The sequence below is a fragment of the Faecalimonas sp. genome (genome assembly GCA_029264305.1).
Classification (GTDB): Bacteria; Bacillota; Clostridia; order Lachnospirales; family Lachnospiraceae; genus Faecalimonas.
In genome coordinates this window covers 173,014-230,684 of record JARICA010000008.1, presented here as the reverse complement: position 1 = coordinate 230,684, position 57,671 = coordinate 173,014, and the positions used below count along the sequence as shown (strand labels likewise).

Here is a 57,671-nt window from a genome sequence, read left to right as displayed (position 1 = left end):
TTCCTTTTCCCAAAAGATAAAATGGCATTTCCATTTCATTGCATAAACAAATAATCTTTTGCACTTCCTCTATAGTATTTGGGCAAACAAAATAATCTGCAGGTCCACCAATGCGAAATGTAGTATGTTTGCTCATTGGTTCATTTATGAAAACTCTTTCTTTATCTATAATTTCTCTTACTTTATCTAAAAATTTCACTTCCATAGTTGTCTCCTATATTTATATACACTCTAATATTAAAACATTTTTTTTCATGATACACTAATCCAACTCCAAATTCAATAAACTCTTGCAAATTCATAAAAAATACGATATATTAAAAATGTTAATTATTTTTAGTATTTAATATAAAAGGAGTGAAAACAATTGGACTCGAGTGTAGTCACCCAAAGTATCGTTTTAATTATTTTACTTGTACTTTCTGCATTTTTTTCGTCAGCAGAAACATCGCTTACTACCGTTAACCGAATACGAATGCGTTCATTGGCAGAAGAAGGAAATAAACGTGCCAAAATGGTTATCAAAATTACCGAAGATTCCGGGAAGATGTTAAGTGCAATTCTAATTGGTAATAACCTTGTAAACCTTTCCGCTTCTTCCATCACAACCAGTATTGCGTATGTTTTTGGTGGTTCAGCAGTTGCAATTGCTACAGGTATTATTACATTGTTAATTCTTTTATTCGGAGAAATTTCTCCAAAAACGGTGGCGACAATTCATTCAGAAAAACTTTCATTAGCTTATGCTTACCCAATTAGTTTTCTTATGAAGATTTCTACACCATTTATTTTCATCGTAAATAATTTATCAAGAGTAATCTTATTTATTCTCAGAGTAGATCCCAATACAAAAAATAGTTCTATGACTGAGAGCGAACTGCGAACAATCGTTGATGTTAGTCATGAAGATGGCGTTATTGAATCTGAAGAAAAGGAAATGATCTACAATGTGTTTGATATGGGAGACGCAAAAGCTAAAGATGTCATGGTACCACGAGTACATGTTACATTTGCTGATGTAGAAAGTAGTTATGAAGAATTAATTAGAATTTTTCGCGAAGATAAATTTACTCGATTACCTGTTTATGAAAATACAACAGACAATGTTATCGGAACAATTAACATGAAAGATTTGCTTCTTTATGATAATAAAAAAGAATTTCATGTCCGTGATATTCTCCGAGAAGCCTATTTTACTTATGAATACAAAAGTATTTCCGAATTACTTGTAGAAATGCGAGAAGCTTCTCTCAATATCGTTATTGTTTTAGATGAATACGGCGAAACAGCAGGTCTAATTACTCTAGAAGATTTGCTTGAAGAAATTGTTGGAGAAATCCATGATGAGTACGATGAAAATGAAGAAGAATTTTTTAAAGAAATTAATGAACACGAATTTATTGTAGAAGGTTCTATGAACTTAGATGATTTAAATGACCGTTTAGATTTAGGATTAATTTCTGAAGATTATGATTCTCTTGGCGGATTTATCATCGAACAATTAGATCGTCTACCTGAACTTCACGATGAAGTTATTACAGATTCAGGTATTCGACTTGTTGTAGAAACATTAGACAAGAACCGAGTGGAAGATGTACATATTTATCTCCCAGAAAGTTATCATAAAGAGAATACTTCTGATGAGAACTAAACTTATATATCTCTTTTTGTTTGAAATTTAAATGAATAAAAATGGAAGAAGATCCAAAATCTTCTTCCATTTTTTTATTATTTTATCGAACCTTTTGTCATTCCCGACACAAGAAATTTTCTAAAAATCAATGCTGCTATTGCTGGTGGTATTACTGCTAAAAGTCCTGCTGCTGCTGTTATTCCGTACTGTACCATATCCTTTGACATAAATTCCGACGTCACAATAGAAACTGGTTTCGTTTCTACAGATGAAGCTAAAATAAGTGGAATTTGAAACTGACTCCAACCACTTAAAAACATTATTAAAATAGATGAAAAAATAACAGGGTAGGATATTGGAAGAATAATTTTCAAGAAAGTATACACCCTTCCACAACCATCCACTCTTGCTGCTTCCTCCAATTCTTTTGGAATTGTATCAAAATAATTAGATATTAACCACACATTCATTGGTAAAAATGAACTCACATAAATCACACTTAACCAAAAAATATTATTTAACAATCCTCTATCTACAAAAATTCTGAACAACGGAATAATCGTTGCAAAAACAGGAATAACCATTGTAATAAGTAATATATTACGAATCATCTTTTTCCCCGGAAATTCCATTCTAGCCAAAACATATCCACTCACAAGAGCAATTGGTACACCTAATAAAATAGTACACCCAACTGCTTTCATAGAATTAAGTAAACCAGTAAATAATCGAATATGTTGTGGACTATTTACTTGAAATAATATTTCATAATTCTTCCATGTTAATTCTGTTGGAAATAAATTTACTGTATTCTTAAACATCTCATACTCTGGAGTTACTGACACAATAAACGCCCAAATAAATGGACCTATTGTAAAAATAAGAAAAATAGTCACCGCAACAATATATAAAACCGATACCTTTTTACGTTTTTTCATTAATACTCTACCTCCCTATTTAAACTTCTTAAATAGAAAAATCCAAGAATTGCTGACAACAACATAATGATATAGGTCAACGCACTACCTTTCCCAAAATCCAAAAATGAAAAAGTTGTAAGATAATTTTCTATCAATAAATTTTTCCCTAAATCTTTGTAACCGGATATAGCCACAATCTCGTCAAAAATATTAATGGCAGTAATGGATGCAGAGGTAAGGCCAATCAGTAAAAATGGTTTTACTAAAGGTAATGTAATATAGAAAAAACTCGATTTTCTATCTGCCCCGTCTATTTTAGCCGCTTCATATAATTCTTCCGGTATTGCTCGTAATCCTGATACTGTAACGATTGCACAAAATGGAGCACTTCTCCATGCAACTACAAGAGCAACCACGAGAAGTAACAACCATCTATTTGTCAACCATTCTATCGGCTTATCAATAATATTCAAATAAATAAGAAGCTTATTCATAAAACCATAGCCAGAATAAAATACAAACTTCCAAATAATTCCATTTACAATCGGTGGCATTGCCCAAGGTAAAATAGCAATCGCAGTTAAAATACCCGAAATTTTTGTGTCTTTATTTAAAATCATCGCAACGACAAATCCACATATAGTCGTTACTACCACTACAACCACAAGCAAAAACAATGTGTTTTGTAAACTATACCAAAATACATCTGATTTCAGTATAGATATATAATTGTCTAGTCCAATTAATTTAATATCATTTGGTGCTGTCAATTTCATTTTATGAATACTGTAAGAAAATGTCAGACCAATTGGATATAATACCCATGTACATATAATAAGAATTACTGGCATAAGAGCAAGGTATGCCAGTAATTTTTCTTTTTTCCTTTTTATCATATTATTTTACCAATTCTTTTATCTTCTTGTCCATTGCATCAAATGCTTTTTCAGGAGAAAGTTTTCCAAGAACCATCTTATTTATATTATTATAAATTGTATTTGACATCTCTGAATAATAAGCTGGCACCCCTTTTGGAAATGGTGTTTTAATTAATTTTGCCTGTTCAAGCATCGCTCCTGCATTTTTAATTGTTCCATCATCAATTAGTTCTTTGATAACTGCATTTCTTGTTGGAATCGAACTGTTTTGTACATATAATTTTTTCTGTACTTCTGAAGAAGAATACCATTTGATAAATTCTTTTGCTTCTTCTTTATGCTTCGAAAACGCTGTGATTCCAACGGCTTCTGGAAGTGGCATTGTAACTTGAGAAGTACTTTCTTTTCCTGGTAATAAAATCGGTTTAATTTGTCCAACAACACTACTTTCTTCAGGATTATTGCTAATTCCTACAAACTTTGTTGGTCCAACCATAAAACTTGCTTCGCCAGAAGTAAGTTTTCGATAACAGTCCATTCCCGAAAAAGTTTTTGCTGCTGGATCAATCAATTCTTCCTCTACTAACTTTTGTTCAAATTTCAATGCATCTAGTACTGTATCCTTATTTAATGTTCCTGATTCATTAAATACTTTACCATTTCTTGCAAATGCAAGCCAAATCATAGAAGTTGTCGCTGATTCATCTGCATTTACAGGTAGCGTAAATGGATACTTTGTTACTCCTGATTCTTTTAATTTTTTTAATGCTGCATAAACCTCTTCCCAAGTTTCTGGTGCTTTCTCAATTCCAGCTTTTTTGAAATGGTCTATATTATAATATGCAATTCGATAATCATTGGCATATGGAACTGCCAATACCTTATTATCTATGGTGAATGTTTCTAACGTAGGCATATCTTCTTTGTCAGCTTCACTCATCTCAATAGGTTCTAGCCAACCAGCACTATTCATTTCACCTACCCAAGACCAGTCTACTTCAACTACATCAGCTGCTGCTTCTCCTCCTGCTGCAGCAATAGAAACTTTATCTCTAATATCATCCCAACTTACTTCTTGTACATTCACCTTAATTCCCGATTCTTTTTCAAAGTCTGCTAAAAGTTCTTCTCCTGGATTTCCCCAATCTGGAATCATAAATGTAATTTCTTTTTTATTATCTTTATTTTTTTTCGATGTTTCTTGTTTACCGCAACCTATTGCCATAGTCCCGATAATTGCCACACATAAAAGAATGCTTATCGTTTTTTTTATCATTTGTTTTCTCATCTAATTCCTCCTTTTGTGATCTTTTTCTACATTATTATAACCTAATATGCTTTTCTATAAAACTATTTTATAAAATTACTCTTCTTCCTCGTCATCATCTTCTCCTGTCAATCGCAAAATATCATTGACATCCTCTTCCGTCATTTCCATATAATCTGCTAGTTCCTCTAATGTTGGTTTTCTCTCTAAATCTTCTGTAAGATTTTTTAAACTTTCATCTAAAAAAACTACTTTTTCTACCATTTTACTATCCTGATGTCTCATTTCTTCCTGTTCTTCCACAAACAATTGTATCATTTGGCGAATTCCTTCAATTATTTCTTTTTCTGCTGTTTCTTCCTTTTCTAACGCTAGCACCAAACCAACATTTCCTTCTTGAATTAAATCTCCAATAAAAAATGCTGGTGTATACATTTCTTTTGCAATTTCGACAACTGTTTGATAGTATTCTTTTAATTTTTCTTCTCTTACATTCATTGGTATCAAAGAAGACATCTCTTCCATATATGTTTCTAAGTATCGCTTGTCCTCTTCTGAAAAGACGCACTCTTCTTTTTCTACAATATTTCCTCCTTTTTTCGCATAACCAGTTACGGCTATCTTTTGCGATAAAAGATAGTCGCATACTAGTTCCATTTGTTCTTCTGAAAGAACATCCTCTTCAAAATATTTTTCTACATCTTCCATTGCCAATACATGATGTTTTTCTTTCCCTAGTGTTAAAATTCCATTTAACTTTTCACGAAACTGTAATTTACCACTCATTTTATTTCTCCTATTCTCCTAACTTACAATAATTGTTGGATATCCTGCTTGTTTTAAACGTCTTTCCATACGAACTGCGTCTTCCAGTGTGGAATATTCCCCTACCCTTACTCTAAAAAATCCATTCCCTTGTTCAATATATGCTGGATATTCTTGCATTTGCAATTCTTTTAGCAATTCTTCAGCATATCTTCTCTGACGATATGCGCCTACTTGCACTTTATATTGCATTTCTTTATTCATGTCAGATGGCATAAGCGTATCCTTAATGCCCTCAGCAATTGCATTTGCTATATCATCAAAAGACTGATCAAACAACTGATTATCTTTATCAGAATTAATAAATCCCGCCTCCACTAATACTGCTGGCATTTTGGTTCTTTTCAGAACAATCAAATTCGGTCTGGCATGAACACCCAAATTTACAAATCCTATTTTTTCTAATTGTGCATTGATATTCTTCGCCATCTCGTATTTAACTCCAGATAAATTGTATATAAGGCTTTCTACTCCTAAAACTTGATTATCCATTGGATATGAATTTCGATGAATAGATACAAAATAATCTACTCCCGCCTCATTTGCTTCCATCGCCTTTTGGTATGGGGATTCATATATATCCGTTGTTCTTGTATATTCTACATCAAAACCTTGATTTTGTAAAACCTCACCCACAGCTAATGTTAGTTGTAATGTATCATCCGCTTCTCTTCTTCCTTTATATATTGCACCTGGGTCTTTTCCACCATGTGCTGCATATTATTTGTGCAATATAGAAAAATCGACAGAACTTTCGTCCTGTCGATTTTTACTCTTGATCAATTAATGTCTTTTTCTTAATCCCAATAATGCAAGCAATGCTGCTCCTAAACTTCCGAATAATATTGTAACTGGAGCTGCGTCTGACGTCTTTGGTGCATTATTTTTTGAATCTGATTTGTTATCATTTACTTTATCTTGTTTTTTCAATACAAGTTTTTTCTTATATTCTTGAATTACCTTCACTGCATTATTTACTTCTTCCTGTGTTGACACAGCATTTTTATAAACTTCTTCTCCTAGTCGAACCTGTTTTTCAAAAGCCATATAACTATCTTCTGTATATAGCGCTTTATCCACAGTTTTAGCATCATTCAAAACTTTTTTCAATTCTGATTTATCCACTTTGATTTCCTGCTTATTATTAGGTATATCAAATGCAACTTGAGAAGTCGTATGGGTTCCGGCTAATGTATTCCGATATAACGAATAATATGCTGAGGCAGACCAACTAAAATTCTTTGTATGAAGTCCTTCTCCTGTTAACGGATTGTAATTTTCTCGAATCGGTCCATCACCAAGAAGTCCTTCTGCATTTTCAAATAACTTATATGTCATTGCTTTTGCTTCTTTTACATATCCATAGTTCTGTAAAGCTTCAACACCATACATAGCCTGATCAAGCCATACAGGTCCTCTCCAATATTTGTCCGCAGCAAATTTCGGATTATCTTTTGACGCTGTAGGAAATGGCACTTTCAAATTAAATTTATTTCCATCAACTATATTATCTTTTACCTGTGCGGCCATTTCCTTTGTTGCCATCTTTGCCCATAAAGGAATCCAACCTTCTGTTCCTTTTCCACGATTTACTAGCAATTTTTTCTCACTACCATCTGCATTTATCTGAAGATCATAATAGAATCCCGTCTCTTTATCAAACATTTTTTCATTGACATACTTTAATAAATTATCCGCTTCTTCTTTATATTTTTCTGCATCTTTTTTGTAGCCTAATTCTTCAGCAATAGAAGCTAAAAATCCCTTTTCTGCGTAGAGATACGCATTCAGATCTACAGATTCCTGATTAATAGAATAACCAACTACATCTCCCTTTGCATTCTTATTTTCATACACTTGAACCCCAACATCACCTTCTCCGCTTCCTTCAACATCAAAGCGTGTTGCATTATCCATACCACTCTCCCATGCTGCTGCTTCAATAATTGCTTCTGCATCAAACAATGGTTTACCATTTTCATCTTTTTTTACAGTGTCATCTTCATTATATTGATAGTGCGCAGGATGCACCATTGCACCATATTCTGCAACACCATTTTTATCAACATCTCGATTCGTATACCACCAATTATGATAAGCAACTAATTTTGGATACATTTCTTTCAAAAACGATTTATCTTGTGTCTGTTTATATACATTAAATACTGACCATGCTGCAAGTGCTGGCTTTGAATTTCGTTCATTCCAATTGCCGCCATCTCCTCCACGAGATGAATCCTGATTATAAAAAATACAGTCTATAATTGTTCCCACATCCTGTGGACGAACCGCATCATTGCTTTGGATTTGATAATCAAAAAGTGCTCTAATATTATCTTTTGCCAATTCCCCGTTAAATACAGAAGCACCTACTGCTTGTTTCCATGAATCCCATGCCCACATACCAATAAACCACTGATATGACATAGATGGTACAACACCATCGTGCTTAATAGCACCTGCTGCACTCCTCCAGTTTGTCATCAATGTTTCTATTGATTTTACCGCTGCATTTTTATATTCTTTTCCAACCGCTTCTTCTCCTGCAAATGTTTTGTCTAAATATCCTTGCCAACGAATATTATTCTCTTCAAAATATTTGCTACCATTCTTTAACATATCTTTTGTTTTTGCCTGTTCCCTTTGCATTTCTTCATCTGTAAATGTATAACTTTGTGTAGACCAAGTTGTAAATGTTTCCCCAGGCTTCAATTTAACGGACTCATTCATCACACTTTCATAAGTTGTTCTGTCATCACTTACTTTAGTTGTAACAGGTTGAGCAAAACAAATTTCAAATTTATTTTCTTCTGTTGTAAACCAACTCCATGTAGAACGAATCTTTTTAAAATTAACCTTCACTCCATTTTCTGTTTCCTCAAGACTTGTTCCTAGAGACGAAGCTTTCTTCCCGTACGTTGTGAAAATTTTCCCTTCCCATTTCACTTTCAATTCCATTTCTTGATCTGTAATATTTTCCACATTAAATCGAATTAACGCTGTACGATTACTTCCATAAATCAATTCCATTTTTAAGATAAATTTTTCCATTTCATAGGATTGTACTAATCTTCCAGGATAATATATTGCATCTACTTTTTTAGCATCTGCAAGATTATATATTTCACCATTAACATCTGATAATACAATCTTACTAACTGCATCTGATAAATTTGCTGGATATTCTTCTCCTATAATAACTGGACCTGCGAATCCTCCATACAAATCTTTAGCTGCCTTATCATGAAGATAATAACCATGCCATGCACCTAAGTCGGCAAAATTATTGTATTTATTTGTACTATACGTTCCGTAGATTACTTCTGATGGATCTGCACAAACATTCAATACATTCGCAAAATCTTCCACTTTGTACGACGTTTCTGCCATAGTAGGTACAACTGGAGTTCCCGCAACTACTAACGCCGTAGCACAAACTACACTTAAAGTTCTTCCTAAAAAATGTTTTTTCCTCATTTTTCTTCCTCCGTTTTCCAGATAATATTTCCTATATAGATGTTATCATTTATGTTTGATTTTTTCAATTGGAGCGCCTTATTTTGTTTGTTTTTGTTCGTTTTTAACAATTTTTATGTTTGAAAATTGTAAGTAATTTTAATACGATGGTCCTCGTAAATAATAATTTTGTCTACCATTTCTATAATAATTTCCCTATCAAGTTCTTTAATATCCTTTAACTTTAGCAATTCATCTTCCCATTTATCTTTGAATTCTATCTCTCTACCTTTTAATAATTCTAATTGCTTTTCATAAAAAAGTTTTTTCTTCTTATATTTTTCTCGATAAATTAAACATTCCTGCTTTGTAAGGACTCCTTCTCTATAATCCTCATACACAAACTGTCTTAATTTTTCTATTTTCTCTAACTCTTCTTTTATCGCAATACTATTATTTTCTGTTCTTTTCTGCTCTTTTATTTCTTTTTTCATTTGTTCACTTGTAAGTTCCTGTAAACTCTCTACGTTCTCGAGTATTTCTTTTAAATCTTTTAAAAGAATATTTTCCAAAATTTCAAAAGGAACCCAATGTGGTGTACAATATTTTTTCCCATTTCGTTTATAAGTCCCACAACAAAAGAAATACTTTTTGTTTCCACTAGCAGACTTCCAATATGTTTTTGTCATAGTTCTCCCACAATCTCCACATTGAAGAAAACCTGCAAAAATATTTGTATTTTTTTTTAATCCTACATCTTTTTGCCTTTTTTTCAAAAGATTCTGTGCTTTATCCCATATTTCTTTATCAATAATTGGTTCATGGGTATTCATAACCCGTATCCAGTTATCTTTTTCTACTACCTTCTGTTTATTTCCCATATGCTGATGTTTTTTCCCTTGCACCATATTTCCTATATACATTTCATTTTGTAATATAAAATTCACAGTTGAATATGTCCAATAACAAGTAGATTGTAACCGATTTCCATTTTTATAATTTTCTCCTTGCTTTTTTTTATATTCAGAAGGAGAATCAACTTCCATCTCGTTTAATTGCTTTGCAATACTTTGCTTCCCATATCCTTGTATATACATAAAAAATATTTGTCTTACAATTTCTGCTGCATACGGATCTACAATCAACTGATTTTTATTAATGGGAGATTTCTTATATCCGTAACTTGCAAATGCTCCAATAAATTGTCCTGTTTTTTGTTTTATTTTTATTGTTTCTTGAATTTTATTCGATATATCTCTTGCATACTGCTCATTAAATATATTTTTAATGGGAAGTAATAAATCATATTCTCGTTTAAAACTATCAATATGATCTGTCACAGCAATAAATCTCACGTCATATTTAGGGAAAATTTTTTCCAAATATCTTCCCGTTTCTATATAATCTCTGCCAAAACGAGAAAGATCTTTTACAATAACACAATTTACTTCTCTGCTCTCTATATCTAACAACATTCTCTGAAAACTTGGCCGATTGAAATTTGTTCCGGTAAATCCATCATCAATATAAATATCATAAAGTGTAAATTCTTTCTCCTCTTTTATATATTCTGTCAAAATCTTTTTTTGGTTTACTACACTATCACTTTCTTCTTTATCTCCATCTTCTCTCGATAGCCTGATATAAATACCCACACTAAATATACTCATTTTTCTCTTCTCTTACTAATTTTTGTATCCAAGTGAGATTTCATAATACGAATAAGCAATTCTTCTTTTGAAAACTTTGACAGAAATTCACGTTCTACTGTATATTTTATTTCTTCTTTCTTATTCAATATATGCCCTCCTAATATATTACTTACTTTTAACATACGATGGCTCTCTCCTCTTTATGTGCATTTACATTATTTTTCGCAATCTCTATCCGCCATGCCCTGCATCAAGCATAATTGAAATTGGCATATCTAAACTTCACTCCTTTCTTTTCCATAATACAATATGCTCTAAAACAAATAACGTGAAAAAAGATACCTTTTTGACATTGTCAAAAAGGTATCTTTTTCATAGTAATATATTATCTATTCTCAATATCTGAAATCATACTCACACGTCTTTGATGGCGATCCCCTTCAAATTCTGTGTTTAACCATTCTTCCACAATCATTTTTGCTAATTCGATACCAACGACTCTAGCACCAAATGCAAGAATATTTGTATTATTGTGTTGCTTTGAAAGTTTTGCTGAATATGGTTCACTACAAACAACTGCACGAACACCTTTTACTTTGTTTGCAGCAATGGAAATTCCCACTCCTGTTCCACAAATTAAAATCCCACATTCTACATCTCCATTTACAACAGCACGTCCAACTTTTTCTCCATAAATTGGATAATCACAACTATCATTTGTATCTGTTCCATAGTTTACTACTTCATGTCCTAACTCTTCCAAAAAAGCAACAATCTGCTGTTTCATCTCTACTGCTGCATGGTCATTACCAATTCCAATTTTCATTTCTTGTTCTCCTTCATTCCAAAGTATATAATCCGTTTACGCTTGAATTATACCATTTTCATGTTTTTTTTTCAATCCGATGAATTTTCTCTTTTATACAGCTAATATAAATGGTTTTTCTTCTATTGTAAAAACAGGAAGTTTAACTCCATACACCTCTTTCAACAATTCTTCTGTCAAAATTTCCTCAGGTATTCCTTTTCCGATGATTTTTCCTTCTTTCATCGCCATAATTTCATCACTATAATACAAAGCTTGATTAATATCATGTAATACCATAACTATAGTTAAACCATATTCTTTATTTAGTGTACGAACTAATTGTAAGATTTGTATTTGGTATCTTACATCTAAATATGTTGTTGGCTCATCTAAAAGCAATAAATCTGTATCCTGTGCAAGTGCCATTGCAATCCAAACTCTTTGCCTTTGTCCTCCAGATAATTTTGAAACTGGACGATTTCTATATTTCTGTATCTTTGTCACTTCCATAGCCCATTCCACTTTTTCTTTATCTGTTTCGCTTAGTCTAAAACTACCTGCTTTTCTATGAGGAATTCTTCCATATCCAACCAACTTTTCTACACTTAAATCATCCAAAACTGTATGATACTGATGTACAATAGCAGCTTTCTTTGCCAAATCTTTTAATTTAATATGTTGAAGATTTTCTCCGTATAACTTTATCTCCCCTTCTTCTGGTTTTAGATTCTTACTTAATAATTGAAATAAAGTAGATTTTCCACAACCGTTGGCACCAATCAAAGTGGTAATTTTCCCTTTTTGCAGAGAAAATGACATTTCCTGAATCACTCTATGTTCTCCATAGGAGAAGGATAAATTTTGTACTTCATAAACAGTTTTCTGATTACTCATAGTTCTGCTTTTGCCCTCCTTAACAGTAAAATAAAACTTGGTCCTCCAATAACCGCCATAATCACCGCTGCATTAATTTCATGCGGATAAGCAATTGTACGCCCTACAGTATCTGCAAGCAGTAAAGTAAAAGACCCAAGAAGCATTGTGTATGGTATTAACACTTTATGACTATTCCCTACAAGTAGTCTTGCAATATGTGGAACTAACAATCCAAGAAAACTAATACTTCCAACAACCGCTGTACTAATTGAAGCTAAAAGAACTGCTACCGCCGATACAAGAATACGAACTGTATTCACTCTAATTCCAAGCGAAAGTATTGTTTTATCTTCCAAACCCAAAATATCACATTTCGTTGAAAATACAACAGCTAATAAAAGTCCAATCACTGTATAAACTAGAAGCATTTGAAAATCATCCCAAGTTTTCATCGTAATATTTCCATTTACTATACTTGCAGCTCCACTATAATTAGCTCCCATCATACTTTCTCCTGCTGACATAAGCCCTGTAAAAAATGCATTTACAGCTACCCCGGTTAGTATGACACGAAGCGGACTTAATTCTCCTTTCCACGAAAGAATATAAACTATTGAACAGGCAAAAACACCTCCCAAAAATGCAAAAACCGGAACCGCCAAGTACAATGATGGTGCAAATACAGTTACAAGTATTGCTGCCATTCCAGCTCCCGAACTAATCCCCATAATTCCTGGATCTGCCAATGGGTTTTTCATAACCGCTTGTAACATTACCCCGGATACAGCTACCGCTGCTCCAGCAAGCATAGCAATAAAAATTCTCGGAAAACGAAGGGAGTATATCGTTGCTACTGTTTCATCATACTCTATAAATAATCCTTTAATAATCTGCCCTGGAGACGCTTTTAAACTTCCTGTATTCACAGCAACAAGGAACAGCATAATTAATGCTGCTCCTGTAACAAGAAATGAAATCATTTTTCTCCTTTTGCTAATCACTTTGTTTCCTCCTAATACAAATATGTTTCTAATTCTTGCAGTGCCTCTTTATAGCGGAAATTTGCGCTCATTCCAAATTTCCCATTATCTAAATCATACACTTTTCCATTTTTCACTGCATCAAAATGCTTCCAAATATCATTGGTTTTAAATTCTTCTGCAAACATTTTTTTAACTTGTTCTGGAAGAGCATGTGAGGTACGTAAAATTATATCTGGTTTTTTCTTAACCATATCCTCTGGATTGATATTTAAAAAATCTTTTCCATCACCATCTCCATATACATTAATCCCTCCCGCAAGTTTCACGAGACTTCCAGCATAACTGCTTTCTGTCGCTACCACATAGGATCCAGGAAGTCCCATCAACAAAAGTACTGTTGGTGCTTTTTTCTCTTTATGCTCTTTTGCAAACTCAGCTTTAAATTGTTCAAATTCTTTATAAAGTTCTTCTGCTTTTTTTTCTTTTCCAAGCATTTTCCCAAGTTCTAAAATGGATTTATACATCCCTTCCGTACTTTTCAAATCCAAAAAATAACTTTTGACTCCTATGTTTTCATACTGAGATTTTAATTCACCTTCCAATGAATTCGGAGTGAAAACAATGTCCGGTTTTAATGATTTTAAAATTTCCATATCTGGAGCCATTGGAGAACCAACATGTTTAACACTTTCATAACGTTTAGGAAGCGTGTAACTATCTGTTTTCGGAACGCCCACCACATTATCCCATTCAAGTCTATCTAAAATCTCACAAGTTGCTACAGATGTTGCTACAACTCTCTCTTTATTCGTATTCTTTTTCGCATTCTGCTCCCCTGACTGATTTACACATCCTGTCAAAAACAACGCAGAAACTACTACAGCAATTAGCGCTCTCTTTTTCATTTCTTATTTCCTTTTCTTTATAAATACAACTGCTGAGCCGATAACAATTACAGCCACAATACCAATAGCAATTGTTCCTGTTGAATTTTTTTCTTCAGATTTTGTTGTCGTTTTTTTCTTATCCTCTTTTGGCTTTTCAGGTGTAGTTTCCTTTGATTTTTCTTCTTTTGATGCAGGTTTTTCTTCTGCCTTAATCATTTGACTTACAAAATTCCCATTTCCTTTTTGAGCTGTTTCCATCTTCAATTTAATAAAAAACTGTACGTCTCTTCCCATTGGTTCTACAAACAAAATAGGACTAATATAATTTTCTGCTGCATCTACTTCAAATCGATAATGATTACAAGTGTCTCCATCTCTTTCACATGTTCCTGTTTGTGTAAGTTCTGCATTTCTATATTTCCCATCATTTCCTTTGATTTGCATACGAACATTTTTTACATTGGAAATCAACCCAATCCCAAGAGTAACATATGTTTTTCCATTTGATTGTTCTACCAGAGCATTGTCTTCTACAATACTATCTGCCATGCTATCGCCAAGAGCGATGTTCGTTCCTCCATCTACCGTTTTATTTGTTTCTGGATTTGCATAAGATGTTGTTCTTCCAACTGTGTAAGCCCCATCTTCCATGGCATAAACTGAAATAGGAAGGGCTGCTAATACAACAGCTAGCCCTACCCCTAAAATAGTTTGTTTCCATTTCTTCATACTTATCTTGCCTGTCTCTTTCTGTAAACGACTACCACACCTGCTACTGCTGATAAAAGCATAGTAATTAAAAATGCGGAAGAATTACTGTAATCTCCTGTTTTTGGTGCATTTGAAGCTCCGTAACTACTTTGAACGGATGGTTTTGTTACTTGAACAGAAGAAACTTGTTTTAATGCTGAATAATTAATACGAAGTCTTGCATCAATATCTTGATTTCCCATAATAGCTACACGTGGATTTACTTTGACTTTAAGAAATTCATTTGTATTTGGTAATGTGAATGAGAAGCATACTGGATTTCCTTTTGCATCTCTTTTTTCTACTTTTGCATTTACATAACTTCCATTGGCTCCCATTATTTTCAACTCTTGAAGACTCGCTTCAATATTTCCAAGTTTCATTGATTTTGTGTAAATATACATTGTTTTTACACCATTTTTAACAACAATTCTTGCTGTATTATTTAAAGACTGTGCTGCCATAGAAGGCTGATTGTTTATAGCATGCCATAACCATACTGGGACTTCATAAGTTCCGTCTTTTAAGTTATTTTTATCTAATGCTGTATTACCTGTATTTGTATTTGGTTTTGCATTGTTATTTGCGTTGTTGTTTGTATTGTTGTTTGTATTATTATTTGTATTATTGTCTGTACCATTGTTAGAAGCTGGTTTCTTTTTTAATCCTTTAACCGCAACTTCAATATTTGCTGCCATTTGATTTACTCTATCTTGTTCATTTTCTTTCAATCCACGAACAACTGCTTGTAACGCATCCTGTAATGCTTTCACTGTTCCATCTGTATATTGTGTTAAATCTTTTGGAACTGATGCGATTGCTGCATCTACTTTGCTGTAATCAGCATCTGCTAATTCCTGTACCAATTCTAATTTTGCTCTTAAATCTTTTAAAGAAGCAATCATACCTTTTACTTCTGTTGCAGATGCTTTTCCACTTGTAAGCAAACTATTTGCTTCTTTTCTTTTTGCATCAAAAGCATTCCAAGATTGTTCTGTATATTCTTCTTTTTTCAACTGCTCATAAGATTGCAACAATGTTTTTAATTCGGTTGTGTCTACTTTCGCTTTTGAAAAATCTAATGTCATTGTTACTTCTGTAGGTTTTGGTTTGCCACCACCCATGAAATGATCCATAAAATCTACTGTAATATTAAATTTGCACTCTCCGCTATCAGAAGGCTTGATTGGGAATTTTATTGTTTTAGGCACTTCAATATTTTCAATTTTTGATGGATTTCCAAATGTAGTAGATGATTGCTCATTTTTATAAGATAAATATTCTGCTCCTTCTACAGTTAAAATGTTTGCATGATATTTTCCCATCATATCAATAACCATATGTTTATTCTCAACAAGAGCTGTCATATTTCCATTTTCATCTACATTTACCTCTGCACTGTCTCCAAACGCTTTGTTAAACGCTGTATTTACAGCAGCGATTGGTGCTTTACTTTTTAAAGATGTAATTGGAACTACATATTTCCCAGCTCCTAATTTGTCAGCAGCCTTCACTACTGGCACTTGTGTTAAACTAAATGTACAAACTGCAGCCATTGCAAGCGCAGCTACCCTTTTTGCCATTGATTGTATGGTCTTATTTTTCATATGAATATCCTCCTCCTTATTTAAGTTGCTTTGAACTATTTTTTATTAGTTCTCGCTAACCATCGGGCATTAAAAAATGCAACCGAAATTGCTGACTAAACTGTACCATAATTTTTTTTAAAATAAAAATCTTTTTTTGTTGCAAATTGCACTTATTTTTCTTTTTTCCTTTTTCACTTCGATAATTATCATATTTTTCTTTTTGTTGCAAATAGCAACTTTTTACGCTATATACATAGTAAACAAAAGCATTTCTCTCGCATTTTCATGATGAATTTGTATCCATATTTTCCCAAACAATATTCGTCCTTTATCATCTGCCATACTTTTAAATCGAACACAATTTGCTTTAAAAGATAATAATCGTCCCTGCCGTTCCATCTCTTTCCATTCTTTTCCATCCCAATATTTAAATTGATATTGTCTATGTTCATCGAGCATCTGTAGAAAGACTTTTCCATTTTTATTTTGAATATTCAAAACACATGGATCAACAAACTCCTCATTCCACACTGAGATTTCTCTTTCCAACTCTAATTCCCTTTGAAAAATAGTAAACGGGATTGGATAATTTCCATCTGGATACCTACCACTTAAATAATCTCCATCAAACTCCATACCCTCTCTAAAACTAAATTTTACCCGTTTTGCAACTTCTTCTTTTTTCAATGCTTCTAATGTTTCTTCTTTGCAGTATGCTACTATAGTCGCTGCATCTTCTCTTGCTACTTCTTGTGAAATACCTTTTTCTAAAAGATGATTGATAATCATTTCCACTTTCTGACTATATTCATTCGCCTTTGCTTTTCCTTTTCTAGTCAAAATTGGTTTCCTTCTATCACTTTTATCTAAGAGTCCTTCTTTTTCCAAAGTAGACAATATACGACTAACTGCATACTTTTCCACTCCCAATGTTATTGCTAGATTTGTCACATTCCACTGCTCTTTTTCATTGTGAAAACAAATCAATACCTTTACTTTCAATACATCCATATTTTTTTCCTCTAAAAGTGTTCTTATTCTATTGTAAATTTTTAGTAATCTCCTAAACGATAACAAATTCCTATTTATTTGTCAATTCATCATGTTTCCCTTGTCTATCATGCATCTAGGTAATATAATAATGATGAAATATGAAAAGAATATGAGGTAATTAATCATGATAAAATTAGTCGCAAGTGATATTGATGGAACACTATTAAAATACGGCGAAAATACATTAAATCCAGAATTATTTGACATTATACGTCAATTAAAAAAACAAGGGATTCATTTTATTGCAGCAAGTGGAAGACAATATGCAAGTCTTCGCAAACTTTTTGAACCTGTAAAAGACGAAATTTCTTATATCACAGAAAATGGATCTCTCTGTATACATGAAGGAAAAGTAATTAGTCGTGGAACAATTGATCGAGAATTAGGATTACGTATTTTTGAAGAAATCAAAAATCGAGAAAACTGCGATGCTGTTCTATCTTGTGAAGATTCATGTTATATCGAGACGAAAGATAATGAATTCCTTCGTCACCTTGAAGAAGATATGGGTAATAAAGTAACATGTGTAGATGATTTAGCTTCTGTCACTTCTCCATTTTTAAAAATTGCTATTTTTGATAATGCAACACCAGATGAAACTTTTTTACATTTTCGAAAAAAATTTAAATCTGATATTAAAGTCGTAACTTCTGGGAACGAGTGGGTTGATTTCATCTCTCCCGAAGCAAATAAAGGAAGTGCTCTTCAAGTTTTTTTAGACCACTTTCATCTTGTTCCAGAAGAAACAATGGCATTTGGTGATCAACACAATGACATTGAAATGTTACATCTTGCTGGTGAGGGATATGCTATGTCAAATGCTGCTCCAGGTGTAGCTTCTCATTCTACGTATGTTACAGATTCTGTCATAGATACATTAAAAGAATTACTATAATAGATAAAAGGGTATCTCCACGATACCCTTTTTCTATCTACACTATATTGAACAATTCTGAAAAATCTTTGATTTTCCATTTACTTTCAGGAACATCTCCAAATCCATACTCTGCTAGAATAAACGGCACTCCAGCTTGACAAGAGGCCTCATAATCTCCCCGAATATCTCCTACATAACAAGCACTTTGGGATTGATTTCTTTCTATGATTAAACGAATATTCTCTCCTTTTCCTTTTCCTGTATTTCCAAAACATTCTATATCCGTCACATATTTTTCCAAATTTGTTTTCTTTAAAAACATTTCAATGTATCCCGACTGACAATTGCTTACAATAAAAACTCTGTGTGTTTTTGACAATTTTATAATTGTTTCTTTCACATTTGGATACAAGATATTACACTCATCATTTTCCAAGTCCTCATGCTCATATTGACAGCAAAGTTCCATTACATTTTCTTTTTCCTCTTCTGAACACCCTTCTAAAACAACATCTGCAATTTCCTTCATTGTTCTACCAAATAAGGTTTTTAACTGTTCTGCTGTCACCTTAATATCCTTAACTCCTGCATTTTGAATTGCTCTATTCCATGATTTTGCAACCAATTCTGTAGAATCCCATAAAGTCCCATCCACATCTAAAATAATACTTTCCGCTTGCATTTTTTCTCCTATATTTCTCTTGTATATTTTTTTAACCACTCTTTCTCTTCTTCATTTAAGTATGGAGAAACTTTTTCATATACTGTTTTATGATAAGCATTCAAATATCCTCTATATTCTTCTGTCAACATTTCTGGCTTAATTGCATCTAAATCAAATGGGATATATGTGATTGTTTCTAAATACATGAATTGTCCATATTCATTTTTTTCCCCTTTACGCACAAGTACCTCATTTTCTAAACGAACTCCATGTGAACCCTCAATATATACCCCAGGTTCAACTGTAAGTATCATACCTTCTTGCAAAACTGCTGTATTTCCTTCCCGATATTTTGATTGAAAATTTGCAGGATCTTCATGAATGTTTAATAAATATCCCATCCCATGACCTGTTCCATGATTATAATCTTTATTTCTTTCCCACAATGGTTTTCTTGCTAAAATATCTAAGTTAACCCCTGTACACCCTTCTATAAATTTTGCGTTTGACAACTCTAAATTACACATAGCCACAACCGTAAAATCTTCTTTCATGTTTTCTGGTATTTCTCCTAAAGCATACGCTCTTGTAATATCTGTTGAGCCTTCATAAAATCCTGCACCTGTATCAGTCAAGAAAATATTGCCTTCTTTTAATTGTACATCTGTTTCAGGTGAAGATGTATAATGGCAAAGCGCTGCATGTTCCCCATAGGAAGAAATCGGTTCAAAACTTGGTCGAATAAAGTTTCCCATTTCTGCACGAAATTCATCTAATTTGTCCGATGCACTCATTTCTGTAATTGCCATTTTCCCAACATTTTCTTTTAACCACTTCATAAATTTAACATGTGCAACACTATCCTTTATTTGTGCTACACGAATGTTTTTCACTTCTGTCGCATTTTTCATCGCCTTAAATAGAACTTCTGGATTCCTTTGTTCTATTTTTTTTACGTCTTTGGAAATATTGCTATCAATCGCATAGTTCAAACACGTTGGATCAATCAAAATAGTTTCTTTTTCATCAATTTGTTTTACATCTTCATAAATAGCATTATACTCATGTAAAACAATACCCTCTGTTTTCATACTTTCTTTAATTTCAGCATTCAATTTTGTTTCATCGATATATAAGTGCATTTCATTCATAGTAATAATTGCATAGGAAAGAACAAGAGGGAAAAATTCAATATCATTTCCACGTATATTCAAAGTCCAACAAATATCATCTAACGTTGTCAAAATGTGTGTAGTTGCACCATATTCTTTCATCACTTCTCGAATTCGATGTAATTTGCTCTTTGTGGATTCTCCTGCATATTTTTCTTCCAAAACAAAAACCGGCTCTTTCGAAAGAGATGGTCTGTTTTCCCAAATTTCTCCAATCAAATCTACATCATATATAATTTTCCCTTGTTTTTTTTCTACTATTTTGGAATATTTCTGCCCATTCCCCATTGAAACAACCCTACCATCAAAACCAAGCGTCTGCCCATTTTGTAATGTTTCTTCTAAATAGGCATCTAGTGTAGGGACATTCTTTTGGCCCATTTTCATCATCTGAATCTCTGTGCCTTTTAATTGTTCTGCTGCTTGAATAAAATATCGCCCATCTACCCATAAGCGTGCTTCATGTAAAGTAATCACTGCCGTTCCAGCAGAACCACTAAATCCTGTAATAAATTTTCTTGATTTGAAATATTCTCCTACGTATTCACTTTGATGAAAATCTGCTGTTGGTACAATATACATATCAATACCATATTTTTTCATCTGCTCTCTCAACATTAAAATTCTTTCTTGAACACTCATTTTCTCTCCTCCTATTAAACAACATATAACTATAGAAAAAGCTACTACACTTCCGTGTTGCAGCTTTTCCCATTGTCATTATTTCATGTCTCTTAAGAATGCTTTGTATCCTTTATATCCTTCATAAATATCTGCTTTACTTGCAATCTCCCATGGAGCATGCATAGATAATACTGCCATACCACTATCAATAACATTCATACCATAGTCTGCCATGATGTAAGCAATTGTTCCGCCTCCACCAAAGTCAACCTTTCCTAACTCTGCTGTTTGGAAACCAATTTCATTGTCATCAAATACTTTACGTATTTTTGCAATATATTCCGCATTTGCATCACTTGAACCACTCTTTCCTCTTGCCCCAGTATATTTGTTTAAGCAAAGTCCACGACCAAAATATGCTGTATTTTTCTTCTCAAATGCATTTGCAAACATTGGATCATATGCCGCACTAACATCAGAAGAAAGCATATATGAATTCTGAAGTGCACGTCTTACTTTCAATGAAGATTCTCCGGATGTGAGGGCAACTAATTCTGCTACTGCATTTTCAAAGAATTTTGATTCCATACCTGTCGCTCCCACACTTCCAATTTCTTCCTTATCTACTAATAAACAACAACTTGTTCTTTCAGGATTTTCCACTTCTAACATAGCAAACAGAGAGGTAAATGCACAAATTCTATCATCATGTCCATATCCCATAATCATGCTTCTATCAAATCCACAATCTCTTGCCTTTCCAGCAGGCACAATTTCCAATTCAGCAGATAAGAAATCTTCTTCTTCAATTTCATAATTTTCTTTCAAGAAAGAAAGAATAGTTGCTTTTACTAATTCTTTTTCTTCTTTATCTTCTGTTGCAAGTGGCTTTGAACCAACTAAAACATCTAGTCCTTCTCCTTCAATGACAACACTTGCTTTCTTATCCATCTGTTCTCCTGCAAGATGAATTAAAAGATCAGAAATAACAAGTACTGGATCTTCTTCTTTTTCTCCGACAACAATATTGACAGTTGTTCCATCTTTTTTAGCAACTGTTCCATGAATTGCTAATGGAATAGCCACCCACTGATATTTCTTAATTCCACCGTAATAATGTGTATCTAAGTATGCTAAATCTGTATCTTCGTAAAGTGGATTCTGTTTGATATCAATTCTCGGAGAATCTACATGTGCTCCAAGAATGTTCATTCCTTCTTCTAAAGGTTTCTCTCCAATTTGAAATAAAGCTAATGCTTTTCCCATCTGATTTACATATACTTTATCTCCTGCTTTTAATTCTGTATTTTCAACAATACACTCTTCCAGATTACGATAGCCATTTTCTTCTGCCATAGAAACAGCAAGACTTACACATTCTCTTTCTGTTTTTCCTGCATCAAGACAAGTTTTGTATCTTTCACTAACTTTTTCTACTTCATTTAACTGTTCGGCAGTATACTGTTTCCACATATTTTTTCTTTCCATAGCGTATTCTCCTTACCTTAATTTAATTCTCTGTCATTATATCGCTTTAAATAGCAAAAGTCAATTAGAAAAAGAAATGTGACATTTGAAACTCAAATGCCACATCTTTTTTAATTCAAATCAATCACAGAAACTGGACAATTATCTCTCGCATTTTCTGCACTTTCTAATGTTTCTTCACTTATATCAACATAGGCCTCTGCTATCCCTTCGTCATTAAATCGAAAGACTTCTGGGCAAAGACTTACACACATTCCACATGAAATGCAACCTTCATTTACTTTTGCTTTCATGAATGCACCTCCTTTTTATTTAGAGTTTCCTTTTTTTCTTTTTTTATACACTTACCATATATGCATCAAATGTTGCATGATAAGCGTTACAGCAGTAATTCCAACCCAACATGACATTCCGAGCAAAATTGGACGTCCTCCACTTTTTACTAATTTAACAACATCTGTGTTAAATCCTATTGCCGCCATCGCCATGATAATAAAGAATTTAGACAACTCTTTCAATGGATTAAACACTGTTACTGGTACACCCATTGATATTGCAACTGTTGTAATCAAACTTGCCCCTATGAAAAATAAAATAAAAAACGGAAATACTTTCTTTAAGGATACATTTCCTCCACTTTCTACTTCTGCTTTTCTTGCTCGTACACAAGCCAACACAAGTGTAATCGGAATAATTGCCAATGTTCTTGTTAATTTTACTGTTACTGCTTTATCTAAAGTCTGACTTCCCAATTGATACATACTATCCCATGTTGAAGCGGCAGCCGTAACAGAGGATGTGTCATTTACTGCCGTCCCTGCAAAAATACCAAAAGCTTCTCCAGACGTTGTAGAAAATCCAAGTTTACTTCCAAGAATCGGGAAAATTAATGCTGCTAAAACATTAAATAAAAATATAACAGAAATTGCCTGTGCAACCTCTTCTTCTTCTGCATCAATAACAGGAGCGGTTGCTGCAATTGCAGATCCTCCACATATAGATGAACCTACACCTATTAAGGTAGAAATCTTTTCAGGCATACGTAATGCTTTATGCAGTATATAGGAAATAATCAACGATGTACTAATTGTACAAATGATAATAGGTAACGATTGTTTTCCTGTTTCCATTACTACTTCCAAGTTCATTCCGAATCCCAACAATACCACTGCGTACTGTAAAATTTTCTTTGATGTGAATTTTACTCCGGGTTCAAATGTAGATTTATCCTTAACTAAAGTTGCTAAAATCATTCCTGCTATTATGGCAAATACAGGTCCTCCTATAATCGCAAATTGTTTTCCCAAAATACTTGAAGGCACTGCTATCATAAGACACAATAACAATCCTTTCCAGCTTTTTTTCATAAATTCCATTTTCCTTTTTTCTCCTTACTATTTCGCTAAATGTACTCCCGCTATTGTTCCATCGGCAACTGCTGTGGATACCTGTCTTACTTGTTTTACTCTTATATCTCCTACCGCATAAACTCCTGTTATCTCAGTTTCCATATTTTCATCTACAGGAATAAATCCATCCTCTAATTGTATTTCAGAATATAATTCTGTATTTGGAATTGTTCCTGCATAAACAAAAACTCCACAACCAGGATCAGCAATCGTTTCTATTGCTCCCGTTTTTTCATCTGAAATTTCCAACAATTCCACCTTATCTACACCATATACACCGTGAAGTCTTGATTCTAGACGCAAAACTATATTTGAAGTCTTTCCAACCTTTTCTTTAAACTCGCTGATACAGCCTAACGTTTCTTCGAAGTGTATAATAGTAACTTGCTCTGCATACTGTGAAAGATACAATGCTTCTTTCACTGCACCATCTGCTCCACCTACAACATAAATATTTTTTCCTTTATATTTTGCCCCATCTTTTTGCGCGTTCATTCCCATGCCTTTTCCTGCAAGTTTTGTTTCTCCTGTGATTCCCAATTTTCTTGGTCTCGTTCCATTTGCTAACACCACTTTTTTAGCAGAAAACATTTTATCATCTGTATAAATTTTTTTCGTTCTTCCTTGAAGTTCAACACGTTTTACTTCATCATATACAATATCAATTCCAGCATTTTCTGCTTGTTTTTTCAATCTTTCTGAAAAACTAATACCTGTTTCTTCTGACACAATCCCTGCATAATGAGTAACTGTAGATACCTTTCCAATCAAACCACCTACAGTATTTTTTTCTATTATTAACACCTTTTTTCCTCTACTAACTGCATAAATTCCTGCACTGATTCCTGCTGGGCCTGCACCGATAATCACTACATCATACATCATAATATTCTCCTCTTTTCATTTATTTAAACTTATTACGTTTCTGTAATTAATACTATACTCTTCCATATTCATTTTGTAAAATTATAAATATTGATATTACCATAAATATTTGTTATGATAATATTATGAAATTTATTTGGAGGAAACTATGCTTGATTTTAGAATGGAAACCTTTTTAAAAGTATGCGAATACATGAATTTTACTCATGCAGGGCAAGCACTTAATCTCACTCAACCTGCTGTTTCGCAACATATCAAATATTTAGAAAAAAAATATAATTCTCCCTTATTTATACGGGACAAAAAACGCCTCATTCTTACTCCTGCTGGTGAAATTTTACGTTCAGCTTTGGAAACTATGCGGAATGATGAAACAACATTAAAAAAGAGAATGAAAGAAAGTTTAGTAGGAAAAAATATTCTCACCTTCGGTGTAACAATGACGATAGGAGAATACTCTCTTGTTCCTGCACTAACTAAATTAATTAAATCTCATGAGAACACTGATTTTCATATTCGTTATGGAAATACTCAATCTCTTCTTCGCTCTCTTTACAATGGAAGTATTGACTTTGCTATTGTAGAAGGTTATTTTAAACCCGATAACTACAATACTCGCATTTATGCAACCGAAGAATATATTGCAGTCGCTTCCACAAAACATAACTTTCAAAATCCAGTACACGGACTTACTGACTTGACTTCTGAACGGTTAATTATAAGAGAGCAAGGTTCTGGTACAAGAGCTATTTTAACCAAAGCTCTAGCCATGAAAAATATGTCTGTCAATGATTTTGAACATATTGTAGAAGTGGAAAATATCCATACAATCGTCAATCTCCTTCGACAAGATTGTGGTATTTCCTTTTTATATAAAGCTGCTGTCGAAGAAGAAATTTTAAAGGGGACTTTAATGCAAATACCTTTATCTGATTTTATGGTAAAGCATGATTTTACATTTCTTTGGAATAAAGATAGTGTCTTTTCAACAGAATATGAAAAAATTTTTGAAGAATTAAAAAAATATGGAACAATGTAAAAAGGGATTGCTTAAGCAATCCCTTAATTTATATGCGCTATTAATTATTCAATAATTGTAGCAACACGTCCTGAACCTACTGTACGTCCACCTTCACGAATAGCGAAACGTAATCCCTGTTCCATAGCTACTGGGTGAATAAGTTCGATTGACATTTCTACGTTATCTCCAGGCATGCACATTTCTGTACCTTCTGGTAAGTGGCAAACACCTGTTACGTCAGTTGTTCTGAAGTAGAACTGTGGTCTGTAGTTGTTGAAGAATGGTGTATGACGTCCACCTTCATCTTTTGTTAATACGTAAACCTGAGCTGTGAATTTTGTGTGACATGTAACACTACCTGGTTTAACAAGAACCTGTCCTCTTTCGATTTCTGTTCTCTGAACACCACGAAGTAATGCACCAATGTTATCACCTGCTTGAGCTTCGTCAAGAAGTTTACGGAACATTTCGATACCTGTTACTACAACTTTACGTGTTTCTTCTTTGATACCAACGATTTCAACTTCATCAGATACGTGAAGTGTACCACGTTCAACTCTACCTGTTGCAACTGTACCACGTCCTGTGATTGAGAATACGTCTTCTACTGGCATTAAGAATGGTTTGTCTGTATCACGTTCTGGATCTGGAATGTAGCTATCTACTGCTTCCATAAGTTCCATGATTTTATCTCCCCATTCTCCGTTTGGATCTTCAAGTGCTTTAAGAGCAGATCCCTGAACGATTGGAGTATCATCTCCTGGGAATTCATATTCGTCTAATAATTCACGAATTTCCATTTCTACTAATTCTAATAATTCTTCATCGTCTACCATATCACATTTGTTCATGAATACTACGATGTAAGGAACACCTACCTGACGAGAAAGTAAGATATGTTCTCTTGTCTGAGCCATAACACCGTCAGTAGCAGCAACTACAAGGATAGCACCATCCATCTGAGCAGCACCTGTGATCATGTTTTTAACGTAGTCAGCATGACCTGGGCAGTCAACGTGAGCATAGTGACGTTTTTCTGTTTCGTACTCAACGTGTGCTGTAGAGATTGTGATACCACGTTCTCTTTCTTCTGGAGCTTTATCGATGTTCTCGAAATCTACTTTTGTGTTACCTTCAACTCTTTCAGCTAATACTTTAGTAATAGCTGCTGTTGTTGTTGTTTTACCATGGTCAACGTGTCCGATTGTACCAATATTACAATGTGGTTTACTTCTTTCAAATTTAGCTTTAGCCATTTTGAATAATCCTCCTTAATTCTATCGCCCCTTTTATAAGGGGCGTATTGTTTATTTTATTGTTTACTCGGTTATCTCTGATTATATTTCAAATCATGCAGATTTTCAAGTGTTTTTATTGTTTTTCATATGCTAAAACAATAGTTTTCTTATTTTGCTTTGTTTGCTAATACTTTTTCCTGTACGTTCTTTGGAACTGGCTCATATTTTTCGAAGAACATTGAGTAGTTACCACGACCTTGTGTTCTTGAACGTAAGTCTGTAGAATATCCAAACATTTCTGATAATGGAACGTATGCACGTACGATTTTTCCACCACCTAAATCGTCCATACCTTCGATACGTCCACGACGAGAGTTGATATCACCGATAACATCTCCCATGTATTCTTCTGGCATTGTTACTTCTACTTTCATAATTGGTTCAAGAAGTACTGGTGCAGCTTTTGCCATAGCATCTTTGAATGCTAAAGAACCTGCAATGTGGAATGCCATTTCACTTGAATCGACTTCATGGTAAGAACCATCATAAACAGTTGCTTTAATACCTACAACTGGGAAGCCACCAAGCATACCAGATTTCATAGCTTCTTCAATACCTTCTCCTACTTTTGGAATGTATTCTTTTGGAATAGCTCCACCTACTACTGTAGATTCAAAGAAGAATGTTTCTTCACCATTAACATCTGTTGGTTCAAATTTAACTTTACAGTGTCCGTATTGTCCACGTCCACCTGATTGTTTTGCATATTTACTATCAACATCAACTGCTTTTGTGAATGATTCTTTGTAAGCAACCTGAGGTGCACCTACATTTGCTTCTACCTTAAATTCACGAAGAAGTCTATCTACGATAATTTCAAGGTGAAGTTCACCCATACCAGCAATGATTGTTTGACCTGTTTCCTGATCTGTGTGAGCACGGAAAGTAGGGTCTTCTTCTGCAAGTTTTGCTAAGGATTCACCAAGTTTACCTTGAGATGCTTTTGTTTTTGGTTCAATAGCTAACTCAATAACTGGTTCTGGGAATTCCATAGATTCAAGGATTACTGGGTGCTGTTCGTCACAGATTGTATCTCCAGTTGTAGAGAATTTAAATCCGATTGCAGCAGCAATATCTCCTGAATATACTTTATCAAGTTCTTCTCTCTTATTTGCGTGCATCTGTAAGATACGTCCAACACGTTCTTTTTTGCCTTTTGTTGCATTTAATACGTAAGAACCTGAGTTCATTGTTCCAGAGTAAACTCTGAAGTATGCTAACTTACCTACAAATGGGTCAGTCATAATTTTAAATACTAACGCTGAGAAAGGACCTTCATCAGAAGATTCTCTTACAACATCATTTCCGTCTTCGTCAACACCCTGAATAGCAGGAACGTCAACTGGTGAAGGCATAAATTCGATAACTGCATCAAGAAGTTTCTGTACACCTTTATTTCTATAAGCAGTACCACAGCATACTGGAACTGCTGTACATTCACATGTACCTTTTCTTAAAGCTGCTTTTAATGCTTCTGTAGATGGTTCCTCTCCTTCTAAGTATTCCATCATTAAGTCATCGTCTAATTCACAGATTTTTTCTACTAATTCTGTACGATATAATTCTGCATCATCTTTCATATCTTCAGGGATATCTGTAATAGAAATATCATCACCCTTATCATCATTGTAGATGTATGCTTTCATTTCAAATAAGTCGATGATTCCTTTGAATTCATCTTCTTTTCCGATTGGTAATTGAATACAAATTGCATTTTTACCTAATCTTGTTTTAATTTGTTCTACTGCTCCATAGAAGTTTGCACCTAAAATGTCCATTTTGTTGATGAAAGCCATTCTTGGTACATTGTATGTGTCAGCTTGACGCCATACATTTTCTGACTGTGGTTCAACTCCACCTTTAGCACAGAATACACCTACTGCACCGTCAAGTACACGAAGTGAACGTTCAACTTCTACAGTAAAGTCAACGTGTCCTGGAGTATCAATGATATTGATACGATGTTCTAAAGCACCTGCTTTAGGTTTGCAATTTTCTTGCAATGTCCAATGACAAGTTGTAGCAGCTGAAGTGATTGTGATACCTCTTTCCTGCTCCTGAGCCATCCAGTCCATTGTAGCAGTACCTTCATGAGTATCACCAATTTTATGGTTAACACCAGTATAGTAAAGAATACGTTCTGTAGTTGTAGTCTTACCAGCATCAATATGTGCCATAATACCAATGTTTCTTGTTCTCTCTAATGGATATTCTCTTCCAGCCAAGACTTTTTCCTCCTATATTAGAAACGGTAGTGAGCAAATGCTTTATTTGCTTCTGCCATTTTGTGCATGTCTTCTTTCTTCTTCACAGATGCACCTGTATTGTTTGCTGCATCAAGAAGTTCGTTTGCTAATCTTTCTTCCATTGTTTTTTCTCCTCTTTTACGAGAATACAATGTAATCCAGCGAAGTGCTAATGCCTGTCTTCTGTCTGCTCTTACTTCGATAGGTACCTGATATGTTGCTCCACCGATACGTCTTGCTTTAACTTCAAGTACTGGCATAATATTATTCATTGCTTCTTCGAATACTTCGATAGCTGGTTTGTCAGATTTTTCAGCAATTCTTTCAAATGCTCCGTATACAATTTTCTGTGCTACACCTTTCTTACCGTCTAACATAATGTTGTTGATAAGTTTTGTAACCACTTTATTATTGTACATTGGATCCGCTAATACGTCTCTTTTTTGTGTATGTCCTTTACGTGGCACGGTCCTTCCCTCCTTAATCATGTTTTTGAAACTTTCGTTTCTGCTAAATTAATTCATCGGTACTCACATGTGTCTATGAATATGAAACACTCTGCTCATTTTCGCAGATATACTTGATTGCTAAGTTTGTACTCACTAAGCACTCAATGCATGTGTTATCGTGCGGGACTTTATTTCTAACCCGCAACCAACAGGAATCATAGTTCTGTTTGTGATAACGATTTTAGTTACAATTATTTTATTTTGCGTCTTTTGGTCTCTTTGCACCGTATTTAGAACGAGCCTGACGTCTTTTTGCAACACCTGCTGTATCAAGTGTTCCACGTACGATATGGTATCTTGTACCTGGTAAGTCTTTTACTCTACCACCACGAATAAGAACAACGCTATGTTCCTGAAGATTATGTCCTTCTCCTGGAATGTAACTTGTTACTTCGATACCGTTAGAAAGACGAACTCTGGCGATCTTTCTAAGAGCTGAGTTAGGTTTCTTAGGTGTTGCTGTCTTAACTGCTGTACAAACACCTCTCTTCTGTGGTGCAGAAGCGTCAGTTGCTTTCTTTCTTAAAGAGTTATATCCTTTCTGTAAAGCTGGTGCTGTAGATTTTTTAACAGCAGTCTGACGTCCTTTTCTTACTAACTGATTAAATGTTGGCATTCCTTTCACCTCCTATGAATACTGTTTTGGTTGCCGAGTATGAGTTACTCATATTTGTACGCACGAAAAAACTAGGCTTTTATGCGTACTTGTTTAGTTTATTACTAACTTTTCTAAAAGTCAACCCCATATACACAAAAAAATAGGTTTTTCATAGATTTTATGTTATTACATATGATTTCGGTATTCATTTGCCGAAATTCCTTCTATTTTTTTAAACACTCTTGAAAAATGCGAAAAATCAAGAAACCCAACTTTTCTCGCCACATCGCCTATACGAAGGGAAGAATCTTCTAACATTCTTTTCGCATATTTAATTCTAGTATCATTTAAAATTTCTGTAAAACTTTTTCCCACTTCTTTATTAAGTAATTTACTCAAGTGCCACTGACTGACATATGTTTTCTCCGCAACCTCTGACAATGTCAATTTTTCATTATAATGTTCATCAATATATTTCATTGCGTTTTTCACGATAAAAGAATTTGCTTTTTCATGTGGTTCAACTAAAATATGTTTCTTCTTTAAATTTTCCGTCATTGTTTCTACAGCTTCTTCTATCTCCTTCATACTTGATGGTTTAAGCAAAAATCTTGTTACTCCTAAATTAATCGCCTGTTGTGCATAATCAAAATCTCTATATCCAGTCAATATACTAATTTCCATATCGGCAAACTCCGATTTTAAACCAACAATCATTGTTAATCCGTCCAACTCCGGCATGGAAATATCACAGAATATTATGTTAGGTTTATACTTCTGAATCAATTCTGTTCCTTCATACCCATCATTTGCAGTAGCCACCACTTCACAATTCCACTTTTCCCATGGAATACTTTTAGATAATCCTTCCACTATGATAGGTTCGTCATCGATTATCATCACCTTGTACACTTCTCACACCTCTGCATATGTTTTCTTTCCCATGTCTTTACCGTCTTATTATATAGATGCCTTAAAAGTTTGTCAAAATTTCATCATTCTTTGTCCATTAGTAAGGCCTCATTTAATAAAACTTTCGCATCTTTTTTTCCTTCTACTACATCTACAACTCCGTCCATAATTATTTTATACCCCTCTGGACATATTCGTGCATCCATTGATTTATTTAATGAACTAGCACTTTCAAGTAAATTATTTTCAGTTTTTGTTAAAGGTGTTCTTTTGGTTTCAGCTTTCCCCTTAAAAGTTGCAATTCCATTTCCACCCCAATATTTTATAAGTGATTTCTTTTTTATATGTTCTTCCACAAAACGAACTGCCAACTCCCTTTTTTTGGGATTTTCCCAAGCTCTTCTTGTAATATAAAATCCTGAAAAAACTCCTCCTATCAAAGCATTTTTTTTTGCTTTCTGATTGGGAACACCCGGGAAAGGAACAACTGTCACTTTATTTTCCATTTTCGTATCGGCAAGGCTGCTTGCATACCACGAGCCTTCCAACTGCATTGCGGCTTCGCCTTTTCGAAACAATTGGAAAGAAAAGTGTTCCGTATACGTATCTAAACTTTCTTGAAATGCCCCTATATTTTTCAATTCTTTTAATGTTTCAAATGCCTTTTCCCATGTTTTGAAATCACTTTGTGGAATAGTCGCATATTCTTCTTCTCCTGCTGTATATAATAAAAGATGTTCAATCCAATAGTGTGGTACATAATTCAAAGATACAGCTATAGGTATAATTCCATGTTTTCTAAATGTACGAATTGCTTTTACTAATGATTCCCAATCCGTTGGAATATCTACGTTGTATTTTTGAAATAACTCTTTATTGCAGAACAATCCTTCCCAATATCCTGTTGTTGGAACCGCTCTTATTACCCCATCTCTATTTCTAACGGCTTCTAATGCAGTCCTTTTTATATCTTTTGCATATTCGGGATATTCTTTTTGAATTTCTTCTACCGAAACCAATTTGTCTGCTTTCAAAAAAGAGTCCGCCACCGCATCTGTAAAAAATTGAATAATATCCGGTTCGTTTCCCACTGCAAAATTTGCCGCAACTTTCATTTTCCAATCTTCATCACAAATTTGTGACTCATCTTCAATAACTACATTTTCATATTTTTTGACAAATTCTTCATTAATAGTTTGATATACTTTTGCACTTGGAGTTGCTCCACCATACATCGAAACCGTTTTCAAAACAATTTCCTCTTGCACTTCCTCTTCTTTTACTTTCCCATCAGATTCTACAATTAAAATTATCATGAATATGCAACAAACAATAAAAAACAAACCTATTTTTCTTCCCATATCTGTTCTCTTTTCTCTTTCAGTTCAATTTCTACTTGGTGTTTCTTTTCTTCTTCATCCTTTGGTTTCCACTTATAAGGAATGAGCATTTTAAAACTGATATGTTCTTCCTTTATTTCTATATCCAAACCATATTCTTTTCCATATATCAACTTAATACGCTCATTTACATTACGGATTCCTAAGGAAGTATGCTTTCCTATCCCTTGGATATCTTCTGGAATATCATATAAAATTCTACGAATTCTATCCTTTTCTTCTTTACTCACTCTGCCAGAAGTATTTATAACTTCTAGAACTACTTCATTTCCTTTTCGGTAAATACAGATTTTAATTATTCCTCTTTTTACTCTTTCAATACCATGAATAACCGCATTTTCCAAAATCGGTTGTAATACAAGACGTGGAACCATTGTATCTAATATGGATTCATCGATTTCTTTTTCAAATATAAGTCTTTCTCCAAATCGTTTTTTAGTAATAAATAAATATGCTTCGGAACATTTTAACTCCTCTTTTAATGTCGTTAGTTTTTGATTTTCTCTATTCATACGATAATCCATAACCGTTCCTAGTGCCTCTATCATTTCTGACACTGCAAAATCTCCAGTCATTCTCGCTTGCCAATTCATCATCTCTAATGTATTATTGATAAAATGTGGATTAATCTGTGTCTGTAGAGCTAAAATTTTTGCATCTTTTCTCGCCATTTTTTCATCATAGACACAATCAAATAAGTATTTTACCTTTTTTGACATATTATTAAACGAGCTCACAAGATAATCAAATTCCTTATTGGGCATATCTTCAATTTCAAGAACAGCCCCTAATTCCCCTGCCTCAATAGCTTTCGATACATTTACCAACTCACGAATGGGATTTCCTATTTGCTTTTCTCCAAAATAAAAGATTCCTACTGTAACTGGAAGAATTGCTGTAAATATGATACTAATCACACGATAAAATTCATATAAACCAGAATATACTTCTTCTGAATTAACTAAGAACAAAACCCCCATATTGTAAAAATTATATTCTTTCATATTCATATATGCATTGTAATTTAGGTCTTTTACTAGAAACAAATTTTCTTTTCTAGATTTTCGATATCGATCAAACAATTTATCTATAACATACTTTTGACTTTTCTCACCCACTTTCCCATGCACTTGAACTAAATTCATTTTCTGGTCTATTACTAACGCTACATTTTCTTCGTTTCCTATTTCCAATCCATGAAATAATCTTTCAATATCCACTTCCGCAACTAAAGTTCCGAATTTCTGATAATCAAATATAGTATATAAATTATGAACAATAAATAATCTACCCTCAATCACTTTCAACTGAACATAAGATGTGTCTTGTTGACGAATTTTTCTTATTTCTGGTTCAATGCTTCTAATATATTCATCAAATTGATGTTTCTTTTTTTCATTATAAGAAATAACATGTGGACTTTCCACCTCATAAAAAGCAAACATTGAAAATCTTCTATCTAAATTAAACTGCTGTTTTGATAAAATTGTAATCATATCTATGAATTCTTCTTTTGGCTTAATGCCATTTCTATATTCTTTCCATACTTCCTCATAACTTCTTTCATAAGAAATTTGCAAACAACTTTCTATCAAATCATCTAACCTTCCAGCTACAAGTGAAGAAATGTTCTGCATTTCGCTTTCTATCATTGCGTCCGTCCTTTTAGTCATCTCCATTCGATAAGAAAACACTGTAAATCCAAACACACAAATTACAGGAACGACCCAACATATAATAACTAAGATTAAAATACAATTTCTTATGGAAGCTTTCCGTTTTTTTCTTTTGCTCATACATTTTCCTTCATTCCAAAAATATTTTTTCTTAACTTATACAAGTTTTGTATTATACTCATATTTGTTGGTAAATTCCATATTTTTCCATTTATTCCAATATTTTAACAAATAATGCCAAGAATCGTCATGGTATGCCTTCTTTTTTTATTCTATAATAAATGAATAACTGAAAAAAACAAATTTGGAAATTCATTTCCATGGAAAAGGAGAGTATTATGTTAAAACTAAATACCGCAGTAGCTAACACCATAAACGGGCAACTGCAGAGTAAGGAACCATGCATTATTCAATTAAATCTTGAAATTTCTAAAGATAACATTATAGAATTATTAAACAGACTAAACAAAGAAGAATCTTTAGATACGAATAAGGTTCAACACACAAATGATAATACCTTTACTTCTCAAATCACATCCATTATTCATGAAATTGGTGTTCCTGCACATATCATGGGATACCGCTATCTTAAAGACGCCATTTCGTTAGCAATTGAAGAACCAGACAGTATTACAGCTATCACAAAAATTATTTACCCTGAAGTTGCATCTAAAAATCATACTACACCAAGTCGAGTAGAACGTGCCATTCGCCATGCCATTGAAGTCGCTTGGTCAAGAGGCAATATGGACGTATTAAATCATTTCTTTGGCTATACCGTAAGTGCCGATTCCGGTCGACCTACCAATTCAGAATTTATTGCTCTTGTTGCTGATTATATCAGTTTAAAATCTCAAAATAAAAGCATTTTTCTACATTAATTCCAAAAAAACACGCCTTGTTAAAAGTTATCCTTTTCAACAAGACGTGTTTTTTATTTTCTAAAAAATTCCTATTCTTCTGGAACTACAATTAAATCTTTTGTAAAGTTATTTAATACTTCACAACCATCTTCTGTGATGATTACAAGGTCTTCGATACGAACACCGATTCCCTCATCTGGTAAATAAATACCTGGTTCAATAGAGAAGCACTGTCCAACTTTAATGATATCTTCATTTACAGAAGAAACATCTCCGTATTCGTGATCTTCCATACCAATAGAATGACCTGTTCTATGTGTAAAATACTGTCCGAAACCTTTTTCTTCAATATAATTTCTACAAGCTAAGTCTACATCACACATTCTGTTACCAGGTTTAGATGCTGCAATACCTCTTGCTTGCGCTTCTTTAACTACTTCATATACTTCTCTTGCTCTATCTGATACTTCACCAATAAATACTGTTCTTGTCATATCTGAACAATAATCATTTAAAATACCACCGATATCAAGTACAACTGAGTCTCCACGTTTTCCTTTTGTATCATCTGTTACGTGGTGTGGATCAGCACCTGATTTACCATATGCAGTAATTGGGTCAAAAGAAACACCTGAATGTCCTGATTGTGCATATTTTTCACGAACAATAGCATCTAATTCTTTTTCTGTGTATCCTTTAACAACTAGTGGAACTAATTCTTCCATAATTTTATCATTTGCTGCTGATGCTTCACGCATTAACTGCTGTTCTTTTTCATCTTTGATCATTCTTACATAGTCAACAATCATAGAACCATTGCGGAATTCACTTCCTGCACCTAATTCCTGTAATCTTAATAAGAATTTTGCTGGCCAAACTTTATCAATACCGATTGGTTTGTCTTTTTCTACAAATCTGCTTAAGATTTCTACTCCGTCTTCAATATCATCGTACCAAACTAAATCTACGCCAAGATCCTTTTCCTGTGGGAACAATTTATTGATAACTAATTTGTGATCTCCATTCACATTTAGGTAAAGAGCTAAAAGTCTTTCACCTGGATGAATCCATTTTCCTGTTAAATAATAAATACTTGGAGGATCAGAAATAATCATCTGTGGCATTCCCTGCTCTTCCATCGCTTTTAAAATTCTACTTACTTTTCCTGCATCCATTATGTAATGCCTCCTCTGTTTTATTGTGCTTTCCTTTTGCACTATAATTTAATTATAGTATCATTTCTATAGTGTGTCAATAAAGCAATGATTACTTTTCTTTCGTAAATTTCTACGAAACACACTCGTTTTGTAAAATCTCATTTAATGCATTTTTACTACTTGTATGACATCGCACAATATTTGCATTACATTTTTGTGCCTCTGTAACTGCACAACGTACCATTTTATGTGAAACCGTATTTGTAAATAGAATTACCAAATCTGGACTTCCAATTTGTTCACTTAAGTTCGCCGTCATTTGCGTAAAAACTTTCGCCTTACAATTATATGATTTACAAAGTTTCTTATACTGCCCAACCATTCGATCATGTCCTCCAACAATAACTACACTCATATTATCCTCCTATCCTACGTAACTTGTCATAATTTCTTCCATATGAACACCATTGTAAACAAGAAAAATCAATGTTTCCTTTGCCACTTCAAATTTATGGAATAATTTTAATTTTTCTGTCATATTTTCATATACTTTCCAATAACCAGCATAAAGAAAACATCTCCCTTCATTCTCCATAAACCCTTTTACATCTTCTAAAGGATACCCTAAAAGCAATCCCATTTCATGCGGAAACACTCCACCTTCTTTCATATAAGTTGCATATCGCATTTGAAATGTTTTTAAAATCTTTCCAAACTCAAATACACTATATCCTTCTTGTTGAAAAAATTGCCTAATTTCTTTTCGACAAAGAAATTCTTCCAACTGTTTACGCCTAAAAAGGAGGTATGTTACTTTTTTTTCAGTTTGTAACATTTTATAATACGAAAGACCACTCTTTCCTATTATTTCTCTAACTTGTCTCTCATTTTCCAACGAGACAATGAGCAGATTAGAAATTTTCAATCCGGTAATCAGTGGGGCGCACTGCAAAGCTAATTGTGTTTCTATATTTTTTAAATCCATTTCCCTTACAATTTCAAATATTTCCCTGCTCATTCTTTTCCTCCTGTTAGTTAGTTTTATCTAATTAAGATTCATTTTAACTAATTAAATTCATCACGTCAAGACAAAATAACCATTTTTTTATTTATTATGACCGAAAAACCGTATATTACATCACAAAAAAAGACATGAACTCTAATTAAGTTCATGCCCTCTTTTGTTACTTTTTACTTTTTCAACATTTCGATAATTTTATCCATATTATTGAAAGTAAAATAACGAACCTGTCCATTATCATCAAATTGTGCCGTTCCATTTGCTTCAAGCTTCTCACTATTTCCATTTTCATAGTTTACCTGAAGTTTTACATTAAACTCATGATAATCTTTCTTTTCATCTATTTTGATTTCCTCTATTTTCATATTACAACCATTTTCATAAGATAGAAGCATCATTTGATACGTTCCGGTCTCCAAAAGGGTATCGTAAGCATCTTTTGTCATTAATCCTTTGAATTTTTCTTCTATCCAACTAGGAGTTGAAGAAGCATCATTAAGCTTCTGGTATTCTTCATTACTAATAGGTTGAAACAATTCTTGTAGTACTTTTTTGAGATTGTCCGTACTTTTTGCAGTTTTTCCTTGGCTACACCCCACCAAACAGATACTTAATAAACAAAGTAGGTAGAGAAAAAATTTTTTCTTCATCAAATAACCTCCTTTTTGGAAATCAGAATTTATTTTGTGGAATAATTATACTCTTTTACATTTTACTTACTTTATCTGCAATGGACATTGTAGACTTTCTGTGGGATACAAGTATAATTGTTTTATTTTCTTTTTCTTCCAACAAGGTCTTTAAAATAATACCTTCATTTAAACTATCAATATTGCTTGTTGGTTCGTCTAGAAGAATAATTGGAGCATCATGTAAAAATGCTCTCGCAATTCCAATGCGCTGTCTTTCCCCACCCGAAACCGAATCTCCTAATTCTGCAAGTTTTGTGTCATATCCAAGTGGAAGTGAAAGAATAAATTCATGGATAGATGCTTTCTTTGCTGCTTCAATAACTTCTTCTCGTGTCGCATCTGCTTTTGCTATCTTAATGTTATTTTCAATAGTATCTTCAAATAAAAATGTTTCCTGCGTTACATAAGAAATCTGTTTACGCAATTGTCTTGTATCAATTCCATTTACATCTTGATTTCCATACAATACCTGACCTTCTTTCGTTTCATAAAAACGCATAAGTAATTTTAAAATTGTTGATTTCCCACAACCACTTTCACCTAAAATTCCATGTATTGTATTTTCCTTGATTTGTAACGAAAATTTCTCCAAAATATTTTTTTCTGCATTTGGATACGCAAATGTCACATTTGAAAGTTGTAATTCCCCATTAGGAACAGATATATTGCTTTCCACTTCTTCTACAACCGGCTCTTCTTCTAAGAGATTTAATACACGATTTCCACTTGCAAGTGTTTGATTTAAATTATTTGACAATGCTGATAATGCGCCTGTAGGTCCAAAAGAACTCATCATCGCAATTGTACAGATAATCGTTTCTCCTACTGGAACAAGTGCAGTACTTGCAAGAAGCATAACAACACCCGCCATCAAAATAACTATGTCTGTGGCTACTCTCTGACGCCCTTCCTGCTGCTTTAACTTCTCGTTTACTGATTCTAGTTCATCAGTAAATCTATCCATTTTGTCTTCACGTTCTTTTTCTTTCCCATACTGTAAAATTTCATCTAACCCATATAAATTATCTAAAACTGTTGTATTTAAATTTCCATATAATTTGCGGTATTTCTGACCATATTTTTGCCCTGCTTTACTATTGATAATCGGGATAATTGCTCCAATTACAATGTAAAAGAATAATGCAATTGCTCCTAAAATCCAATGATATTGACCGATGAAAAGAACCATAACAATAGAAGTTAATATTGCGATGACAATAGGTGAAATTGTATGTGCATAAAATACTTCTAATAATTCTATATCGCTTGTGATAATAGAAATTAAATTTCCTTTTTCTTTCCCATCTAATTTTGCAGGAGCTAATTTACGAAGTGCCGAAAAAATTTGATGTCGAATACTTGCCAATAATTTAAAAGCAATATAGTGATTGCTTGCTTGTTCAGCATAACGCAATATTCCTCGCAATACAGCACAAACAATTGCTAAAACAAAAATAGTTGTTAAGGACATTGTTGTATCTACACCTAAAACATTCCCTATTCCCATTCCGCCAAGTACTGTAATGAAAATCGCCATAAGATTTCCAATACATCCCATAAAAATCGCAACAAGCATTACAGTGATCAATGGACGTATCATTCCAATCAATCCAAACATTACTTGTCTTCCATTTCTTGATTTATTCATAGGAAACTGCCCCCTTCCCAAATTTTTCTAACTCACTTTGCTGTTTAAAGATTTTATAGTAATATCCTTTTTCTTCACAAAGTTCTTCATGTTTTCCTTTTTCTACAATTTTCCCATCTTTTTGTACATAAATTTGATCTGCCGATATTACATTTGCTAATCTATGAGAAATTAGGAGTACAGTTTTCGTTTTTGCCAACTCTCTTACTACTTCCATAATTTGATTTTCACTTTCCACGTCTACATTCGACGTGGCTTCATCAAAAATATAAATCGCACTATTGTGTAAGATTGCTCTCGCAAGAGCAAGTCTTTGCTTTTGTCCACCGGATAAGTTTGAAGCTTTCTCTTGTAAAACATACTCTAAACCACCACTTTTTTCGACAAACTCTAATAAATGTACTTTTTCTAAAGCTTTTCTCATTTCTTCTTCTGTTGCATCTTCTTTACCCATCAGAAGATTTTCGCGAATTGTTCCCGCAAACAAATAACTATCATGCCGAATTCTTGTCACTTTTTCTCGAAGTACTTTCGGAGAAATTCTTTGTAGATTTATTCCATCTATCATAACTTCTCCATGATCAGCTAAATAATCCCCCATTATAATAGAAGTAATCGTACTTTTTCCACAGCCAGATTCACCAACTAATGCTGTCAACCCATGTCCCGCCTGCAAGTCTATAGAAGATAATATCTGTTTTTCTTCATCATAAGAAAAATCTACTCCCTTAAATGTAATTTCATCTCCCAAAACTTCTTCTATCTGATCTTCCTTTTCATCTTCTGTTAAATCAACCAATTTAAAAATTTTATCTGCTGCTGCATTTCCATTCATTGCAATATGGAAAAAGGATCCAAGAAGTCTAAGTGGTAAGAAAAATTCTGCTGAAACCATAATCATGAAGAAGCACTCTGCCAAGGAAACATTTCCTCCACGATATTCAAGCACACTCAAAATCATTCCAACACCTGCACCTCCGTATGCAATCAAATCCATGATGCTAATAGAATTTAATTGCATAATAAGAACGCGCATTGTCACTTTTCTAAATTTTTCTGCTTCTTCATCCATTTTTTTTGCATAGCGTCCATCCGCTTCATAAATCTTTAATGTGGCAAGTCCTTGCAGACATTCCAAAAAGGAATCCCCCATCTCTGTATAGGTTCCCCAATATTTTGCCAACATTTTTTTTGCAAATTTTTGAACTGCTACAATAGAAAGTGGAATCAAAGGAACACAAACAAGAAGTACGATTGCTACTTTTATGCTCATCGTTCCAACAACAACAAACAATGTAATTGGAGCAAGCATACTATAGAAAAATTGTGGAACATATTTTCCAAAATAAATTTCTAATTGTTCTACACCCTCTGTACTTATTTGAACGATTTCTGATGTTTGAAAATACTTTTTATATTGATTTCCCATGCGCATCAATTTCTCATATACCATCGTTCTCAACTTTTTCTTTACTTCTTTTGAAGCTTGAAAAGATAATCTTGTGTTCCAAAGTGACATCACACTTCTAACAAGAATTACTATTCCAAGTACAACAAGTAATCTTATCCCCTTTTCCTTTAAATCTACACCTGAAACCATCGTTTCTATAAACCCTGCTATAGTAAATAGAAAAATAATATTTGCCAACAGCATAACCCACTGGCTAAAAACCATTTGTACAACCTTTTTCTTTGTATCTTTAAATTCTGAAAGTAATCTTTTATGAAACATTTTTCTTTTCTCTCCTTCCTCTTTTATACTGCAAAATATGCATCATACAGAAAACACAAAATAGCACTGCAGATATTTTATGAACTGCACTTATCCACACCCATGACTTTAATACTGGAATTAAAAATCCACTTACTGTCATAAGTATAATAATTACAATCAGTACTATATCAATTTTCTTACTATTTCTCACTTCTTTTCTCCTTCTATTCAATTAAGCAATGATAATCATTCTCATTTAAAAGTATATGAAAAAGGAGATATGTTGTCAACATAAAGAAAAAGCCTGCATAACAAATTTATACCGGCTTTTCTCATATTCTTTATTTCTTTTTCACAAAACTAATTGCAATGCAAGATGGTCCAACATGTGTACCAATAATACCACCAACTGGATACATTGCATATTGTTTAATTCCATACTTTTCTACAGTTTCTTCCATAAATTCTTTCCCAAATTCCGCATTAGATGTATATCCAAAATATACTGGCTCATTCTCGTCTATCTCATATGCCTCAAACTCTTTCCAAAGACCTTTCTTTCCGCCATTTCTTCCTCTAGCTTTCCCTAGTAAAACTAAAACTTTATCTTTCAATTGAATAATCGGCTTGATTTGAAGCATATTTCCTAAAACTGCCAAAGGCGCAGGAATTCTTCCTCCCTTTTTCAAATATGTTAATGTATCCAACATTCCAGAAACAATCACACGTTTTTTTAAATCTTCAAGACAGGAAACAATCTCTTCAACAGATTTTCCTTCTGCTCGCATATCTACTGCTCTTTGTACTAGAAAACGTTGTGTAATAATTGCTTGTTCAGAATCTACAATCCATATTTTATCATACTCGCTTATTTGTTTTGCCAAATTTGCTGCATTTACTGTTCCACTCAATCCACTAGAAAGGGTAATGACTAATACATCCTCATCATTTTCTTTAGCTTTTTGATATAACTTTAAAAAATGTTCCGGTGATGGTTGACTTGTTACAGGTAATTCTTCTTCCTCTTCCAATTTTTCAAAAAATCTAGAAAAATCTTCTTCTTTCTCTTGTATAAAATCTCCATCTGAAAATTTGATTTTCAGAGATACTATTTCAATATCCATCTCCTGCGCTTCTTGTAATGTAATATCCGAAGCCGAGTCCGTAATAATCATCATATTCTTATCCTCCTACAACCGTCTATCCGTATAACAACGAATAAATATATCATATTGAGAAAAAAAAGCAATTAAAGATTTATAAACTTTACAATCTTTCCTATTCAAAATGTATTCGATTTGTATTTTCCACCCTAATATGATATACTGAAACAAATAAATTTAATTATATTTTTATAGGCAAAGGAGAATTTTATTTATGAAAACAGCAATTAATGAATCTGCTGAAAACTATCTAGAAACGATATTAGTGTTAAGTAAAACCCTTCCTGTTGTCCGTTCTGTAGATATAGCAAATGAACTTGGATTTAAGAAATCCAGTGTAAGTGTAGCAATGAAAAATCTTCGGGAGAAAAATCACATCACTGTGACTGATGCAGGTTTTATTTATCTTACAGATACTGGAAGGGAAATAGCTGAAATGATTTACGAACGACACAGATTTCTTACAGATTGGCTTGTTAGACTAGGGGTGTCAGAAGAAATCGCATCTGAAGATGCTTGTAAGATTGAACACGTTATCAGCAAAGAAAGTTTTGAGGCAATTAAACAACACGTACATTAAAAAAGGAACTTAATGTTCCTTTTTTATCCTATATCACATAAAGTAGGAAATTTAACAATTAAGTTAGATTCGCAACAATAGGAAAAGGGGGATACATATGAAAAAAACCTTTAAAAAATTTATTATCATTTTCTTTTCTATCCTTTTAATTATTATAGTTTTATGTGTTGCGCAATTTGTGTATCATTCCTTTAAAACTCCAAAGATCGAAAAGAAATCACATACCCTATACGGCTTTTTGCTAACAGATAAAAATCAAGAACATTTACCTGTAACAGCAACTATTGATTTTGAAATAGGAACATATCCTTTTCACAATAAAGAAACCTTTATACAAGGTAAAATAACTGTTTCACATGCACAAAAAGAGATATATACTACTGACTTTTATAGCCATAATCTTAAAAGGAAATATATTTCTATCGAAGATACTACTTCTTCTCCGTCTACTCTTGTCACATTTACTGGAAATCTTAAAAACTTTTTGCTGGGTATTCCCGCAAAAGAATTACACTCTATTGATACTACAGGAAATTCTGAAACCGTACTTTTCGCATTTTCCGAAAAATCAACCAAAGATTTTGCAAAAACATTTTCAGTCTTTCCTAACAACTTAGAGCAAGTCAACGAATGGCTTACGAAAAACAAATGGAAATAGTTAAAAAAACTGTCGGACATCACTCCGACAGTTTTTCTATCTACTTTTCTCCCAATCTACGAACATCATAATAAATCCAATAAACAAAATTCCTGAACATATCATTATTGCCTTTTCCCGTAATACTTCAACAAACACATTTCCTAATATTGCTCCAAGTACAAAACATAGAATTACACCGTAGTAGAGAAACCCTTTTTTCAATTTTTTCTTTTCTTTCGTATGCCAATATTCACACATATTTTGTGTTGCACTCCGTAAGTTGCCAATACACATTGTTGTTGCAATTCCATTTCCGTGAATTTTGCGAAAACTTTCAACCTGTATACCACAGGCAAAGGAAGTCATACTATTCGCCCAAAGATTATACTTCTGCGGGAGAAAACATACTCCTGCTAACACAACCGCCTCAATTAAAATAGAAATCTGTCGCCAATGTAAAAGACTTTTTTCTTTTAATTTAAGTCGTATCAAATCAGAAAGAGCAATTCCCACTGCAAACGCTATTATTGGAACAGTATACCTTAAAGCAACACTCCAATTTTGTTCTGACAGATGAATACCAAGTAACAAAATATTCCCCGTCTGCGCATTTGCGAATACTTTTCCTCTACACATATAAGAATAAGCATCCATAAAACCTCCAGCAATGGCAAGCACCACTCCAAGTCTGATTGATTCCGACATCTGTTTTTTCATTTTTACACTTCCTTCTTATTACTGTCCTAGTTTCTCTACCTCCATGTCCTTTGGAAGTAAAAGGCTTAACAAAATAGAAACAACAAATACGATTGCCACACAGTTTCCTCCAAAAATATCTCTTACCATCTGAGGAAAAATTCTCCAGATATCTGCTTCACTTGCTGTTGTAAAACCAATTCCGATAGCCAATGAAATTGCAGTGATAATAACATTTCTTTGAGAAAATCCTGCTCTTGCAAGCATCTGCACACCACTTACCATAATTGTACCAAACATCATAATCGTACATCCACCTAAAACAGATTCTGGAAGAGATGAAAAGAAATTTGCAATTGGTGGAAAAAATCCTGCCAAGATCATACAAATTGCCCCCATCATAATAGTAAATCTATTAACAACTTTTGTCATCGCAACAAGTCCAACATTTTGACTGAAAGATGTAATCGGAGGGCATCCAAACAGTCCTGTAATCGAACTTAGGAAACCATCACAAGCAAGAGAACCTGAAATTTCCTTTTCTGTTACCTCTCTACCAAGTCCAGTAGCTACAACTGCTGATGTATCTCCAATGGTTTCCGCAGCAGAAACCATAAAAATAATGAACACCGCTATAATTGCATTTATATTAAACTCTGGTGTAACTGGAAGAAGTCTTGGAATCGCAATAAATCCCCCGTCAAAAATCTTCGACAAATCCACAACACCAAGTGCAAGGGATAAGAGATATCCTACAACAAGTCCAAATAGTACAGACAATTGTTTCCAAAAGGATTTTGCAATGATATTAAATAAAAGACAAGCAAATAATGTAACTGTCCCAATGAGAAGATTTTTTGCAGAGCCAAACTCTTTTGTATAACCACCACCAAAAGAACGAACTCCTACTGATAAAAGCGAGTATCCTATCGTTGTTACAACAATTCCGGCAACAAGTGGTGTAATAATTTTTCGCCAGTACTTCGCTAAAAGTCCCAATACACCTTCTAAAATTCCCCCTACAATAACCGAACCAACCACAGTTGCATATCCATATTGTGTACCTATATAAGATAGTAACGTAACAAACGTAAAACTTACTCCCATTACAATAGGAAGTCTTGCCCCTATACGCCCAAGCGGATATAACTGAATTAATGTTGCAATTCCTGCCATAAACATAGCGTTTTGTAATAAAATTGCCTGTTGTTTTGCACTTACTCCCGATGCAGCTGCAATCAGAATAATTGGAGTCAGGTTTGCCACAAACATAGCCAAAATATGTTGTAAACCGAATGGAATCGCTTTTGATACAGGAACTCTCCCGTCCAGTTTATAAATATTTTCCACACAGACTTCTTTTTTCTGTTGTTCTTTCATCTATTTCCTCCTTGTAAAAAGAGCCAAGTGAATCACTTGGCTCTGTTTTTTATTCCTCTATTGTTTCGAGTTCTTCTAATGACTCTTCCACTTCTTCCATGTTTTCCACTAGATCGAAATCTTCAAAGTCTTCTTCAAGCAACTCAACTTCATCTTCTGGTTTTTTTCCTGTGTCCAACGTTACATCACGATATTTTCTCATACCTGTACCTGCTGGAATTAGTTTACCGATGATAACATTTTCTTTTAAACCAATCAATGGATCAACTTTACCTTTGATTGCTGCTTCTGTAAGAACTTTTGTTGTTTCTTGGAAAGAAGCTGCTGACAAGAATGAATTTGTTGCAAGGGAAGCTTTTGTAATACCAAGCATAACTGGTTCTCCTGTTGCTGGCTCTTTTCCTTCTGCAATTAATTGTTCATTCACATCTTCAAAATCAAGTACATCTACCATTGTTCCCGGCAAGAATTCTGAATCTCCGTTTTCTTCAATACGGATTTTCTTCAACATCTGACGTACAACAACTTCGATATGTTTATCATTGATTTCTACACCCTGAAGACGATATACACGTTGTACTTCTTGAATCATGTAATCCTGTACAGCACGTAATCCTTTAATCTTCAAAATGTCATGAGGATTTACACTACCTTCTGTAAGTTCATCTCCAGCCCCAAGTACTGCTCCGTCCTGAATTTTAATTCTAGAACCATATGGAATTAAATATGCTTTTGATTCGCCTGTTTCATTATTTGTAACGATAATCTCACGTTTTTTCTTTGTATCATTAATTGTAGCAGTTCCACCAAATTCTGTAATAATTGCAAGTCCTTTTGGTTTTCTTGCTTCAAAAAGTTCTTCGACACGAGGAAGACCCTGTGTAATATCTCCACCGGCTACACCACCTGTATGGAATGTACGCATAGTCAACTGTGTACCAGGTTCTCCGATAGACTGTGCGGCAATAATACCAACAGCTTCTCCAACTTGAACTGGTTCTCCTGTTGCCATGTTTGCTCCATAACATTTTGCACAAACACCGATGTGTGATTTACAAGTTAAAATAGTACGAATTTTTACTTCTGTAATTGGTCCACCATCTTTACTTACACCATATTTCATTACATTTTCTGCACGTTTTGGTGTAACCATATGGTTTGCTTTTACAATAATATTTCCATCTTTATCATAAATTGTTTCACATACATAACGTCCTGTAATACGTTCTTGCAAGCTTTCAATTTCTTCATTTCCATCCATGAATGCTTTTACATACATACCTGGAATTGCTGCACCTTTTTCCACACAATCGATTTCACGGATAATTAAATCTTGAGATACATCAACAAGACGTCTTGTTAAGTATCCTGAATCGGCTGTACGAAGAGCAGTATCAGAAAGACCTTTTCTTGCACCATGGGCTGACATAAAGTATTCCAATACGTCAAGACCTTCACGGAAGTTTGATTTGATAGGAAGTTCGATTGTACGACCTGTTGTATCAGCCATCAAACCACGCATACCAGCTAACTGTTTAATCTGTTTATCAGAACCACGGGCTCCTGAGTCAGCCATCATAAAGATGTTGTTGTATTTATCCAAACCATCTAACAGTGCTTTTGTCAAAGCATCATCAGTGTTTTTCCATGTTTCTACAACTTCTTTATAACGTTCTTCTTCTGTAATCAAACCACGTTTAAAGTTCTTTGTAATTCTATCTACAGTATCTTGAGCCTGTTGAATCATTTCAGGTTTCTGTGGTGGCACAGTCATTTCTGAAATAGATACAGTCATTGCCGCTCTTGTAGAATATTTGTATCCTGTCGCCTTGATTCTATCTAACACTTCTGCTGTAACTGTTGCACCATGTGTGTTAATAACTTTTTCAAGAATCTGTTTGTTCTGTTTCTTTCCTACAAGGAAGTCTACTTCAAGAAGAAGTTCATTTCCAGGAATACTTCTGTCAACAAAGCCTAAATCCTGTGGAATAATTTCATTGAATAAGAAACGTCCTAATGTAGATTCTACATTTCCACTCATTGTTCTTCCATCTGGAAGTGTTTTTGTTACACGAATTGTTATTCTTGAATGAAGTGTAATTACTTCATTTTCATATGCTAAAATTGCTTCATTTAAACTCTTAAAGAATTTACCTTCCCCTTTTACTCCTGGTCTTTCCTGCGTTAAGTAATAAATACCAAGTACCATATCCTGTGAAGGAACAGCTACCGGACCACCATCTGAAGGTTTCAAAAGGTTGTTTGGAGATAAAAGTAAGAAACGGCATTCTGCTTGTGCTTCTACTGATAATGGAAGATGCACAGCCATCTGGTCACCATCAAAATCGGCATTAAACGCTGTACACACAAGTGGATGAAGTTTAATCGCCTTACCTTCTACAAGTATTGGTTCAAATGCCTGAATACCAAGTCTATGAAGAGTAGGGGCACGGTTTAACATAACCGGATGTTCTTTAATAACATCTTCTAACACATCCCAAACTTCTGTCTGAAGTCTTTCAACCATTTTCTTAGCATTTTTAATATTGTGTGCTGTTCCGTTGGCTACAAGTTCTTTCATTACAAAAGGTTTGAATAACTCAATAGCCATTTCTTTTGGAAGACCACACTGATAAATTTTAAGTTCTGGTCCTACTACGATAACCGAACGTCCTGAATAATCGACACGTTTTCCAAGTAAGTTTTGACGGAAACGTCCTGATTTACCTTTTAACATATCTGACAAAGATTTCAATGGACGATTTCCCGGTCCAGTTACTGGACGTCCTCGGCGTCCGTTATCAATTAAAGCATCTACAGCTTCTTGAAGCATTCTCTTTTCATTACGAACGATAATGTCTGGAGCACCTAACTCAAGAAGTCTTCTTAAACGGTTATTTCTATTAATAATTCTTCTGTACAAATCATTTAAGTCAGATGTTGCAAAACGTCCACCATCTAACTGTACCATCGGACGTAAATCAGGTGGAAGTACTGGAATTGCATTCAAGATCATCCATTCCGGTTTGTTTCCTGATTCACGGAATGCCTCAACAACTTCTAAACGTTTAACGATTCTTGCTCGTTTCTGTCCTGTTGCTCCTTTTAATCCACCTTGCAATTCATTATACTCTTTATCTAAATCAATATCTTGTAACAATTCCTGGATAGATTCCGCACCCATTCCTACACGGAAAGCGCTTCCCCATTTTTCTCTTGCTTCCTGATATTCTTGTTCTGATAATACCTGTTTATACTGTAAATCTGTCTCACCTTTATCTAATACAATGTAAGATGCGAAGTACAATACCTTTTCCAATGTTCTTGGAGAAATATCAAGAATTAAGCCCATACGGCTTGGAATTCCTTTAAAGTACCAAATATGTGATACTGGAGCAGCAAGGGCAATATGCCCCATGCGCTCACGTCTAACACTTGCTTTTGTTACTTCTACTCCACAACGGTCGCAGACAACCCCTTTATAACGGATTTTCTTATATTTTCCACAATGGCATTCCCAGTCCTTGCTTGGTCCGAAAATTCTTTCGCAGAAAAGACCGTCCTTTTCCGGTTTCAATGTTCTATAGTTAATTGTTTCCGGTTTTGTTACTTCACCTCTTGACCATTCTAAAATCTTTTCAGGTGATGCCAAACCAATCTTAATAGCATCAAAAGTCATTGGCTGGTATGTTGCTTCATTATTTGTTGCTGACATATAGGCACTCCCTTCTATTCTTCGTCAAGAATTTCCTCAAATTCGATCTGTTCAGGTTCTTCTTCAATATCTATTAACTCGTCGCCTTCAAATTCTTTTTGGCTAAATCCATGTTCGCCGTAAGATTCATCGTTCGGCGTATAATTTCTATCTCCCTCAATAATTGAGTGTAAATCTGTTTCACCGTAATCTATTGTTTCCATAATTTCTACTTCTGTATTGTCATCACGAAGCACTCTTACATCAAGTCCAAGTGATTGTAACTCTTTCAGAAGTACTTTAAATGATTCAGGAATACCTGGCTCAGGAATATTTTCACCTTTAATAATTGCTTCGTATGTTTTCACACGACCAACAACATCATCCGATTTCACTGTCAAAATTTCCTGTAATGTGTAAGATGCACCATAAGCTTCCAATGCCCAAACTTCCATTTCACCGAATCTCTGTCCACCAAACTGGGCTTTACCACCAAGAGGCTGCTGAGTTACTAATGAGTAAGGACCAGTTGAACGTGCATGAATCTTATCATCTACTAAGTGATGTAATTTCAAATAGTGCATGTGTCCGATAGTTACAGGACTATCAAAGTATTCTCCTGTTCTACCATCTCGTAATCTTACTTTACCATCTCTTGAAAGTGGAACACCTTTCCATAATTTTCTATGTTCTCTATTTTCTGACAAGTATTCTAAAACTTCTGGTAACAATTCATCTTTATGTTTTGCTTCAAATTCTTCCCACTCTAAGTTGACATAATCATTTGCCAAATCAAGAGTATCCATGATATCAACCTCGTTTGCACCATCAAATACAGGTGTAGCAATGTTGAATCCTAATGCTTTCGCCGCAAGACTTAAGTGGATTTCAAGCACCTGTCCAATGTTCATACGTGAAGGCACACCAAGTGGGTTCAATACGATGTCCAAAGGACGACCATTTGGTAAGAATGGCATATCTTCTACTGGTAATACGCGGGAAACAACACCCTTGTTACCATGACGACCAGCCATTTTATCTCCTACAGAAATCTTTCTCTTCTGTGCAATGTAAATACGAACTGCTTGATTTACACCAGGTGATAATTCATCTCCATTTTCTCTTGTAAACACTTTCGCATCTACAACTATACCATATTCTCCGTGAGGTACTTTAAGGGAAGTATCTCTTACTTCTCTTGCTTTCTCACCGAAAATTGCACGAAGTAGTCTTTCTTCTGCTGTTAATTCTGTTTCTCCTTTAGGAGTTACTTTACCAACTAAAATGTCACCTGCACGAACCTCTGCACCGATACGGATAATACCTCTATCATCAAGATCCTTCAATGCATCATCACCTACACCTGGGATATCTCTTGTGATTTCTTCAGGTCCAAGTTTTGTGTCACGTGCTTCTGCTTCATATTCTTCAATATGGATTGATGTATACACATCATCCTGTACTAATCTTTCACTTAATAAAACAGCATCTTCGTAGTTGTAACCTTCCCATGTCATAAATCCAATCAGTGGGTTTTTACCGAGTGCCATTTCACCGTTTGATGTAGATGGTCCGTCTGCGATTACCTGACCTTCTTCTACTCTTTCTCCCTTAACAACGATTGGTCTCTGATTATAACAGTTGCTTTGGTTACTACGTAAGAATTTTGTTAATTTATATGTTTTTCTTACTCCATCATCTTGTTTTACTACAATTTCTTTTGATGTAGAACGTTCAATAACCCCTGCTTGTTCAGCAACGATACAAACACCTGAATCGACAGCTGCTTTTGTTTCCATACCTGTTCCAACAACTGGTGCTTCTGTCATAAGAAGAGGCACTGCCTGACGTTGCATGTTGGAACCCATTAACGCACGAGTAGGGTCATCGTTTTCAAGGAAAGGAATAAGTGCAGTCGCCACAGAAAATACCATCTTAGGCGATACATCCATGTAATCAAATGTTGTCTTTTCATATTCCTGTGTTTCTTCACGATAACGACCTGATACATTCTTATGAATGAAATGTCCTTCTGCATCAAGAGGCTCATTTGCCTGTGCTACATGATAATTATCTTCCTCATCCGCTGTCATATAAACAACTTCTTCTGTTACAACTGGGTTTTTCGGATCTGTTTTATCGATTTTACGATATGGCGCTTCTACGAATCCATACTCATTAATTCTTGCATAACAAGCAAGAGAGTTAATCAAACCGATGTTAGGACCTTCAGGAGTTTCGATTGGACACATTCTTCCATAATGTGAATAGTGAACATCTCGAACCTCAAATCCAGCTCTATCTCTTGAAAGACCACCAGGACCAAGTGCTGATAAACGTCTCTTATGTGTCAATTCACCAAGAGGGTTATTCTGATCCATAAATTGTGATAACTGTGAAGAACCGAAGAATTCCTTCACTGCTGCTGTTACAGGTTTAATATTAATAAGTGACTGAGGAGAAATTCCTTCTAAGTCTTGAGTTGTCATTCTTTCACGAACAACTCTCTCTAATCTAGATAAACCAATTCTGTATTGGTTCTGTAACAACTCACCAACCGCACGAATACGTCTATTACCTAAGTGGTCGATATCATCATCTGTTCCGATTCCATATTCCAAATGAATATTATAGTTAATTGATGCCAAAATATCTTCTTTTGTAATATGTTTTGGAATCAATTCATGAATATTTTTACGGATTGCTTCTTTTAATTCGTCAATGTCGCCACCTGTTTCTTCTAAAAGATTAGCCAATACAGGATAGTATACTAATTCTGCAATTCCCAATTCCTCTGCATTTATATCCACAACACTTTCTAACTCTACCATCATGTTAGAAAGAATCTTGATATTACGTTCTTCACCTTTTACCCATACAAATGGAACGGCTCCGTTTTGAATTGCTTCAGCCAATTCTCTTGTAATAACCTGTCCTTCTTCTACAAGTACTTCACCTGTAATTGCACTAGCAATATCTTCCGCTGCAACTTGACCTGCAATACGATTTTTCAATGCTAATTTTTTATTAAATTTATAACGGCCTACTTTCGCTAAGTCATAACGTCTTGCATCAAAGAACATACTTGTAATTAAACTTTCTGCGCTATCTACTGCAAGAGGCTCTCCTGGACGAATCTTTTTATATAATTCTAAAAGACCTTCCTGATAACTTTCTGCTGTATCTTTTCCAAAACTTGCTTGAATTTTAGGTTCTTCACCGAACAACTCTAAAATTTCCGCATTAGTTCCATATCCCAATGCACGAATGAGCACTGTGATAGGTACTTTTCTCGTTCTATCTACACGTACATAGAAAACGTCATTGGAGTCTGTCTCATATTCTAACCACGCTCCACGATTTGGAATTACTGTGGAAGAATATAATTCTTTCCCAACCTTATCATGAGCGATTGCATAGTAAATTCCTGGCGAACGCACTAACTGACTTACGATAACACGTTCTGCTCCATTGATAACAAATGTACCTGTCTTTGTCATCAGTGGTAAATCTCCCATGAAAATCTCATGTTCGTTAATCTCATCTGTTTCTTTATTATAAAGTCTTACTCTCACCTTAAGCGGTGCCGCATATGTTGCATCACGTTCTTTGCATTCCTCAATTGTATACTTCACATCATCTTCGCATAATGTAAAATCAACAAATTCTAAACTCAAATGACCACTGTAGTCAGCGATCGGAGAAATATCTTCAAAGACTTCTTTTAATCCTGCATCAAGAAACCATTGATATGAATCTTTCTGAACTTCGATTAAGTTAGGCATTTGAAGCACTTCTTTTTGTCTAGAATAGCTCATGCGAGAACTTTTTCCATTTGTGATGGGACGAATTCTGTTTTTCTCCATTGACGTTTCACTCCTTGTATATTTATTTGGCTCTCATGTTATTTTCCTCGTAATATACAATGAAAAACGGCTTTCTTACCGATTTTCATCGCATTATGTGGGCATGATTATCCACAATAGTGCATTTTTAACTGTATCATACGATTTTAGGCTTGTCAAGAGATTTTTTACAACTATATATTTTTCTAAACAAAAATAGAGTTACAGTTACTATAACTCTATTTTATCTATTCTCTATTCCTTTAATATAAGTGACATGCCACAAAATGATTTGGTCTTACTTCTTTCAATTCAGGGGATGTCGTTCTACAAGCTTCTGTTGCTTTTGGACAACGTCCAGCAAACGGACAGCCTGGTTTAGGGTTAATTGGACTTGGTACGTCTCCAGACAAGAGTTTTCTTTCTTTCAAAGACTCTTTTTCCGGGTCTGGTATCGGTACCGCATCCAATAACGCCTGACTATATGGGTGCAACGTGTGTTCGTAGATTTCATCACTATCTGCGAGCTCCACGAGGTTGCCTAGGTACATAACAGCTATTCTGTCTGAAATATATTTTACAATGTTCAAATCATGAGCAATAAACATATAAGTAAACCCATGCTCTTCTTGAAGATTCTTTAACAAGTTAATAATTTGACTCTGAATAGAAACATCAAGAGCAGAAATCGGTTCATCACAAACGATAAACTCAGGCTCTACTGCTAACGCACGAGCAATTCCTATACGTTGTCTTTGTCCACCTGAGAATTCGTGAGGAAAACGGTTAGCATGTTCCCTATTTAATCCTACAGTTTCCAACAATTCATATACTCGTTTCTGACGTGTTTCTTTGTCATACATATTATGAATTTCCATACCTTCAGCAATAATACTTCCTACTGTCATACGAGGATTTAATGAAGCATATGGATCTTGAAAAATAATCTGCGCTTTTTTAGAATATTCGTAACGGTCTTTTGTTTTCTTGACTTTTACTTCTTCTCCATTATATGTGATTTTTCCAGAAGTTGGAGAGTAAATCCCCATAACTGTTCGTCCTAATGTGGATTTTCCACAACCTGATTCACCTACAACTCCTAGTGTTTCACCTTTATAAATATCCATGTTTACGTTATTTACTGCAACTAATGTTTGTTTACGTCCTACATGGAAATGTTTCGATACATTTTCTAGTGTAATTAATTTCTCCATGACTAATTTTCCTCCTTTTTACCTGGAAAATCCGGATGTAGACGCCAGCATGAAGCTTTATGTCCCTCGCCCACTTCAAATACAGGAGGCTGATTTTTCTTACAAATTTTCATACATTTTTCGCAACGGCTTGCAAATGCACATCCCTTTGGTGGAGCGTATAAATCCGGTGGTGTTCCCGGAATAGATACAAGTTGTTCATCTTTTTTTGTATCTACTGTAGGAAGACTCTTTAATAATGCTTCTGTATATGGATGTGCGTAACGATAAAAAATATCTCTTACCGTTCCTTCTTCCACTACTTTCCCTGCATACATAACAGATACACGATCAGCAAGATTAGCTACAACACCTAAATCATGTGTAATCAAAATAACTGCTGTTTTTGTCTGTTTTCCTAATTCTGCAAGCAACTTCATAATCTGAGCCTGAATCGTAACATCTAATGCCGTTGTAGGTTCATCAGCAATTAATAATTTCGGCTTACAAGCTAATGCCATCGCAATCATAGCACGCTGACGCATACCACCTGAAAACTCATGCGGATACTGATTTACACGTTCTTCCGCATTTGGAATCTGTACCATATTCAACAATTTAATTGCTTCAGCTTTTTCTTCTTCTTTTGAAATTTTCTTATGTTTTTTTAAAGTCTCCGTAAGTTGTTTTCCAACTTTCATCGTTGGATTTAAACAAGTCATCGGATCTTGGAAAATCATACTAACTAATTGGCCACGAATGTCTTGCATTTCTTTTTCATTCATCGCAACAACATCTTTTCCACATAAATCAATTTTTCCTTCTTTAATTCTTGCCGGAGGCATAGGATTTAATTTCATAATTGTCTGTGCAGTTACACTTTTTCCACAACCACTTTCTCCTACAACTGCTAGCACTTCTCCTTCATCAACATGAAGCGAAACGCCTCTAACTGCATGAACCTCTCCTGCATATGTATCAAAGGAAACATGTAAATCCTCTATATTCAAAATACGTTCCATTTCTAGTTACCTCCTTAATTTCGGATCGAATGCATCTCTAAGCTGGTCTCCCAACAAGTTGAAAGAAAGCATCGTAATACAGATAAATATCGCAGGGACAACTAATAATCCCGGATACATCTGGAATGTTAAAATTCCATCATTTGCCATAATTCCCCATGAAGCTTTCGGTGGTGCAATACCAAGCCCTAACATAGAAAGGAAGGCTTCTGTAAAGATAACCGCTGGAATATCCAATGTAATGTTTACAATAATAACACTTAAAATATTTGGTACTAAATGTTTAGAAATAATTCTTGCTGGTTTCGCTCCCATTGATTTAGCTGCAACAACAAATTCTTGTTCTCCAAGGCTTACCACCTGACCACGAACAAGTCTTGCCATACCCGTCCATCCTGTCAAAGAATACGCAACAATAATTGTTCCAATTCCTCGAGGTAATACTGTCATCAAAAGAATAACGATAATCAAATATGGTATACCACTAATAATTTCTACAATACGCATCATCACATTATCAACTGCGCCTCCAAAATAACCGGAAATACCACCATAGATAACACCGATAAAACAGTCAATTAAAGCTACAACAATGGCAACTGTTAAGGATACTCTCGCTCCCATCCAAACACGTACAAATACATCTCTCCCAAGTGCATCTGTTCCAAAAAGATGTACTTTACCACTTACTGGATCTGCACTCATCATTGGTTGATTAGCAAAGGCAACATTTTGTGTCGAATAATCAAACGTACTAAATATTGGTACAAAAATAGCTCCTAAAACTAATATTAACAAAAGAACAAGACAGACTACTGCCACTTTACTTTTCTTTACACGGTTAAATGCATCTTTCCAAAAACTAACAGACGGACGAGCAATAGATTCCATACTACTTGCATCTGTTCCAATTTCTTCAAACGCTTCTGCCGGAATCGTTCCGCTCACATCATATGCTTTGCGTGGCATCTGCGCTACTTCCAATGCTTTTTCTTTTTTCAATCTCATCGTGCTACTACTCCTTTCCACCAGTCAGTTTTACTCTCGGGTCGACAAAACCATAAATCAAGTCTACGACAAGGTTTGCTAAAATCAAGAATGAACCATAGAAAATCGTAGTACCAGCGATAACTGGGTAATTATTTGTCTGTACACATTGTACAAAATATTTTCCAAGACCTGGAATAGCGAAAATATTTTCTGCAACGAATGCTCCTGTTAAAACTGCTGCAACTAATGGTCCCATTACTGTAATAACCGGCATAATCGCATTACGTACTGCATGTTTCCAAATAATTGCTTTTTTACTTAACCCTTTTGCTTTCGCTGTTTTAATATAATCTGAATTCAATACATCAAGCATGCTTGTACGCATCAAACGGCTTATTGTCGCCATCGAACTAAACGCCAAAGCAAACGCTGGAAGAATCTTCGCATTTGCTGATTCCCATCCCATGATTGCAAATACTTCTACGCCAGTAGATTGATACAATTTCAATCCCAAAAAATATTGTAAGATTGAACCAATAATAAATGATGGAACGGATACACCTACAAGCGCAAAAAACATTGAAGCACTATCCCATACTGTTCCTCGTTTTACTGCTGCTACTACCCCAAGCAAAATACCAAGGATAAACGCAAAAATCAAGGCACGCATTCCTAATTCAAATGAAACTGGGAAAGCTTGTGCAATAATATCTGTAACTTGACGTCCGTCTGGAAGTGAGACTCCTAAATCTCCCTTAAACACATTTCCTAAATAAATAAAAAACTGAACAAGTATTGGTTTATCCAATCCGTATTTTTCAAATAATGCTGCTTTTGTCGCTTCCGGAATCGCCTTTCCTCCTGAGAACGGATCTCCTGGCAACATATGCATCAATGTAAATGTGAATCCAATCAGAACAACAACTGTAATGAACGAATATACTATTCTTTTTAATATAAACTTAATTCGATTCGACACCTAATTCATCTCCTTCATCTCTTTTTTCATATTGCTTA

Annotated in this window: 50 protein-coding genes and 1 pseudogene (1 of these 51 running past the window's edge); 6 read left to right on the top strand and 45 right to left on the bottom strand. The window is 34.3% G+C overall.

The genetic code is table 11. From position 1 onward, the window contains the following. Positions 1-205 carry the beginning of a UDP-N-acetylmuramate dehydrogenase gene (gene murB, locus ACY2U7_RS01745; protein WP_461812670.1) on the bottom strand. The gene continues 707 nt to the left of window position 1, outside the view, so only the first 205 of its 912 coding nucleotides appear in the window; it begins with the start codon at positions 203-205; its stop codon lies beyond the left edge, outside the window. Positions 206-367: 162 nt separating this feature from the next. Between murB and ACY2U7_RS01740 the strand changes: the two genes are divergently transcribed. After that, positions 368-1,651 carry an HlyC/CorC family transporter gene (locus ACY2U7_RS01740; protein WP_461815736.1) on the top strand — a complete coding sequence of 428 codons (1,284 nt, stop codon included), beginning with the start codon at positions 368-370 and terminating at the stop codon, positions 1,649-1,651. 77 nt (positions 1,652-1,728) lie between these two features. On the opposite strand, the gene ACY2U7_RS01735 is transcribed toward ACY2U7_RS01740, so the two are convergent. The 15 genes and pseudogenes from ACY2U7_RS01735 to ACY2U7_RS01665 form a co-directional block, all read right to left on the bottom strand. Continuing rightward, entirely contained in the window at positions 1,729-2,571 is an 843-nt protein-coding gene (locus tag ACY2U7_RS01735; protein ID WP_461812668.1) for a carbohydrate ABC transporter permease, read from the bottom strand. Further along, the gene (locus tag ACY2U7_RS01730) at positions 2,571-3,449 is read right to left on the bottom strand and encodes a carbohydrate ABC transporter permease (protein ID WP_461812667.1); all 879 of its coding nucleotides are present in this window, start codon (positions 3,447-3,449) and stop codon (positions 2,571-2,573) included. Before ACY2U7_RS01730 ends, ACY2U7_RS01735 begins: the two co-directional genes overlap by 1 nt. A 1-nt stretch (position 3,450) precedes the next feature. Continuing rightward, a complete protein-coding gene (locus tag ACY2U7_RS01725) occupies positions 3,451-4,719 on the bottom strand; it encodes a sugar ABC transporter substrate-binding protein (protein ID WP_461812666.1) in 1,269 nt (422 codons plus the stop codon). A gap of 75 nt (positions 4,720-4,794) precedes the next feature. Continuing rightward, entirely contained in the window at positions 4,795-5,484 is a 690-nt protein-coding gene (locus ACY2U7_RS01720) for a sigma-70 domain-containing protein (RefSeq protein ID WP_461812665.1), read from the bottom strand. 18 nt (positions 5,485-5,502) lie between these two features. Continuing rightward, a pseudogene (locus ACY2U7_RS01715) lies at positions 5,503-6,240 on the bottom strand (N-acetylmuramoyl-L-alanine amidase); the annotation flags it as partial. 66 nt (positions 6,241-6,306) lie between these two features. Then, on the bottom strand, positions 6,307-9,000 hold the full coding sequence (gene ygjK / locus ACY2U7_RS01710; RefSeq protein WP_461815735.1) for an alpha-glucosidase: 2,694 nt from the start codon (positions 8,998-9,000) through the stop codon (positions 6,307-6,309). A 113-nt stretch (positions 9,001-9,113) separates the two neighbouring features. Beyond that, entirely contained in the window at positions 9,114-10,649 is a 1,536-nt protein-coding gene (locus tag ACY2U7_RS01705) for a recombinase family protein (protein WP_461812663.1), read from the bottom strand. Next, positions 10,646-10,777: a hypothetical protein gene (locus ACY2U7_RS01700; RefSeq protein WP_461812662.1), complete on the bottom strand. Its 132-nt coding sequence runs from the start codon at positions 10,775-10,777 to the stop codon at positions 10,646-10,648. Before ACY2U7_RS01700 ends, ACY2U7_RS01705 begins: the two co-directional genes overlap by 4 nt. A gap of 239 nt (positions 10,778-11,016) precedes the next feature. Then, complete coding sequence (gene rpiB, locus ACY2U7_RS01695; protein ID WP_461812661.1) at positions 11,017-11,457, bottom strand: ribose 5-phosphate isomerase B; 441 nt, start codon at positions 11,455-11,457, stop codon at positions 11,017-11,019. 93 nt (positions 11,458-11,550) lie between these two features. Then, the gene (locus tag ACY2U7_RS01690) at positions 11,551-12,333 is read right to left on the bottom strand and encodes an ABC transporter ATP-binding protein (protein ID WP_461812660.1); all 783 of its coding nucleotides are present in this window, start codon (positions 12,331-12,333) and stop codon (positions 11,551-11,553) included. Next, positions 12,330-13,316: a FecCD family ABC transporter permease gene (locus ACY2U7_RS01685; protein ID WP_461812659.1), complete on the bottom strand. Its 987-nt coding sequence runs from the start codon at positions 13,314-13,316 to the stop codon at positions 12,330-12,332. Before ACY2U7_RS01685 ends, ACY2U7_RS01690 begins: the two co-directional genes overlap by 4 nt. A gap of 11 nt (positions 13,317-13,327) precedes the next feature. After that, the gene (isdE, locus tag ACY2U7_RS01680; RefSeq protein ID WP_461812658.1) at positions 13,328-14,203 is read right to left on the bottom strand and encodes a heme ABC transporter substrate-binding protein IsdE; all 876 of its coding nucleotides are present in this window, start codon (positions 14,201-14,203) and stop codon (positions 13,328-13,330) included. A 3-nt stretch (positions 14,204-14,206) separates the two neighbouring features. Further along, on the bottom strand, positions 14,207-14,914 hold the full coding sequence (locus ACY2U7_RS01675; protein ID WP_461812657.1) for a heme-binding Shp domain-containing protein: 708 nt from the start codon (positions 14,912-14,914) through the stop codon (positions 14,207-14,209). A 2-nt stretch (positions 14,915-14,916) separates the two neighbouring features. Then, a complete protein-coding gene (locus ACY2U7_RS01670; protein WP_461812656.1) occupies positions 14,917-16,542 on the bottom strand; it encodes an NEAT domain-containing protein in 1,626 nt (541 codons plus the stop codon). A 222-nt stretch (positions 16,543-16,764) separates the two neighbouring features. Next, positions 16,765-17,535, bottom strand: coding sequence for a helix-turn-helix domain-containing protein (locus ACY2U7_RS01665; RefSeq protein ID WP_461812655.1), 771 nt, complete (start codon positions 17,533-17,535; stop codon positions 16,765-16,767). A 166-nt stretch (positions 17,536-17,701) separates the two neighbouring features. Between ACY2U7_RS01665 and ACY2U7_RS01660 the strand changes: the two genes are divergently transcribed. Next, positions 17,702-18,472, top strand: a complete 771-nt coding sequence (locus ACY2U7_RS01660; protein ID WP_461812654.1) for an HAD family hydrolase — start codon at positions 17,702-17,704, stop codon at positions 18,470-18,472. Positions 18,473-18,509: 37 nt separating this feature from the next. Here the strand turns inward: ACY2U7_RS01660 and ACY2U7_RS01655 are convergent, their stop codons facing one another. From ACY2U7_RS01655 to ACY2U7_RS01630, 6 genes are all read right to left on the bottom strand, one after another. Continuing rightward, positions 18,510-19,136 (bottom strand): HAD family hydrolase, encoded by a 627-nt coding sequence (locus tag ACY2U7_RS01655; RefSeq protein WP_461812653.1) that lies wholly within the window; start codon positions 19,134-19,136, stop codon positions 18,510-18,512. A gap of 8 nt (positions 19,137-19,144) precedes the next feature. Continuing rightward, entirely contained in the window at positions 19,145-20,932 is a 1,788-nt protein-coding gene (locus ACY2U7_RS01650) for an aminopeptidase P family N-terminal domain-containing protein (RefSeq protein WP_461812652.1), read from the bottom strand. A 78-nt stretch (positions 20,933-21,010) separates the two neighbouring features. Continuing rightward, complete coding sequence (locus ACY2U7_RS01645; protein ID WP_461812651.1) at positions 21,011-22,402, bottom strand: aminopeptidase; 1,392 nt, start codon at positions 22,400-22,402, stop codon at positions 21,011-21,013. A gap of 110 nt (positions 22,403-22,512) precedes the next feature. Next, positions 22,513-22,695 carry a ferredoxin gene (locus tag ACY2U7_RS01640; protein WP_461812650.1) on the bottom strand — a complete coding sequence of 61 codons (183 nt, stop codon included), beginning with the start codon at positions 22,693-22,695 and terminating at the stop codon, positions 22,513-22,515. Between the two features lie 51 nt (positions 22,696-22,746). Next, entirely contained in the window at positions 22,747-23,778 is a 1,032-nt protein-coding gene (locus ACY2U7_RS01635; RefSeq protein WP_461812649.1) for a YeiH family protein, read from the bottom strand. A gap of 18 nt (positions 23,779-23,796) precedes the next feature. Continuing rightward, complete coding sequence (locus ACY2U7_RS01630; RefSeq protein WP_461815734.1) at positions 23,797-24,696, bottom strand: NAD(P)/FAD-dependent oxidoreductase; 900 nt, start codon at positions 24,694-24,696, stop codon at positions 23,797-23,799. 148 nt (positions 24,697-24,844) lie between these two features. Between ACY2U7_RS01630 and ACY2U7_RS01625 the strand changes: the two genes are divergently transcribed. Beyond that, positions 24,845-25,735: a LysR substrate-binding domain-containing protein gene (locus ACY2U7_RS01625; protein ID WP_461812647.1), complete on the top strand. Its 891-nt coding sequence runs from the start codon at positions 24,845-24,847 to the stop codon at positions 25,733-25,735. A gap of 44 nt (positions 25,736-25,779) precedes the next feature. On the opposite strand, the gene tuf is transcribed toward ACY2U7_RS01625, so the two are convergent. From tuf to ACY2U7_RS01590, 7 genes are all read right to left on the bottom strand, one after another. Further along, positions 25,780-26,973 (bottom strand): elongation factor Tu, encoded by a 1,194-nt coding sequence (tuf, locus tag ACY2U7_RS01620; protein ID WP_461809933.1) that lies wholly within the window; start codon positions 26,971-26,973, stop codon positions 25,780-25,782. Positions 26,974-27,122: 149 nt separating this feature from the next. Further along, positions 27,123-29,240, bottom strand: a complete 2,118-nt coding sequence (gene fusA, locus ACY2U7_RS01615) for an elongation factor G (protein ID WP_461812646.1) — start codon at positions 29,238-29,240, stop codon at positions 27,123-27,125. Positions 29,241-29,257: 17 nt separating this feature from the next. Beyond that, a complete protein-coding gene (gene rpsG, locus ACY2U7_RS01610) occupies positions 29,258-29,728 on the bottom strand; it encodes a 30S ribosomal protein S7 (RefSeq protein ID WP_009461574.1) in 471 nt (156 codons plus the stop codon). Positions 29,729-29,966: 238 nt separating this feature from the next. Then, positions 29,967-30,386 (bottom strand): 30S ribosomal protein S12, encoded by a 420-nt coding sequence (rpsL, locus tag ACY2U7_RS01605; protein WP_009461575.1) that lies wholly within the window; start codon positions 30,384-30,386, stop codon positions 29,967-29,969. A gap of 168 nt (positions 30,387-30,554) precedes the next feature. Continuing rightward, entirely contained in the window at positions 30,555-31,268 is a 714-nt protein-coding gene (locus ACY2U7_RS01600) for a response regulator transcription factor (protein WP_461812645.1), read from the bottom strand. A 95-nt stretch (positions 31,269-31,363) separates the two neighbouring features. After that, positions 31,364-32,641, bottom strand: coding sequence for an ABC transporter substrate-binding protein (locus ACY2U7_RS01595; RefSeq protein ID WP_461815733.1), 1,278 nt, complete (start codon positions 32,639-32,641; stop codon positions 31,364-31,366). Then, positions 32,626-34,476 (bottom strand): sensor histidine kinase, encoded by a 1,851-nt coding sequence (locus ACY2U7_RS01590; RefSeq protein ID WP_461812643.1) that lies wholly within the window; start codon positions 34,474-34,476, stop codon positions 32,626-32,628. Before ACY2U7_RS01590 ends, ACY2U7_RS01595 begins: the two co-directional genes overlap by 16 nt. Before the next feature lie 218 nt (positions 34,477-34,694). Here ACY2U7_RS01590 and ACY2U7_RS01585 point away from each other — a divergent pair, with 218 nt between their 5' ends. Then, positions 34,695-35,237 (top strand): sporulation initiation factor Spo0A C-terminal domain-containing protein, encoded by a 543-nt coding sequence (locus ACY2U7_RS01585; RefSeq protein WP_461812642.1) that lies wholly within the window; start codon positions 34,695-34,697, stop codon positions 35,235-35,237. Between the two features lie 71 nt (positions 35,238-35,308). Here ACY2U7_RS01585 and ACY2U7_RS01580 read toward each other — a convergent pair whose 3' ends face one another. The 8 genes from ACY2U7_RS01580 to ACY2U7_RS01545 form a co-directional block, all read right to left on the bottom strand. Next, the gene (locus tag ACY2U7_RS01580) at positions 35,309-36,394 is read right to left on the bottom strand and encodes a M24 family metallopeptidase (protein WP_461812641.1); all 1,086 of its coding nucleotides are present in this window, start codon (positions 36,392-36,394) and stop codon (positions 35,309-35,311) included. 112 nt (positions 36,395-36,506) lie between these two features. Then, positions 36,507-36,791 carry a DUF2325 domain-containing protein gene (locus ACY2U7_RS01575; protein ID WP_461809927.1) on the bottom strand — a complete coding sequence of 95 codons (285 nt, stop codon included), beginning with the start codon at positions 36,789-36,791 and terminating at the stop codon, positions 36,507-36,509. Between the two features lie 9 nt (positions 36,792-36,800). Then, positions 36,801-37,394 carry a DUF3793 family protein gene (locus tag ACY2U7_RS01570; protein WP_461812640.1) on the bottom strand — a complete coding sequence of 198 codons (594 nt, stop codon included), beginning with the start codon at positions 37,392-37,394 and terminating at the stop codon, positions 36,801-36,803. A 173-nt stretch (positions 37,395-37,567) separates the two neighbouring features. Continuing rightward, entirely contained in the window at positions 37,568-38,047 is a 480-nt protein-coding gene (locus ACY2U7_RS01565; RefSeq protein ID WP_461812639.1) for a hypothetical protein, read from the bottom strand. Positions 38,048-38,102: 55 nt separating this feature from the next. Then, positions 38,103-39,737 carry an amino acid ABC transporter ATP-binding/permease protein gene (locus tag ACY2U7_RS01560; RefSeq protein WP_461815732.1) on the bottom strand — a complete coding sequence of 545 codons (1,635 nt, stop codon included), beginning with the start codon at positions 39,735-39,737 and terminating at the stop codon, positions 38,103-38,105. Further along, positions 39,730-41,469: an ABC transporter ATP-binding protein/permease gene (locus tag ACY2U7_RS01555; protein WP_461815731.1), complete on the bottom strand. Its 1,740-nt coding sequence runs from the start codon at positions 41,467-41,469 to the stop codon at positions 39,730-39,732. The genes ACY2U7_RS01560 and ACY2U7_RS01555 overlap by 8 nt, the downstream gene beginning before the upstream one ends. Continuing rightward, positions 41,459-41,662, bottom strand: coding sequence for a hypothetical protein (locus ACY2U7_RS01550; protein WP_461812636.1), 204 nt, complete (start codon positions 41,660-41,662; stop codon positions 41,459-41,461). Before ACY2U7_RS01550 ends, ACY2U7_RS01555 begins: the two co-directional genes overlap by 11 nt. A gap of 130 nt (positions 41,663-41,792) precedes the next feature. After that, positions 41,793-42,629: a DegV family protein gene (locus tag ACY2U7_RS01545; RefSeq protein ID WP_461812635.1), complete on the bottom strand. Its 837-nt coding sequence runs from the start codon at positions 42,627-42,629 to the stop codon at positions 41,793-41,795. 199 nt (positions 42,630-42,828) lie between these two features. On the opposite strand from ACY2U7_RS01545, the gene ACY2U7_RS01540 reads away from it, so the two are divergent. Together ACY2U7_RS01540 and ACY2U7_RS01535 are read left to right on the top strand one after the other, a co-directional pair. Next, positions 42,829-43,194, top strand: a complete 366-nt coding sequence (locus tag ACY2U7_RS01540; protein ID WP_461812634.1) for a metal-dependent transcriptional regulator — start codon at positions 42,829-42,831, stop codon at positions 43,192-43,194. A gap of 97 nt (positions 43,195-43,291) precedes the next feature. Beyond that, the gene (locus tag ACY2U7_RS01535; RefSeq protein WP_461815730.1) at positions 43,292-43,852 is read left to right on the top strand and encodes a hypothetical protein; all 561 of its coding nucleotides are present in this window, start codon (positions 43,292-43,294) and stop codon (positions 43,850-43,852) included. 36 nt (positions 43,853-43,888) lie between these two features. Here ACY2U7_RS01535 and ACY2U7_RS01530 read toward each other — a convergent pair whose 3' ends face one another. The 8 genes from ACY2U7_RS01530 to ACY2U7_RS01495 all read right to left on the bottom strand — a co-directional run bounded on the left by ACY2U7_RS01530 (position 43,889) and on the right by ACY2U7_RS01495 (position 57,633). After that, complete coding sequence (locus ACY2U7_RS01530) at positions 43,889-44,551, bottom strand: YoaK family protein (protein ID WP_461812213.1); 663 nt, start codon at positions 44,549-44,551, stop codon at positions 43,889-43,891. An 18-nt stretch (positions 44,552-44,569) separates the two neighbouring features. Continuing rightward, positions 44,570-45,910, bottom strand: coding sequence for a uracil-xanthine permease family protein (locus ACY2U7_RS01525; protein WP_461812212.1), 1,341 nt, complete (start codon positions 45,908-45,910; stop codon positions 44,570-44,572). 49 nt (positions 45,911-45,959) lie between these two features. Continuing rightward, positions 45,960-49,625 (bottom strand): DNA-directed RNA polymerase subunit beta', encoded by a 3,666-nt coding sequence (gene rpoC, locus ACY2U7_RS01520; RefSeq protein WP_461812211.1) that lies wholly within the window; start codon positions 49,623-49,625, stop codon positions 45,960-45,962. Positions 49,626-49,639: 14 nt separating this feature from the next. Further along, positions 49,640-53,470 carry a DNA-directed RNA polymerase subunit beta gene (gene rpoB, locus ACY2U7_RS01515; protein WP_461812210.1) on the bottom strand — a complete coding sequence of 1,277 codons (3,831 nt, stop codon included), beginning with the start codon at positions 53,468-53,470 and terminating at the stop codon, positions 49,640-49,642. 242 nt (positions 53,471-53,712) lie between these two features. Next, positions 53,713-54,663, bottom strand: coding sequence for an ABC transporter ATP-binding protein (locus ACY2U7_RS01510; RefSeq protein WP_461812209.1), 951 nt, complete (start codon positions 54,661-54,663; stop codon positions 53,713-53,715). Positions 54,664-54,665: 2 nt separating this feature from the next. After that, positions 54,666-55,664 carry an ABC transporter ATP-binding protein gene (locus tag ACY2U7_RS01505; protein ID WP_461812208.1) on the bottom strand — a complete coding sequence of 333 codons (999 nt, stop codon included), beginning with the start codon at positions 55,662-55,664 and terminating at the stop codon, positions 54,666-54,668. A 6-nt stretch (positions 55,665-55,670) separates the two neighbouring features. Continuing rightward, complete coding sequence (locus ACY2U7_RS01500) at positions 55,671-56,672, bottom strand: ABC transporter permease (protein WP_461812207.1); 1,002 nt, start codon at positions 56,670-56,672, stop codon at positions 55,671-55,673. A gap of 7 nt (positions 56,673-56,679) precedes the next feature. Further along, entirely contained in the window at positions 56,680-57,633 is a 954-nt protein-coding gene (locus tag ACY2U7_RS01495) for an ABC transporter permease (protein ID WP_461815729.1), read from the bottom strand. Positions 57,634-57,671: the final 38 nt, after the last annotated feature.

Bases quoted from the DNA above. Each gene is read 5' to 3' on its own strand.
- ACY2U7_RS01530 (WP_461812213.1), bottom strand. From the start codon at position 44,551: ATGAAAAAACAGATGTCGGAATCAATCAGACTTGGAGTGGTGCTTGCC.
- ACY2U7_RS01670 (WP_461812656.1), bottom strand. From the start codon at position 16,542: ATGAAAAATAAGACCATACAATCAATGGCAAAAAGGGTAGCTGCGCTT.
- ACY2U7_RS01645 (WP_461812651.1), bottom strand. From the start codon at position 22,402: ATGGAAAGAAAAAATATGTGGAAACAGTATACTGCCGAACAGTTAAAT.
- ACY2U7_RS01525 (WP_461812212.1), bottom strand. From the start codon at position 45,910: ATGAAAGAACAACAGAAAAAAGAAGTCTGTGTGGAAAATATTTATAAA.
- tuf (WP_461809933.1), bottom strand. From the start codon at position 26,973: ATGGCTAAAGCTAAATTTGAAAGAAGTAAACCACATTGTAATATTGGT.
- rpsL (WP_009461575.1), bottom strand. From the start codon at position 30,386: ATGCCAACATTTAATCAGTTAGTAAGAAAAGGACGTCAGACTGCTGTT.
- ACY2U7_RS01660 (WP_461812654.1), top strand. From the start codon at position 17,702: ATGATAAAATTAGTCGCAAGTGATATTGATGGAACACTATTAAAATAC.
- ACY2U7_RS01730 (WP_461812667.1), bottom strand. From the start codon at position 3,449: ATGATAAAAAGGAAAAAAGAAAAATTACTGGCATACCTTGCTCTTATG.
- isdE (WP_461812658.1), bottom strand. From the start codon at position 14,203: ATGAAAAAGAGAGCGCTAATTGCTGTAGTAGTTTCTGCGTTGTTTTTG.
- ACY2U7_RS01635 (WP_461812649.1), bottom strand. From the start codon at position 23,778: ATGGAATTTATGAAAAAAAGCTGGAAAGGATTGTTATTGTGTCTTATG.
- ACY2U7_RS01560 (WP_461815732.1), bottom strand. From the start codon at position 39,737: ATGAATAAATCAAGAAATGGAAGACAAGTAATGTTTGGATTGATTGGA.
- ACY2U7_RS01535 (WP_461815730.1), top strand. From the start codon at position 43,292: ATGAAAAAAACCTTTAAAAAATTTATTATCATTTTCTTTTCTATCCTT.
- rpiB (WP_461812661.1), bottom strand. From the start codon at position 11,457: ATGAAAATTGGAATTGGTAATGACCATGCAGCAGTAGAGATGAAACAG.
- ACY2U7_RS01500 (WP_461812207.1), bottom strand. From the start codon at position 56,672: ATGAGATTGAAAAAAGAAAAAGCATTGGAAGTAGCGCAGATGCCACGC.
- ACY2U7_RS01585 (WP_461812642.1), top strand. From the start codon at position 34,695: ATGTTAAAACTAAATACCGCAGTAGCTAACACCATAAACGGGCAACTG.
- ACY2U7_RS01505 (WP_461812208.1), bottom strand. From the start codon at position 55,664: ATGGAACGTATTTTGAATATAGAGGATTTACATGTTTCCTTTGATACA.
- ACY2U7_RS01540 (WP_461812634.1), top strand. From the start codon at position 42,829: ATGAAAACAGCAATTAATGAATCTGCTGAAAACTATCTAGAAACGATA.
- ACY2U7_RS01705 (WP_461812663.1), bottom strand. From the start codon at position 10,649: ATGAGTATATTTAGTGTGGGTATTTATATCAGGCTATCGAGAGAAGAT.
- ACY2U7_RS01725 (WP_461812666.1), bottom strand. From the start codon at position 4,719: ATGAGAAAACAAATGATAAAAAAAACGATAAGCATTCTTTTATGTGTG.
- ACY2U7_RS01735 (WP_461812668.1), bottom strand. From the start codon at position 2,571: ATGAAAAAACGTAAAAAGGTATCGGTTTTATATATTGTTGCGGTGACT.
- rpoC (WP_461812211.1), bottom strand. From the start codon at position 49,625: ATGTCAGCAACAAATAATGAAGCAACATACCAGCCAATGACTTTTGAT.
- ACY2U7_RS01590 (WP_461812643.1), bottom strand. From the start codon at position 34,476: ATGAGCAAAAGAAAAAAACGGAAAGCTTCCATAAGAAATTGTATTTTA.
- ACY2U7_RS01555 (WP_461815731.1), bottom strand. From the start codon at position 41,469: ATGTTTCATAAAAGATTACTTTCAGAATTTAAAGATACAAAGAAAAAG.
- ACY2U7_RS01565 (WP_461812639.1), bottom strand. From the start codon at position 38,047: ATGAAGAAAAAATTTTTTCTCTACCTACTTTGTTTATTAAGTATCTGT.
- ACY2U7_RS01690 (WP_461812660.1), bottom strand. From the start codon at position 12,333: ATGAGTAATCAGAAAACTGTTTATGAAGTACAAAATTTATCCTTCTCC.
- ACY2U7_RS01675 (WP_461812657.1), bottom strand. From the start codon at position 14,914: ATGAAGAAATGGAAACAAACTATTTTAGGGGTAGGGCTAGCTGTTGTA.
- ACY2U7_RS01570 (WP_461812640.1), bottom strand. From the start codon at position 37,394: ATGAGCAGGGAAATATTTGAAATTGTAAGGGAAATGGATTTAAAAAAT.
- ACY2U7_RS01625 (WP_461812647.1), top strand. From the start codon at position 24,845: ATGCTTGATTTTAGAATGGAAACCTTTTTAAAAGTATGCGAATACATG.
- ACY2U7_RS01545 (WP_461812635.1), bottom strand. From the start codon at position 42,629: ATGATGATTATTACGGACTCGGCTTCGGATATTACATTACAAGAAGCG.
- ACY2U7_RS01655 (WP_461812653.1), bottom strand. From the start codon at position 19,136: ATGCAAGCGGAAAGTATTATTTTAGATGTGGATGGGACTTTATGGGAT.
- ACY2U7_RS01510 (WP_461812209.1), bottom strand. From the start codon at position 54,663: ATGGAGAAATTAATTACACTAGAAAATGTATCGAAACATTTCCATGTA.
- ACY2U7_RS01640 (WP_461812650.1), bottom strand. From the start codon at position 22,695: ATGAAAGCAAAAGTAAATGAAGGTTGCATTTCATGTGGAATGTGTGTA.
- ACY2U7_RS01580 (WP_461812641.1), bottom strand. From the start codon at position 36,394: ATGGATGCAGGAAAAGTAAGTAGAATTTTAAAAGCGATGGAAGAGCAG.
- ACY2U7_RS01720 (WP_461812665.1), bottom strand. From the start codon at position 5,484: ATGAGTGGTAAATTACAGTTTCGTGAAAAGTTAAATGGAATTTTAACA.
- ACY2U7_RS01630 (WP_461815734.1), bottom strand. From the start codon at position 24,696: ATGATGTATGATGTAGTGATTATCGGTGCAGGCCCAGCAGGAATCAGT.
- ACY2U7_RS01650 (WP_461812652.1), bottom strand. From the start codon at position 20,932: ATGAGTGTTCAAGAAAGAATTTTAATGTTGAGAGAGCAGATGAAAAAA.
- ACY2U7_RS01600 (WP_461812645.1), bottom strand. From the start codon at position 31,268: ATGATAATCGATGACGAACCTATCATAGTGGAAGGATTATCTAAAAGT.
- ACY2U7_RS01575 (WP_461809927.1), bottom strand. From the start codon at position 36,791: ATGAGTGTAGTTATTGTTGGAGGACATGATCGAATGGTTGGGCAGTAT.
- ygjK (WP_461815735.1), bottom strand. From the start codon at position 9,000: ATGAGGAAAAAACATTTTTTAGGAAGAACTTTAAGTGTAGTTTGTGCT.
- ACY2U7_RS01665 (WP_461812655.1), bottom strand. From the start codon at position 17,535: ATGGATGTATTGAAAGTAAAGGTATTGATTTGTTTTCACAATGAAAAA.
- rpoB (WP_461812210.1), bottom strand. From the start codon at position 53,470: ATGGAGAAAAACAGAATTCGTCCCATCACAAATGGAAAAAGTTCTCGC.
- ACY2U7_RS01595 (WP_461815733.1), bottom strand. From the start codon at position 32,641: ATGGGAAGAAAAATAGGTTTGTTTTTTATTGTTTGTTGCATATTCATG.